The sequence below is a fragment of the Nostoc sp. genome (genome assembly GCF_036919555.1).
Classification (GTDB): domain Bacteria; phylum Cyanobacteriota; class Cyanobacteriia; order Cyanobacteriales; family Nostocaceae; genus Nostoc.
Map to the genome: position 1 here is coordinate 1 of NZ_JBALCS010000112.1, position 57,671 is coordinate 57,671.

Below are 57,671 nucleotides of genomic sequence, written 5' to 3' on the forward strand. Positions count from 1 at the left end.
TTGGAGTTGAGATTGCGATCGCTGCAATTCAGCTTGAGTATCTTGGAGTTGAGATTGCGATCGTTCTAATTCTGTCTGAGTCTGTTGGAGTTGAGATTGCGATCGCTGCAATTCAGCTTGAGTATCTTGGAGTTGAGATTGCGATCGTTCTAATTCTGTCTGAGTCTGTTGGAGTTGAGATTGCGATCGCTGCAATTCAGCTTGAGTATCTTGGAGTTGAGATTGCGATCGCTCTAATTCTGTCTGAGTTTGATGCAAACCTATTTCCATCAACTTCAACAAATCATCCTGGCTATCAATATAGACTGAATCAATATCTGGCTTAGTAGTAAAACTCTTGTTGGAACATATTGCAAAAAAATAAATGGGTACATTTAAACTAGAAACCTTTTGCTCGACTTGATTACCGTCTGTTCTATAAGCTTTAAAAACATTTGCTTCGGAATTTTCTAATTTAAATATGAAAGAACCTATAGCTATTCTTTGTCCATAAATCTCAACATAACCAAAATAACGTCTCAATAAGGCTGCTAATTCATCATAGTAAAGCTCTTTGACATGAAAGGGATTAGAATATTTAGGTTCATCTGAATAAGTTAAGCGATTAGGAGAGGAAATAATTAATACTCCACCCGGCTTAAGAACTCGCTTAATCTCCTGCATCATTTCTTCATGCTTATCGTGATGCTCGATTGTTTCAAAAGATGTTACTACGTCAACTGAATTATCGGGCAGTGGTACTGAGTCGCACGATCCCACTAGAAACCTTACATTATTATGAGTACTATACTCATTAGTGGCATACTCTACAACTTCAGAGTTTATATCAACTCCAACAACTGACTTGGCTGCACTTGCGAATAATGCACAACCATATCCCTCACCACAAGCGATATCTAATACAGATTTCCCAGCTACATAGTCAACACATAGAGCATATCGATGTAGATGCTCATATTTAATTTGACCATTTAGAGAAGGAACGTATCTCTCACCTGTAAATTCCATACTTCGTATCAACCTGATAAAATTACTTTACTGCTACTAACGCTTGTGCAGCAGGATAGTCAACAGAGAACAGCCGACACTCTGGAAATCCTGCTTGGATTACCTGCTTCCACGCGTCACATCCATATTCTGTATGAACTACAAAATCTGGTTGATTTTCTTGAGAACCATGATAACTTGTAGGCATGCCTTCTCTATAAATAGTTAGCCTATCAACAATCATAGGTATAGTAAAAGCACAATATCCCCCAGGCTTTAATACCCTGTAGCACTCCGATAAACCTCGAATTGGATGCTTGATGTGTTCTAAAACATCTGAATGAACAACCAAATCAAAAGTCATATTTGCAATATTCATATTCATCATATCCATTTCTGGATATACTTTTAAAGTATGACCAGGTATTTCGACTAAAAACTTTGTTAAACTCCCCGCTTCATTAACTTCTAGTATTTGTAAGTTTTGGTTTTTTTCATCTTTCACAAAATCTTTAAAAAACCCTGTATAACCAAAACATCTCATTATTGCTTTGGCTAGTGACATTGAGCGTAAATTAGACTTACAGTCTATGCAATGTAGACCTTGCTGTTTGTTAATATATTCGACTTCATAAGATGCTATACGCCATTCATCGATTAATTCTCCCCACAAAACATCGTCAGCTTTTAAGTTACTCGAACCGCAACAATAACAAATCATTTTGTTAAGGTATTTGTTAATAATTGATTTGTTAAGAAAATATCGACTTCATGGGAAACAGTAACTTTGGTAAATCTAATAAAACCAAAAGTTAAATCAGTAACTCCCGACTCTATAGCTATAGGAGCCTGTAACCAATCTATCATTTCATGGCTCTCCTGACTACCATCAGCTACGGCAGGTTCAAGTGAATAAGTATCACTTTTAATATGAGGCCATTTTATGTTAAAACTCACACTAATCAATTTTTCTTTTTCAAATTTTGGTAATGGATGCTTATACTGATGTGTGTTCCATCCAGCAATTGGTACTCTTAATCTGTCATACATTGTAATCCCAAAGATTGGACTTTCAACATGGTCGTGACTGACAATTTTCGTGCAGATTATCAAAGTATCATCAGGCATAACAAAACCTGTTTTTTTACCTTCGTCGTTCAAAATTTCTAAGCTTAAAATTTCACAACGTCCCGTACCAAACCTCTTAACTGTCGGAAATGCCAGGAATTCTTTATTAGTAAAATAATTTTGATTTAAATTTTCTATATATTTATCCGATTTAACCTCTATGTTTCCTTCGGAATTTTTGATTATTTCTATATCTGGTTGTGAGTCACTTAAGCGTTCTGTCTTATTTTTTATTCCATCATTTATTTTTTCATATACCCAGGCTTGGTATGATTTACTAATATCTACTGGAGTACCTTTTTCAACAATTTGGCCATGATTAATCCAAATAGCGCTTGAGCAAAGACGATTTACAGATGCTATATCATGAGACACAAATAAAATAGTTCCACCAGAGTCTTGAAAGTCTTTAATTTTTGCCATACAGCGATGCACAAATACGCCATCTCCTACAGATAAAGCTTCATCTACAATCAAAATTTCCGGATTAACATTAATCGCTACTGCAAACGCCAAGCGGACAAACATACCACTGGAATAAGTTTTAACAGGTTCATCAATAAAATCTCCTATATCTGCAAATGCGGCTATTTCTTCAAATTTTTGCTCAAGTTCTGTTTTACTTAAGCCGAGTATCTGTCCATTAAAAAATACGTTTTGTTGTCCGGTAAACTCTGGGTTGAATCCACTTCCTAACTCTAGCAATGCAGAAACTCGACCATTAACTTTTACATTACCTTTAGTTGGAGTCATAGTTCCGGCAATAATTTGCAGGAGTGTACTTTTGCCAGAACCATTTTGGCCAATAATTCCTACAGTCTCTCCCTTGGGAATATTCAAGTTAATATCGCGTAGCGCCCAAAATTCATCTGCTCTACTTTTTCCTGGTAACAAAATTTCTTTGAGTCGATCTACAGGACGAGCATACCGTTTAAAAGACTTAGATACATTCTTGAGGGAAATTACAATTTTCTCTCCCATATTTTGCTATCAATCCTCAAAACTACCACACTATAACTCAAAGACAATTATGGCATTTACATTTCAAGATTCGTGCTGACAATTCCGTGCTTACAATACATCTGCAAAAGCTGGACGCAGGCGACGGTAACACCACAATCCACTACAAAAAATTACTAACGCAATTAGCGAGGAAACTCCTAACTCGCCCCAATGTTTGACTTCTCCTACTAAAATTAAATCTCTATATCCTTCAACGATCGCTGTCATCGGATTTAACCAAAATACCAATCGCCGCCATTCCTCTGGAATTGCTGAGGCTGGATAAATAATTGGTGTCAAATACATCCAAATATTTAAAATTACCCCTAAACTCTGCGGGATATCTCGCAAAAATACCGTTAGTCCCGCCGCTAAATAGCCCAATCCTGCCGTTAGCAATAACTGCGGTATCCAGACCAACGGCAATAATGCCAAGCTAGTGTGTAGAGTATGAGAACTGCTCGCCACAAAAAAAATCAATGCTATTAAACCAAAGGAACTCTCAATAAAAGCTGATAAAATTGGCACTAGTGGTAACAATCCTAGAGGAAACACCACTTTCTTGACTAAATTTGGCTGTACGATTACGGAACTAGCAGCCTGATTCAAACCACCACTAAAAGCAATCCAAGGCACTAATCCCGCAAATAGCCATAAACCAAAGGTGAAGTTATTTTCTGGTAAACTTTTTACACTTAACTTCACCTTCAACACGATGGAAAACACATAAGTGTAAATCAGTAATTGTGATAACTGATTTAGCAAAGGCCATAAATTGCCTAAAACAGAACCCTTGTACCGCGCCTCTAAATCCCGACGCACCAAAGTTCTCAGCAAGTCAAACTTTGTCCACAATGGTTCATGTATCGGCAGGATGCGCCTTAGATTACTTGTTTTACGTACAAATCCTCGCATTGTTCGTAACAATTACCGCTTCCTCATTCACTACTTACACACCCAATTTTTCTCTATAAAGCTTTATAGCTATGAAACTATCCTTGTGTTTCTTGGGGAATACATTATTATTATAAAATCGTACCCAAATCGTCTTGGTAATTATACAATAAATCGGCTATTGCTAAGTATATTTTTCCTAAAAATATAAATGCTGGCGACAACGCTGGCTTTCTTGTTAAGGACGCGAGTTTTTGCTTAACTCAAACTATCTGGAGCAATTCCTTGCGATCGCAAATACTCTGCCAATCGCTCTGCTCTGCCCGTTGATGTTCTTGTTCAGCCCGTTGGCGCTCTTGTTCTGCTTGTTCTTTTCGTGTCCGCACCCAACCCCCTGCATTATACCAACGTAACCACAAACCTGTTGTCTGCTGATAATAACCTTGCCAAAAACCCAATCCTAGTTCTAACTCTTCCAGCCAGAAGCGGTTCTCTGATAAAGATATTGCCTCGTAGCGAGTGCCTATGAGTTGAAAAGCACGCAAATGATTTTCATAGCGATCATAAATAACGTAGTAAGGAACCCGCAAAATGCGTTCATATACTTCCCACTTTGTTGGGGGTCGGTTTACTTCCCGCAGTGTTTTTCCTAAGTCTTCTTGTTCTGTACCTGGTGAAAGTAATTCAACTACTAAAAATGGATCAATCCCTTCTTGCCAAATAACGTAACTTAAGCGTAAGTCTTGCTGTTGGCTAGCGCTAGGTACTCCTAAAACCATATACCAATCAGGACGCTTGTACCACAAAGTATGGCGCGGATCATAGTAGAGATTTAAGTCACTAGCAAGCAAAATTTCCTCAGATGAATAAGTCAGAGGTTGACAAGTCTCACTGAGCAAATCCGCCTGAATGCGGTGAAATTCATCTGGCAAACCTGATTCCCCTATTAATTCACTGGGTAAATCATACATCGTCGGCATGGTTTCTTGTGGTGGACGAGGAGGATCTGTTTGATACATGACTACTACCTTTGTTACTTAACTCAAGCTATCTGGATTAATTCCTAATGATCGCAAATGTTCCGTCAACAGATGCGATCGCAGCCGTTCTTGTTCCAACTGCAATTGTGCCTCTAATGCCTGTTGCTGGGCTTCTAATGCCTGTTGCTGGGCTTCTAATGCTTGTTGCTGGGCTTCTAATGCCTGTTGCTGGGCTTCTGATGCCACCTGTTGCGCTGCAATAGCAGCTTCCTCTGGTGTTGGAACTAAATCACCATCGAGTGTAAAGTAGCGTAATTTACCTCCTTCTACGCCTAAATACAGCCCAAGCACATCGCTCCAACACCATCCTTGTGCATTTGGTGTAATTTTCTGATACTTGTTGCCTACCAATTCAAAACCAACAAATTCCAAATTCTCCGGCGAAAACCAAAAATATTCTGGTGTGTGAAATCGATTTTCATAAAGATTTTTCTTCAAATTCCGGTCAATATCAGCCGTACTTTCAGAAAGTAATTCAATAATCAAATCTGGATAACGACCATCTTCTTCCCAGACTACCCAGGAACTACGCGATCGCTTTTCGGTGTCTTTGACCAAAAAAAAGTCTGGGCCTCGAAAATCTCGATTTCGCAACTGCTGACGGCTAAAATAAATTGTTAGATTCGCACCTATAAAGAAATCATTACAGTCACGCCATAGCCACTCAAGGGAAGTTACTAGCAGCAATAGCTGCATATAGTGCAACGAAGTTTCCATCTCCGGCTCATCACTTAACAACCGAGTTGCATCGGGCATCTGCTGTTCTAGCTCTTGCGCTGTGACAAACATTGGGTATATAAGATGTTTGGTTGTTGATTTAATTTTAAGCTGTTAGATCAGGAGTTTGGAGTTTGGAGTTTGAAGAGACGCGATTAATCGCGTCTGTACAGGAGTTTGGAGTTTGGATTTATTCTTCTTCATCGCTCCCATCCCCTCATCTCCCCTGAATTTGTGAGAGCAGAGTCACGGATTCCGCTACACTGAGACTTGGTTTATTGCATTGTAATCAGGCATGGAAATCGGACAAAAGGTTAAAGTCTTTCGTTTGCGCGATCGCGTTTCTCCCCCAATTGTGAAAAAACTCGGACAAGTGGGTATCATCCAAGGCTACAAAGTCATTGATGCTGGGATCGGTATAGTGGTGTTGTTTGACGACAATTCTTCCAGTTGGTTTTTTGAAGATGAAATCAAACCTGTGTAGTAGTAAAGAACTTAGATCAGGTTTTTCTTGGCATCTGAAGTTGAAAGCACAGTCCCAGAGTCTTTGTTGAATGTTAAGTTGGAGTTGAAAAGCTCGGCGGTGAAAATAGGAATCAAGTCATGGCTCTAATATTGACATTTTTGGGCAAAGGCGCCACCGCTCGTACCAAAATTGCGATCGCCGCCGCCAAATTATTGGCAAGTCAAGGCAAGCGCGTACTTCTAGCTGGACATCAGGAACCAACATTGGCAATTCTGCTGGGTACTCCCATTGCTGCCGATCCCCACGAAATCGCTCCCAATCTGCAAGCAGTCCAGTTTCAAGCATCTGTACTACTAGAACGCAACTGGGACGAAGCGAAGAAACTTGAGGCGCAATATCTCCGCACGCCCATTTTCAAAGACGTTTTTGGTCAAGAACTGGTAGTCTTACCAGGCATGGACACCGCCCTAGCCCTGAATGCTATCCGCGAATATGATGCCAGTGGCAAATATGATGCGATCGTCTACGATGGCACGGGTGACTCTTTAACGTTGCGAATGTTGGGTTTGCCAGAATCTCTCAGTTGGTATGTTCGGCGATTTCGGCAATTGTTTGTCAACTCCGACTTGGGGAAGACGATTACGGAATCGCCCTTGATTCAACCACTGATTAGCAGCTTTTTCAATGTCAACTGGACAGCAGATAACTTTGCAGGGCCCACTAACCAAGTCAATAATTTCTTAGAAAAGGGGAGAGCCGCTCTTGCTGACCCCAACCGTCTCGCTGCTTTTTTAGTGACCACAGGAGATCCCATTGAGGTAGCAAATGCCCGTTATTTGTGGGGTAGCGCTCAACAAATCGGTTTAACTGTCGGTGGTGTTCTGCTTGTGTCTACTCAGACCAATGTCAACCTGTCAGAGGAATTTATACCCTTACCTGTGAGCGTCGTTCCCGACTTGCCCACAGGTGACTGGCAACCACTGATAGACGCCCTACCCAACTTTGAAGCAGAAGCGTTACAGGCTCCCAAACCAATTGAAATAGACATCCATAATCGTCAAGTACGCTTATTCTTGCCAGGATTTGACAAAAAGCAGGTTAAACTCACCCAATATGGGCCAGAAGTCACGGTGGAAGCAGGAGACCAGCGACGGAATATTCCTCTACCCCCGGCTCTGAGTGGCAGACCCGTTGCTGGAGCAAAGTTTCAGAATAATTATTTGATAATTTCGTTTTAAGTTATGGGAATGGGGAGTCTTTCACGGGTAGGTATTTAGGCTTCCCAGAAATAATTGAGAACATTCCCAATTATTGAACGTAGGTTTAAGGTTTTCAGTGCGTAAGTTCTATTAAGGTTTCAGACAATCATTTTAGTAGGACTTACGCAAAATATCTCTTAGACTCTCATTTCTCCGTGTCGCGCCAGTTGCTACAACGGAAAGGCAGCGCAATCTTGGGGGTTTCCCCCATGAGAGCATGGACATAAGCAAAGCGGTAGCCGCAATCATGCGGCTACCGCTTTGCTTAGAAATGAGACTTAGTTTCTATCCGCCAGATCTGTTCAGAAGTAAGCTGTTCGTCATCTAGTTTTAGAAAACAATCTAAAGCAGCAAACGGTTTCAGGCGCTAAATTATCAAATTTAAATGCGCGTCAGCTTATCTAAGCTGCCACAAAAGGCTTCACGCTCCAATTAGGATCGGTCACGTCAACGAGTGGATATCTTTGTGCATAGCTAAAGCCACTCATTTGCCAGATATCCTCCTTTGCCGTCTGCTTGTTGCGCCAGAGGATATCAGGTGTACCGTCGCCGTTGAAGTCATCAGTGCCCGCAATTTGCCAGTTTTGATCAGGCACCTGGGGAATGAAGTGGCCGGTTTGCAGGGTGAAGTCGCTCTTCATCTCCCAAATGGCGTTCTCGCCGCTTGCCTTGTTGCGCCAGAGGATATCAGGTGTACCGTCACTGTTGAAGTTGGCTGTAGTGACAATCTGCCAGTTTTGATCAGGCACCTGGGTAAAGAAGTGGCCGGCTTGCAGGGTGAAGTCACTCTTCATCTCCCAAATGGCGTTCTCGCCGCTTGCCTTGTTGCGCCAGAGGATATCAGGTGTACCGTCACTGTTGAATTTAGCTGTACTGACAATCTGCCAATTTTGATCAGGTATCTGGGTAAAGAAGTGGCTGGCTTGCAGGGTGAAGTCGCTCTTCATCTCCCAAATAGTGTTCTCGCCGCTTGCCTTGTTGCGCCAGAGGATATCAGGTGTACCGTCACTGTTGAAGTCGGCTGTACTGACAATCTGCCAATTTTGATCAGGCACCTGGGTAATGAAGTGGCTGCTTTCGTAACCAGTGCTATTCATCTGCCAAATGACGTTTGACCCGTTCACCTGGTTGCGCCAAAGGATGTCAGCAATGCCATCATGGTTGAAGTCGGCTGTGCTGACAATCTGCCAGCCTGGTTCAGTCACCATGGGTAAAAAGTAGGCGGTTTGCAGGGTGAAGTCGCCCTTCAGTTGCCAAACAGCATTCTCTCCGGTGCTACTGTTACGCCACACTAGATTGGACAGCAAGCTCACACTGGTGTCGATAGTAACTGTTGTACTAGCGATCGCCGTTGCGCCACCGTTGCTCGTCGTGTTTACCGTCACTGGTGTGGTGGCAGTAGTAAACCCACCGTTATAGGAGTTATCAAGGGCGCGTACTGTTAAGCTAGGGGGAGTGCCGTTATAGCCAGTGACCGGGACAAAGCGCACCAGTGTGTTAGCAGAGAGCGCCAGGCCGGTGGCACCATCGGCAACTGCACCGACGCTTGCCCAGGTAGTGCCGTCAATCGAGTATTCCCATCGACCTTGCGTAGTGATGTTGGCGGTGTTGCCAACGATCGCCAATCCACTCAGACTAGCACCCGTATCAGGATCACTAAACAGACTGTTAAATAAGTTAGTGATGGTACTACCGCTGGGGTTAGTGGTGTTTTGTAAAACGGCTGTCAGCGTTGCATTGCCGCTCAAGCTAGGGGCATCGTTCACCGCCGTCACGTTCAGCGCCACGTTTGTCACAGCCGAAGTCTGTGCCCCACCAGAGCCAGTGTTGCCACCATCATTGATGCTGACACTCAGGGTTTGGGCAGCAGTAGCATTGAGGGCTGTGGTGTAGGTGAGACTATTACCAGCAATAAAGCTGTTAATCGCCGTGATTGTGCCGCTAAGGGTGAGGTTAGTAGCTGTACCCCCTACGGTGACTCCGCTACCAGTGCTCGCAGCTAGGGTTCCTGCACCGACGGTTAAGGTCGCGGTAACAGCGCCGCTACCCGCATCGACATCAGCGAAAACGATGCCTGTGAGGGCGCTTGCTACGTCTTCAGTGGTAGCGATCGCAGCCGGAGCCGTTACGGTTGGTGGGTCGTTCACCGCCGTCACGTTCAGCGCCACGTTTGTCACAGCCGAAGTCTGTGCCCCACCAGAGCCAGTGTTGCCACCATCATTGATGCTGACACTCAGGGTTTGGGCAGCAGTAGCATTGAGGGCTGTGGTGTAGGTGAGACTATTACCAGCAATAAAGCTGTTAATCGCCGTGATTGTGCCGCTAAGGGTGAGGTTAGTAGCTGTACCCCCTACGGTGACTCCGCTACCAGTGCTCGCAGCTAGGGTTCCTGCACCGACGGTTAAGGTCGCGGTAACAGCGCCGCTACCCGCATCGACATCAGCGAAAACGATGCCTGTGAGGGCGCTTGCTACGTCTTCAGTGGTAGCGATCGCAGCCGGAGCCGTTACGGTTGGTGGGTCGTTCACCGCCGTCACGTTCAGCGCCACGTTTGTCACAGCCGAAGTCAATGCCCCACCAGAGCCAGTGTTGCCACCGTCATTGATGCTGACACCCAGCGTTTGGGCAGAGGTAGCATTGAGCGGTGTGGTGTAGGTGAGTTTATTACCAGTAATAAAGCTGTTAATGGCTGCAATGGTGCCGTTGAGGGTGAGGTTCGTTGCCGTACCACCCACTGTGACACCATTAGCAGATGTGGCTGCCAGGATGCCTGCACCAACGGTAAAGGTGGCACTCTCATCGCCACTCTCCGCATCGATATCAGCGAAAACGATGCCTGTGAGAGCGCTTGCTACGTCTTCAGTGATAGCGATCGCAGCAGGAGCGGCCACCGTGGGCGCATCATTGTTGATCGCATTCACGGTGATGCTAATGGTATCCCCATCAGAGAAACTACCATCGCTGGTTTGAATCTGGATACTAGCAGCGCCGCTAAAGCCTGTTGTTGGGTTAAAGACCAGGTTATTGAGAGCCGTATTGATGGCAGTCTTGGTACCACTGAAGGTCATTGTGCTGTCGGCTGTACCATCTCCAGAAGCGAAGCTCAAGCCATTGATACCGCTGAGGCTAGTGCTACCATTGGCGGCGGTTAATGTCACCGTTAGGTTAGTACTATCAGGGTCAGCAACACTAATGGCATTGCTGCCACCGAGGGTCAGGGACGTATTTTCGTTAGTAGTTTGAGTACTCGGTACGGTATTGATCGGTGCATTTGCGGCAGCAGCGAGAATATCGGTGGATAGTCCCCCATAAAACTGAACTGTCTTAGATGCCCCCGCAGCCAACGCACCCACATCAAACCAGAGAGCGACACCGTTATCTGCGGTTACTGTTGCTCCCTTAGCTCCTACCGATAGTGAATTGATGTCTGGGGAGAAAAGGCTAGGGCTAAGGAATGCCCGTGCTGATGGATCAAACGAAACGTAGTAAGAAGGTCGCGCACCATAGGTGGCAAAGGAGGGGTCGGAGCTGGGAACTTCGGCAGAAATGATAACTTTTCCGTCAGATGCAATTGTGTTAACGATTGTGTTGGTGGTAGTGGTACCTCCTCCAGCATCTACAGCAATGTCCGGGTCATAGCCTCTGGCGTAACGGAGATTGTCAATGGCTGTTGCTGAGTTGTTTGTAATTGTGACGGCTGTTTTCCAGTAGTCTTGCGTGTAGTCAAACGAATAGGTCTGGACGACAGAAACATTTTGAGCCGTGTTGGAGGTAACTGTTGCGGCAAGTGTGTTGCCAGAAGAGGTATCGGCAGTTGTAGTCGCAGTGATATTAGTTGATGCACCGCCAGCGTTTTGCAGGGAGTAAGTTGTACCACTCTGCTGATAGCCGATTGACCACCCTTCATACGGAGTACCAGGTAAAAATACGTCGTAGCTAAATGCGTTTCCAGTTTGATAGCCATCTGGGTCAATACTGAGTCCAATATTGGTTCGTGCTGAAGTACCAAAGAAATTAGCTGGTTTGGCACTAGCGGTTCCAAAGAAACCTGCATTACCACGAACACCTAATTCAATGAATTGACCGCCGAGAAAAACATCTCCACTGGACACAGCATGGCGTGCGCCCAAGGTGTATGCCAGCGTACCTTTGTAGCTTTTTAGAGCATCAAGACTGAAAATTGGGGAAGTTTCAATTGCTCCTGTTGCGACTTCCAAATTCCAGTCGCCACCTTTGCCTGTCAGGTTATTGGAGGCAGCAACATCTGCCCCAGTCAACTGACTGATGCTTTGGACAAACGCCTGACCAACTCCGCCTTGGGCAACGTTACAGCCGTAGAACAAAATATCCGCATCGTTGGTTAGCGCTTTACTCCAGGTCTTTAACTGGGCTGCGTACTGAGGCAGATCGGTTAGGTTAAGAGCGCTGCTGCCAAAGTCTAGTCCCCCCGCTTCCCCGTGGGAAACAACATGTAAACTGGCGATGTTTTGCCGCCCCAGCAGGGTGTTGGTAATCTGGGTAACAGCATCCTGCATCGGGTCAAGCACATGGATCTCCGTACCCGGAGTCGCCCCCGCCACTAACTGCTGATAGTCCGCCACCGATCTATCGACAAATAAGAGAGATTGGCTAGATCGTCCCAGTCCCGTTAAAGAAGTCGTCAAATTAGCTTCGTCCAAGAGCGCAAGGCCGCCTGTAGACAGCACATCATTAGAAGACATACCCAACCGGGGAAGTTCAAAGGACATTGTGTTTCTCTCCAAGGAGAAAGTAGAAGACAACATCATAGCCACATAATACACGGATGTTATCCGTGTGAGGCGAAAAATAATATCACTTTTATGAATAAGTAATTATAATTAGATTTACCTAAAATTAGGTAAAAAATAAAATATTATACTGGCCTTATTGGGCAAGAATGAATGATAGGTATCAAGATTACGCTTCGGCATAGCCCGCCTTCTCTACGAGACTTTACGCGAATGGCATTGCCTGCACAAAAATTGTGTTTACGACCCCGATTTTCAGTAAGGTTTTAAGTACTATTGTTATTTGATAAATTGTATCTAATTTTAAATTCTCAAGAATGCACGGTTACAACCTCAGATAGCGGCGATCGCGCTGTTTGCCTTCGGCGGTTGTGTCATCCTTAATCACTACGATGCCGTCACAATTGGGACAATGAACTGGCTCAAATACGATGTCACACAATCACATTAAGCTTGACTCTTCCATCGATAATGATAATATGCTCGTTAAACTAAAGAACACTAAGCAAAAGACAAAAATACTTATTATATCACAAAAAGCTTTTGCAATAGTTATAGGGAATGGGGAAGAAACTTAATCACCAATGCCCAATGCCCCATTCGCAATGCCCAATACCTTATTAATCAGTAAACCTTATGTCAGAATCAACTCCCATTACCCCAGACCCCAACCTATCTAAGGCGCTAGACTCAGTGGTAAATAATCCCAACGAGCAAGCGATCGCTCCGCCCGCCGCAGGCAGCGCATCTGCCGATCGCAGTGCGAAAACTAGGCAACTTTTGGGGATGAAAGGTGCAGCTGCTGGGGAAACTTCAATTTGGAAAATTCGTTTGCAGCTAATGAAGCCGATTACCTGGATTCCCCTAATTTGGGGCGTAGTCTGTGGTGCGGCTTCTTCGGGTAACTATACCTGGACACTAGAAAATGTGTTGAAGGTAGCAACCTGTATGTTACTGGCTGGGCCATTGATGACAGGTTACACCCAAATCCTTAATGATTACTACGATCGCGAAATCGATGCGATCAATGAACCCTATCGCCCCATCCCCTCTGGGGCAATTTCCCTACCCCAGGTAATTATTCAGATTTGGGTATTACTGATTGCTGGGATTAGTTTAGCATTTATGCTAGATGTGTGGTCGGGTCATGAATTTCCGACAATTACAGCGATCGCAATCATCGGTTCTTTCATCGCTTATATTTATTCTGCACCTCCCCTGAAACTCAAGCAAAACGGCTGGTTAGGCAGCTACGCCTTGGGTGCAAGCTATATCACCCTACCTTGGTCTACAGGACACGCTTTGTTTGGTGATCTCAATTCTACAATTGTGATTTTGACAATGTTCTACAGCTTGGCTGGATTGGGTATTGCCATTGTCAATGATTTTAAGAGTGTAGAAGGCGATCGTCAGCTAGGATTAAATTCACTACCTGTAATGTTTGGCATCACCACTGCGGCTTGGATTTGTGTAGTGACCATTGATGTCTTTCAAGGATTGATTGCAGCTTATCTCGTCAGCATCCATGAGAATTTGTATGCAGCAATACTAGTACTGTTAATCATCCCCCAAATCACCTTGCAAGATATGTATTTCCTACGCGATCCCGTGAAAAATGATGTTAAGTACCAAGCCAGCGCCCAACCGTTCCTTGTTCTGGGAATGCTGGTAACAGGTTTAGCGCTGGGTCATGCTGGCGTTTAACTTATAATTCTATAGTGAGAAGTTAGGAGTTAGGAATTAGGAGTTAAGAGTTAATATACTTCTAACTCCTAATTTGTATCACAACATGCCGTGTTGAAACTGATATTTTTCCTCATTCATGGGATTCAACCTTTATTAATCCCGATTTGCTTCGTCGTTGCTTGGACTGTAATTATTCTCGTTGTTTTGAGTCTTTGCGCGGCGGCGCGAGATAGTTTGACTATAGCCAAGCAAATGCATCAAATTCCCTGTACTGGTTGCCAATTTTTTACCGACAATTACCGTCTTAAATGTACTGTACGCCCATCTATTGCCAACACAGAAGAAGCGATCAATTGTTCTGACTATCAACCGAAGACGAATCCTTATCTGTATTAGGGAGTGGGTGAATTACATACCCATTTACTTCACTATTCATGAAGCTGCCTTGGAGAAGCATCATAGCCTAGACGAGGCATACATGCTTGGAATCTCACCTTGCCCATTGCTGTAAAATGTAAGTATAAAAAGCCTCTTTATCTACCTGATCCATTGCATAAATTTTCCGACCACCAGGGACTACTTTAGTCCGCCCCTGACTCAGACTAGTGGTGATAATTTCTGTTTCCCATTCGCGCAACTGATAGAATTCCGGGTGTGCCAAATAAGCTGTCGCCAGTACATCCCAAAAATAATAATCCTGGGGGATAACTAGTGCATAACATTGTCCGGCTAAATCAGAGATGGGATAGTGGCGTTGTCGCCCCATTTTTTGGACTAATTCTGATGTGACTGGGACATTGTTAGTTAAATCTAAAGGACACATAATAATTTCAATTTGCGTTTCCCACACCCGCGCTGCTGAAACCGCATCCCAATAAACATTCCATTCGGCGGAACCATCTTGTCCTGCTTCTAAACTTTTTTCCACATTACCACCAACATTCAACGCACCCCCCATCCAAACAATTTTGTGAATCTTCGCTTCAATTTCCGGTGCTTTGTCCAAAGCCACTGCTACCGTCGTCAACGGCCCAGTTACCATCAACGTTACGGGGCTTGATGCGTCACGTAAAACGTGGATGATGAAATCTTGACCTGTTTCGGCAACCAGAGGCGTAGTGATGGTTTCGCTTTGATTGAGAATGGGGAGATGGTCAACGATAAACGAATCACGGCGATAGAGAGTAGGAAATGGATTGATACCACGCACAGTACTTTCCAACCGGGATATGAGAAAATCCCATCAAATCGATAATTTTACGTGTGGCGCTAACAGCCGGTTGGATATAGCAATCTGCTGGAGTCACGACAACACCAAGGAGTTCAATATGATCCATTGTCAACAGCACCATAGTTGCTAGATAATCATCTACACCACCATCGTGATCCATTAATACTAGTTGTTTTGTCATAAAAGGAGAATTAATATGAATGAGTTTATGGAAGCTGCAATTCAAGAAGCAAAACAAGGTAGACAAGAAGGTGGAATTCCCATTGGTTCGGTTCTCGTCAAGGATGGCAAAATTCTCGGCAGAGGACACAATAAACGTGTGCAAGATGGCGATCCTGTCACTCATGCCGAAATTGATTGTCTCCGCAATGCTGGGAGAGTTGGCAGCTACAAAGGTACAACACTCTATTCAACCTTAATGCCGTGTTATCTCTGCGCTGGGGCAATAGTACAATTTGGCATTAAAAAAGTCATCGCTGGAGAATCCAAAACTTTTCCTGGTGCTAAAGAATTTATGGTATCTCACGGTGTAGAAGTAATTAATCTTAATCTTGACGAATGCGAACAAATGATGAGTGAGTTTATTGAAACTAACCCGGAACTTTGGAATGAAGATATCGGTAATTAGTTAGGAGTAGCCCAGTTAAGGTGACTTTTGATCGCAGAATTATGGCAGGAGCGATCGCTATCTAAAAGCAACACACAATAACAGGTAAATGCTGGGTACAATGTTTGAACGATTTGTCAAACAAAGTCCCGGTAAGTCTGATAGTAGAGGGGCTGATGGAAAGAGGCTACTGATCACTCCTAAGCCAGCAAAAGTGTGCTGTTATTATCAATCAGGTTAAGAGTTGCACTAGTAGCAATGCCTGGGTTAGGCTGCGCCAATGCATCATAAGTCTGAATGTAACGCCGCACTTCTAGCGGAAAGTCGGGGTAATCTAACACTGCATCCCCATCGGCAATGGTTGCCCAGAAGTCTCGCAAATTAGGAGCTAATTCTTTTGCCTGTGATAATGGTAAGTTTAATGGAGATTGAGTTAGTAGCTTGATTAGGAAGGGGAAAGAGCGATCGCCCATCCACTGCCGTGATGACTGTTGCAAATCCGGGAACTCAGGCACTGACTCTACCCGATGGGATAAAATTTGCAACCATTCTTTACCTTGATTATCCCGATGAAACTCTAGCACCCGATAAGGGTGAGGATAACTAACTAAAGAACCAGTGGTAATATCATATACTCCATCTGAGTAAGCAATATCCTGAATATGCAAATGCCCGGTAAACACTAGCTTGACTCCGTAGCGCCTCAGCAACTGCAAAAGTTCTGCTGAATTGGACAACATATAGCGATTTGCCAGTGGATGGCTCGATTGATTGGGCAAATGCTCCACCACATTATGATGCACCATCACCAGAACTAATTCATCACCAGATGCCGCTAGCACCTCTTCTAACCACCGTAGTTGTTTGGTATCCAAACACCCCACTTGCTCACCCTGGTCATTAAAAGAGTTAGAATTCAGTCCAATCAGCTTAACTCCAGGTAATAACTGACGAATGTAGTAAATCTGCTGTGGATCGTCATAGCCAAACTTCGTGTAATAGTAGGGAAAATCCTTAAAAGCAATTGATTGCTGATCAGGCAACAGCACAGGAACGTCATGATTACCAGGAATAACATAGACGGGAAAAGGTAGCTGGGCTAAACATTGTTGCAACCAGGCGTGGTTCTCTGGTTCGCCGTGCTGGGTTAAATCTCCTGGCAACAACAAGAAATCTAAATCTAGTTGTGTTAAATGTTCTAGTACACTTTTAAATGCCGAGATACTGACTTCTACTAGATGAAACCGGCTGGGATGATCCCAGATTGTGTGGGGAAGTGCCAGGTGTAAGTCGCTGACTACCGCGAAGCGAAAATTGAGAGCCATTGATTTATGAAAATGTTAAAAGCAGGGGTTAAAATATAGCCTTTTCCCAAAAGTATAACCCTTACTCTCTCTCCCTGCTCAGGAGTGCGCTTACTTAATATTTGTATACATTACAGCAATTTTCAGGTATTTAGACCACAACTGAGCTTGTCTCAAAAACCTGATTTGTCGTAGCGGTAATTCATGAATTACCGCTACTTCAGAACTTTTTTGCGTAAGTCCTGATTCTCTAAGGCATCATCTAAAAATAACTTGAACAATTTTAATTGTGTGCAATTGTGCAATATAGATAGTGGGCGTTGTATCTATAGACGCGTAGCAGCTACTCTCCGATAACGCTAAAGGCAAACCCGCAGGGTACGAAATATGTTATTATACATAATCCTCTGCTCTGAAAACCGCTAGAAGCTTGAGTAAAATGTAAATTTTAATACATCTACATCTAAATAGCTTGTTTTCAAATCTTTTATTACAACTTTTTTAGGGAATACACCTTTTGACATTAGGATTAGATATTTGATTTTTCTCCTTATGCCGCCAGATGCTTTTTCTAGAGACGGCTACATTCAGGAGAATCCTAATGTCATTAGAGAAAAATGCTGTTGAGCAACCAGTAAATAAGTTGCTAGCGGCTCTGCCGTCCAGTGATTATGAGCGTCTTGTTCCCCACCTGAAGTTGGTTTCGCTTCCCATTCGGCAAGTCATTTACGAACCAGGAGAACCGATCACACAGGTCTATTTTCCCCAACACGGAATGGTTTCTGTAGTCACTGGTATGAAAGATGGCTCGACGGTGGAGGTTGGGATAATTAGTAATGAAGGTATAGTAGGTATCCCAGTAATTTTAGGAGGCAAGACAACAACTACAAAAGCGTTTGTGCAAGTTGCGGGCACCGCAATGCGGATGGATGCAGATGTACTTAGAACCGAGTTTGATCGCGGCGGAGCTATTCAAAAGCTGCTGCTGCGCTATGTACAAGCTCTATACTCTGAACTGGCGCAAGCTGCTGCTTGCAACCGTCTTCATACACTGGAGGAACGGCTGGCTCGCTGGCTACTGACAGTCTCTGACCGTTTGGAATCAGAAGATTTTCCACTTACGCAAGAATTTATCTCACAGATGCTGGGTGTACGACGCTCCGGTGTGACAGTAGCGGCTAGCACCCTGAGCCGAGCCGGAATGATTCGCTACCAGCGTGGTCATATTAGCATCGTGAAGCGAGAGGATTTGGAAGCAAGTTCGTGCGAGTGTCATCAGGTCATACGAAGCGAATTTGCTCGGTTGCTAGGGAATCAGCCAAGGCGCGATCGCAGATAAATTATTTTAATACTTTATGTCCGAAACCGGACAGACGCTTGCTAGCTAGTTGCTTTAAGATTTGGTCAAGCATGCATCAAATGGAATTTACAAATACGTGCCTTTTAATGTAATTGCTACTCCAAGTGTTTGAGTTACAAGGCAGCGAGAATAATGTCAAATCAATCGATATCTTTTAAAGGTCTGCGATTGCTCGTTGTGGATGACGACCCTGATACGAGAACATTACTTACCTTCCTGTTTGAATTAGACGGAGCAGAGATAGTTACAGCCGCTTCAGCAGGTGAGGCTCTAGAAATAATGTCATTTTTTAAACCAGATATCCTAATTAGTGACATTTATTTACCAGATGAAGACGGCTACTCACTGCTATTAAAGGCCAGAAGTCTGGAAGCAAAGCGAGGGAGAAAGATTCCAGCTATTGCTCTGACAGCATCTGCTTTGGACGAAGATCGTAATCGTGCATCAGAAGTAGGTTATGATATATACCAATCTAAGCCGATTGACTTAGATGAGTTAGCTTCTATGGTTGCTACTTTAGCTGGACTCGAACATACCTTTGAGATATTTGGATGCAACAAAGCAGAAGCCAGTAAGCAAGAAAGAAAACTTTAACTAAATTTTATCGAAGAAGAATTCAGAATACATCTGCCAGAATCTAGAATGGATTCTGGCAGATGGAGAATCGAGGTTTAAAACCCCTGATTTTAATCGTGGAGAAGAAAAAATTCTTTCCGTGACTCTTACCCCTGACTTAACTGCTGGGGTATTCTAAATACTGTCTTCTGACTCCTTTTTATCAGGAATCTTTTGACTAATTTTATTTTTTTTAATTTCGCTACCAGTAAAAACCTGTTAAAAGGTAAAGATATAAAATATACTAATAATAAATAAATACAGAGAAGAACCAAGTAATTCTCTGGGAGTACTCATTTTTTAATTTAAGGGAGCGGATCATGGAATATCTGGCTTATTCTCACATGTTTATTGCTCAAGAAGAGGCATCTGGAAACACCAAATCTCAATGGAATTGGAAAAAACTTTTTAAATCTTCCGACATAGTTATTGCTCAACAAGAGGCATCTGGAATCACCAAATCTGAATGGAATTGGAAAAAACTGCTTAAATCTTCGGCTTGGTTAGCTTTAGCTGGCGTTGGTGTATTACTTGTTGCTGTTACCCAAATTGAAATGAGTTCGGCTGCATACGTAAAGACTAACGGCAGTTGTTTACGTATCCGTACAGGACCAAGCAGCAACTACTCTTATGTGGACTGTGTACCAAATGGCGCAACACTTCCAGCGATTGAAAGCTATGAAAACGGTTTTGCTAGGCTTTCTACGGGTAGATACATTTTTGCCCGATGGATTGGTGATAAACCTAACAATCCTCGTGTGACTCAACCCGGTGGTGTTGGCGGTTCGGTGATTCTTACCCCTGGTTCTAAAGGTCTGCTTGTGAGAGACGTTCAAACAGCTTTAGGTAATCTTAGAGTTGACGGAATTTACGGTCAAGAAACTGTTAGCCGAGTCCGAAGCTTTCAGTCAAGTAAAGGTCTACTTGTAGATGGTGTTGTCGGCCCCGAAACTCGATCAGCTCTGGGTATTTAGCCAGAAGCCACCCATTGAAAATCTGGGAGCATCTCAATCTCGTAAAAATATACGCGACTGACGCCAAAACCCTTGTAAATCCTCTTCCCTTTGTGATGGTAGTGCGTTGGGCGAATGCCCGGATTTAGGTTCACGTTTCTGATGAAAGACCTAAGTAATTTTGTACAATCTGCAAAATGCGCTCTGCTGCATGACCATCGCCAAAGGGATTGATGGCATTTGCCATTGCTTCATAAGCATCTGAATCACTGAGTAACTCCGCAGCAGCTGCAAAAATGTTCTGACTCGTAGTGCCTACAAGTTTAGCTGTACCAGCTGCAACAGCCTCTGGTCTTTCAGTGGTGTCTCTCAAAACCAGTACTGGTTTTCCTAAACTGGGGGCTTCTTCCTGCAACCCACCAGAGTCAGTGAGCAAAAGATGCGATCGCCCAATTGCTCCCACCAATTCGCCATAATCTAGAGGTTCTGTCAAGAAAATTCGGGGATGATTCCCTAAAAGTTCCTGCAACGGGACTCGCACTGTCGGATTGCGGTGCAATGGTAGCAGCAAAGCTGTATCAGGAAACTTGTCTAAAATTTGTAAAAAGCCCTGAGCGATCGCTAACAGAGGTTCTCCCCAATTCTCCCGGCGATGAACTGTTGCCAACAAAACGCGATATGATTCCCAGTCTAACCCTGGCACATTGCAGACTGCTTTGGTTACAGCTACATTCAACAGCGCATCAATTACCGTGTTACCTGTCATGTGAACTTCACCCAAAACACCAGAACGGTGCAAATTTTCCACAGCCCAAGCAGTCGGCGCAAAGTGCAACTGAGTAATTTGAGAAATCAATCGCCGATTAGCTTCTTCTGGATAAGGATTGAATATATCATCAGTTCTTAACCCTGCTTCTACATGACCGACAGGGATTCTTTGATAAAAAGCCGCCAAAGCTGCGGCAAAAGCCGTGGTAGTGTCTCCCTGCACCAGCACTAAATCAGGCTTTTTCTCCTGGAATAACGCTTCTAACCCTTGTAAACTGCGGCAGGTAATATCATTTAGAGATTGCCGAGCCTGCATGATTTCCAAGTTATAATCTGCCTTAATGTTGAACAGCTGCATAACTTGCTCAACCATCTCCCGATGCTGCCCAGTTAGAATTACTTGCAACTCAAAACCTGAACACTTCTGGAAAACCTGAATCACTGGGGCTAGTTTAATCGCTTCTGGACGAGTACCCAAGATAATGCAAACGCATTTTTGATTAGTCATTTGTCATCTGTCATCTGTCATTTGCCAATAGTCAATGGTTTATGGTTAATAGTCAATAGTTGGCGGTCAATGATCACATAAACTATAAATGACACAAAATACCAAAAAACCCAGCTTAACCGGGCAAATGCACTGTTTCTCGAATTCAACTTTAATGGCTACATCTTGATCACACAAGTTCAAATCCCAAAAAGCATGAAAAAACCCGGCTTAACCGGGCAGACGCACTGTTTGTCGTATTTACCTGTAATGACTACTTAATCTCACAAGTTAAAGGGCAAGCAGCGTAAACAGTAGTCTGCATTTGGTCTGCCTCTCCATGCAGCCAGCTTAACCATTTGATTTGATTAGGATGAACTCCTTTAAGAGTTAGCACACCCGCAGCCAATACAACGGCGATGACATTAAACATGATTAAAGCGCCTGCTACAAGCAAAACAGCACTAACAGGCATCACAGATTGCAAGACAATCGACAACAGACATCCGACCGTCGCCATTAAGACAACTAGTGGAAAACCGACAACCAACAAGCATACTGCCAATGTAAAAGTCCATATCAAAAAGCTTTTAATCATCAACAAGGAGTAGGTCTTTCCTAGATTAGAGCTTTGAGCAGAAACCACGACTTTTCCTCCCATAAATAGACAACAAATTTTAATTTCAGTCAGTTCTCGCTTTTGGCGAGTAAACTAATTCGTTTCTCAGTGAAATTCAGTATATAAAAAATAATCGGGAAAATGAGCATTTGTTTACTAAAGTTTACAGTTAATTTTTTGTAAAAATGAATTGAAAGTCAAGTTTCTATCTATTAAAAAAACTTATTTTCTGCATCCGTCTTCAGGTATATAACCTAAAAGGTATGAGCTTTTAAGCTTGATCCCCAGGATGTTGCTCCTATTCAACTTAACATTTCTTATAAAAATTAGTAGTGACTCTCATAATTAATAGATGGGCTGAATAAATGATCTGCTAGTATTTGTGCTGTTAATTGCTGGCAATTCATGTCCATGCTTGAGAGAAATTTCTCATCTAAGTCCTGAGAATATTCATGTTTAAGTAAAAGCATTATAAATTACTAAAAATCTACGTTTATTTACTGCTGCCTTTTGAGTCCCTGTGTGTGTTAAATCAAGCTATATAGGTTAAATACCTTCTCTAAATTTTCTGAGTAGTAGAATTTTAGGGAAAAAAAGATACAAATTAAGGTGGATAAAATGGATTGACCGTGGTTTTAGAGTTTCAATCGCCTCCCATCACCGCCAGGGCTTGCACGCAAGCATCTTCCAAAAGTCATCGAAGCAAGTGACTTGACTTCTCGCTAATTCAACTTTTTAACTGCCAAATTTTAAGATATATGACAGAATCACAATCTCCATTAAATTCTAACCCTGCTGCCGGACGCAACCTGCCACCAATGCCCCCACCAATGCCGCCACCACCACCACCAACCTCTAGTACGCAGCGACAGATGACACAAACATTGGATATGTCAATGGATAGGAGCGCCAACGCTCCTGTTGCAGGTCATCGTCCGGTTAGTCCACCGCCAATACCTAGTTCAGTTCGCCCTCAAAACAGCATTCCACAACTGACTTTAGCGCAGTTAATCAGGCTAGCTTACGATCAGGGATATTCTGACTTGCATTTGGGTGTAGGTGAAGTACCCCGCTTCCGCAGCCGAGGAGAAATTCAATCAACGGATTATCCAGAAACAGATAAAGAAGTTTTTATGAATTGGTTGCGGGAGGTGATGAGTGAAGGAGAAATTCAGCGCTTTGAAGAAACCTTAGAATTTGACGGAGCAACTCAGTATGACTTTGCTCGCGTGCGGATTAATGTTTTTGGCTCCCTCAAAGGGCCTGCAATGGTGTTGCGGTTGATTCCACTGAAAATCTTAACTATGGAACAGTTGAATTTACCCCCAATTTTTCGGGATATTTGTCATTACCACAAAGGTTTAATTTTGGTGACTGGGCCTACTGGTTCAGGTAAGTCCACCACAATGGCAGCGATGGTTGACTACATCAATAAAGAGATGGCCAAGCATATCATCACCATTGAAGACCCGATAGAATTTGTCCATCAAAGCCGCAAGTCTTTAGTCAAACAGAGGGAAGTGGGAATGCATACCCGGAAATTTGACAACGCTTTGAAAGCAGCTTTGCGGGAAGATCCAGATTTGATTCTAGTGGGAGAAATGCGGGATAAGGAAACAGTTAACACCGCCCTAAAAGCCGCTCAGACTGGTCACTTAGTTATGGGAACCCTGCACACCAATAGCGCTGTCAAAACAATTGAGCGGATTCTCAATCTCTTCTCTGGTGACGAACAGGATGCAATGCGGGTGGCAATTTCTGAGTCTTTAGTGTCAGTAATTGCTCAAGGTTTGTGTCGCACAACTGACGGTAAGCGGGCTGCTTTCCATGATGTGCTGATCAATACTGAGGCTATTAAAGAATGGATCAAAGATGGTAAGTATGATGAAATTGGTGAGTTGATGAAACAAGCTGGGTTTGACGGCATGATTACGATGAATCAGTCGTTGCTTAATCTCTATCAAGATGGTCGCATCACTGAAGAGACTGCTTTAGAAATGTCACCAACTCCTAACGAAATGGCGCAGTTTCTCCGAGGTCGAGTTTAAGTCTGGCTATCTGCTGTAAGTAAGTTGGCACAATAAAACCAAACTGTGTGAATAAAAGTAAACAAGGTTCAAACCCTTTTTCGCCCAGCTAAGAGCTCCCTGCCCCCTGTCTTATCCCAACGATAATTTATTTACGCCGACCTACTTATAGTGACCGGAGAAAGGCAGAAGGCAGGAGGCACAAGGAATAAAATATAGTTTTGCCCTCTGCCACAGGGTTTAAGATCCCCGCGCTCACGGTAGTTCAGTGGCTCCTTTCTCAGAAGGTGTCGAATACTATAAGTCAATATGGTTCAGTTAAAGCCAAAAACCAAAACTAATGTCGGTTGGCTTGAGGGACGAAACCCAACATTTTCGGGACTTTGTTGGGTTTCACTACGTTCAATCTAAGCGTATTGACGACCAGTCAAACAGTTTCACAATTCTATGCGATCGCTAATTTTTATTAATCTTAATTAGCTGATTAAAACTAAAATCAAGCCTCGTTCCACAATATAAGCACTTACCAACATAATTGCTGGATGAGGAGCAGAATTACTTTATAAAACTTTACTCGCATTAAATAATAAAAATTCGCAATAAGTCTGATAGGATATCTTCAGGCTTATTGAGATAGATATTCATTAAGTCAATGCTCAATTTTAGCTATTTCAAACTTTCTCAGGAGGTAGCGCCATGACAAGGATGGCTGTTCAAACACCGGAGTCGATTCCCTGGTGGGCAGGGAACGCCCGGTTAACCAACCTCTCAGGACGACTTTTGGGCGCTCATGTTGCTCATGCGGGGTTAATTGTTCTATGGGCTGGTGCAACAACCCTTTTTGAACTTGCTCATTTCAACCCAGCGCAACCAATGTATGAACAGGGGTTGATTTTATTGCCCCATTTAGCAACCCTCGGCTGGGGTGTAGGAAGTGGTGGACAGATAGTAGATACCTATCCTTACTTCGTCATTGGAGTATTGCAGCTAATTAGCTCCGCCTTCCTGGGACTTGGCGGCATCTTTCATGCCCTACGTGGTCCCGCGATCTTAGAAGAGAGATTTTCCTTCTTTGGCTATCGCTGGGAAGATGCTAATAAAATGACCACTATTCTGGGTATTCACCTAGTATTGCTGGGTTTGGGAGCAGGCTTACTGGTTGCCAAAGCCATGTTCTTTGGCGGCTTGTACGATTCTACGGTGGGTGAGGTGCGCGTAGTTTCTAGCCCTACTTTGAACTCCGTCGTCATTTTTGGCTACTTATTTGGTGGTGGTGGCAAGCATTGGATTGCTGGAGTTAATAACCTGGAAGACTTGGTTGGTGGTCACATTTGGGTCAGCATTCTCTGTATTGCTGGCGGTATCTGGCACATTACTACTCAACCTTTCGGTTGGACAAAGCAGCTTTTTATCTGGTCAGGAGAAGCATACCTTTCTTACAGCTTGGGTGCTTTAGCTCTAATGGGTTTGATTGCTGCCTATTTTGTCTCCGTCAACACACTAGCTTACCCACCGGAATTTTATGGGCCAGCCCTGAGTATTGGGTTTGACCGTTTTCCCTACTTCCAAAGTGGAGATTTACTGTCCTCTCGCGTTTGGCTGGCGAATGCTCATTTCTGGCTAGGTTTCTTCTTTCTTCAAGGACATCTCTGGCACGCTTTACGCGCTGCTGGATTTGACTTTCGCGCTTGGAGAGTTATCCGTTCAACTCGTGGGGAGGCAATCTAAGCAATGGCAACTGCAACGATAACGACGCAGGAATCTGGTTGGTGGGCTGGTAATGCCCGGTTCATTAACCTGTCAGGTAAGCTTTTGGGCGCTCATGTTGCCCATGCTGGGTTGATTGTCCTTTGGGCAGGAGGAATGACCCTATTTGAAATCACCAAATACGACCTCTCCCGACCGATATATGAGCAGGGGTTAATTTTGCTGCCCCATCTAGCAACCTTAGGATTTGGTGTTGGCGATGGTGGCCAAATTGTTGATACCTATCCTTACGTTGTAATTGGTGTTTTACATCTGATTAGTTCCGCAGTACTGGGGGCTGGTGGCATTTACCATGCCGTTCTAGGCCCAGCAGTGTTGGATGATAACCCGTCTTTCCCTGGCTTGTTTGGCTACGACTGGAAAGATGAAGACAAGATGACCACTATCATCGGCATTCATCTGCTGTTGTTGGGGTTCGGGGCGTGGTTATTGGTGGCAAAGGCGCTGTTTTGGGGTGGTCTTTATGATCCGACAGTAGCATCTGTACGAGTGATTACTGAACCGACTATTAACCCTGGTCGCATCTTTGGCTATCTCTTCGGTGCTTTTGGCAAACAGGGAATGGCAGCAGTTAATAACCTAGAAGATGTCATCGGTGGACATATCTGGGTAGGAATACTCTGCATTGTAGGAGGATTTTGGCACATTCTCACCAAGCCTTTTGCTTGGGCGAAAAAGGTACTATTTTGGTCTGGTGAGGCTTACCTATCCTATAGCCTGGGCGCTCTGGCTTACATGGGTTTGTTGGCAGCATATTTTGTCACGGTAAATGATACCGTTTATCCCACAGCTTTCTATGGCCCGTTAGGACTGAGTACTACTGCATCGGGAGTGATTACGGTTCGTACTTGGCTAGCAACCAGTCACTTTGCTTTGGCAGTTGTATTTTTAGCTGGTCATATCTGGCACGCCTTGAGGGTGCGTGTCATAGCGGCTGGACTTGATTTTGAGCAGGGAGTTATCAATCCTGCGGGGAGTCCTGAAATCGGGAATTTCGACACCCCGGTGAATTCTTCTGATATTACCCTAAAGTTATTGGCAAATCTTCCTATTTACCGTCAAGGATTGTCTCCCTTTTCACGGGGGCTGGAAATTGGCATGGCGCACGGCTATTTCTTGATTGGCCCGTTCGTAAAACTAGGCCCACTGCGGGATACAGAGTTGGCGAATCAAGCAGGGGTACTTGCGACAATTGGTCTGCTATTGATTTTGTCTATTTGCTTGTGGTTGTATGGTAGTGTGTCATTTCAAAAACGCAAACCTGCTCAAGGGGAACTACCAGAAAACATGAAAACGGCTAAGTCTTGGAGCGAGTTTAATGCTGGCTGGACAGTGGGTAGCTGCGGAGGAGCTTTGTTTGCCTTCCTGCTGTTAACCAATAGCAGTTTGTTTTTCTAAGTTGCATCAACTTGTTTGAGGTTTACGTACAGGACGAATGGCTATTGTTGCATAAGTCCTTTTGAACACACAACCATCTACTTATCAGGTGACAATATGTCGAAAAAAATTGGTCTGTTCTACGGTACTCAAACCGGTAACACTGAATCTGATGCTGAAAAAATTCGGGATGAGTTTGGTGGTGATGTTGTAACATTACATCCCATTTACGAAGCGGATACTAGCACTTTTGATGAGTATGAATTGCTGATTATTGGCTCTCCCACTTGGGATATTGGTCAACTTCAGAGCGATTGGGAAAGTTTTTTCCCTGATCTCAGTGAAATAGATTTTAAAGGTAAGCTGGTTGCCTATTTTGGTGATGGAGACCAATATGGCTATGCTGATAATTTCCAGGATGCAATTGGAATTATCGAAGAAAAAATTTCCCAGCGGGGCGGTAAAACTGTTGGTTACTGGCCAACTGAAGGGTATGACTTTGAGAATTCTAGAGCTTTGAGAAATGGCAAGTTTGTCGGATTGGCACTTGATGAAGGTAGTCAATCTGAGTTAACAGACGAGCGAATTAAAACTTGGGTTACTCAGTTGAAGACAGAATTTGGTTTGTAGAAAGTCTTGGCGAAGGTCATGAGACTGTTGGTCAATTCACTCTCTTGTTAAACCCCTCATCCCTAAAACCTCGCTGAGAGCGTTGCTTTCCCGCCCTGCAATAAATTGCGGGCTAATAGCTAAAGTGCGTTTTAACGCACTGAAATTAAGATTGATTTGGGCTGATGGGTTAGACCCCCGATCAATTCGCCAACAGTCTCATGGAATTCGCCTCTACACAAACTCTCGTCCGCCTCCGCGGACTAAGGAAAAATTGAGCAAACCCACGGAGGTGGGTAAAGCCTCGTTTAGTTGCGAATAGAATGATACTGTTGGTCAATTCACTCTCTTGTTAAACCCCCCCATCCCTAAAACCTCATTTTTGTGTTGCTTTCCCGCCCTGCAATAAATTGCGGGCTAATAGCTAAAGTGCGTTGAAACGCACTGAAATTAAAGAAATTTCAGATGAATTAGGGCTGATGGGTTAGACCCCCTATTAATTCGCCAACAGCATCATAGAATTCGCCCTTTTAACGTTAAGTTGACTGAAATTGATAATTTAGAAGTTATGGGTATTTATGTCTGATTCATTTGATGTTTTGTGGTTAAGTGCCAGTCCTGTTTTGCAGCGTTTTGATAAACCATTACTTGATTACTTATCTGGGTATATAAACGTCGCCCAGTGGGAATACCAGCAAACCAAAGATGAAGCTAGTTCGATAGATCAAGCTGTGGAGTTGCTGCATGAGTTTTTAGAATGGCGCGATCGCCCCGTGCATCTAGCGGGACATGGTATGGGTGGTGCGATCGCCTTAACCTTTGCTCGTCGATTTCCCGAAAAAGTGCGATCGCTCACCCTCCTGGCTGTAGCAGCTCAACCTGCAAACAATTGGCACGCTCACTATTACTTTCAACGACAGCTTTTTAGCATCAGCCGTGAACTAGTTTTGGCAAGCAACGTTCGCAGTCTATTTGGAAATCAACCACCTCATATCACTAAGAAGTTAGTAGCTGCCTTAGATAAAGATTTAGAACAATCTCCTTCGCAACACTCTTTATTTAAGTTGGTTTATTTACCCAAGGGTGGAGTTTCTATGCCAATGATGGTATGTGGTAGCAAGAGTGATCCGGTAGTCAGCCCACCTGCATTGCATGACTGGTTGAATTGGTTTAAGCCAGAAGATAAACTCTGGGAATGCCCACAAGGGTATCATTTTTTTCACTACTTCTATCCTCAACAGGTTGGCGAACAGATTTTGAGTTTTTGGCAACACCATCATCCGCATTTACTGGAAGCATCTGCACTATCTTTTAGCACTTCCAAATAATATTCATAAAGGGATAACGCAGAATAACCCACGCTTAAAAACTAATATTTGCTTGCAGCCAAGAGTAGTTTGAGCGGTGATAGTTACTATTATCGCTCCGCTTGCGTTGCCTATTTTTCTTCCAGTTTTGATAATTACATTTTGTAAAGAGACAGCCTAAATAAGAATTACTTTCAATAGACTAAATTTGTAATCTCAATAATTGCTAATTAGCTATCAATAAGCAGAGGATGTGGCAAGAAGTCATATCTGACGACGATCGGTGATGTCTACGGTGAATTGGAAGAATCTTTCCTCTCTCAGGTAAAAGCTTCGCGTCTACTGTAGTAGCACTCACCCGACATTTCACTGCTGAAATCAGAACCAATTCAATTAAGTATTATTATCAACAACTACTAATTTGCTTAACAATGCAGACATACGGCAATCCCAACGTCAAATTTGATTGGTGGAATGGTAACGCCCGCTTCGCCAATCTCTCTGGCTTATTTATCGGCGCTCATGTGGCACAAGCAGCGCTGACGACGCTCTGGGCTGGGGCGTTTACATGGTTTGAAATCTCTCGCTTCAATCCCCAAGTGCCTATGGGCGAACAGGGGCTGATTTTGCTTCCCCACTTAGCCACCTTGGGTTTTGGTGTGGGCGCAGGTGGTCAGGTAGTCGATACTTACCCTTATTTCGTTATCGGCGCTTTACACTTAATTTCTTCTGCTGTGCTTGGTGCAGGGGCACTTTTCCACACCTTCAAAGGTCCAAAAAACTTAAAAGACGCCACTGGTCGCGCTCGGAAATTTCACTTTACATGGGACGACCCGAAAAAACTTGGGTTTATCTTAGGACATCACCTGATTTTCTTGGGATTAGGTGCTTTACTCCTGGTAGGAAGAGCCATGTTCTGGGGAGGACTGTACGACTCGACAATTCAAGATGTTCGAGTTATCACCGACCCCACCCTCAACCCCTTGGTCATTTATGGCTATCAAACTCACTTTGCCAGTGTTAACAACTTAGAAGATTTAGTCGGTGGTCATATCTATGTAGGCTTGTTACTCATTGGCGGCGGTATTTGGCACATCCTCATAGAGCCTTTACCTTGGGCGAAAAAGCTTTTAATCTTCTCTGGTGAAGCCATCCTTTCCTACTCTTTAGGCGGTATTGCCTTAGCTGGATTTGTTGCAGCTTACTTTTGTGCGGTAAATACTTTAGCTTATCCCGTGGAATTTTATGGCCCTATCTTGGAAGTAAAACTCGGAGTTAGCCCTTATTTTGCCGACAGCATTAAGTTAGCTAATGGTGGTTACACTTCCAGAGCATGGTTAGCAAATGCCCATTTCTTCTTAGCTTTCTTCTTCTTGCAAGGTCATCTGTGGCACGCCCTACGAGCAATTGGCGTTGACTTTAGACAAATTGAAAGGGCAATAAATGCCATAGGTAGCGAATCGTAAAACAATTTTAGATTTTGGATTTTAGATTGTCTAATCTAAAATCCAAAATTCAAAATTCAAAATGCTCATAAAGGTATTTAACTATGACAATCTCAACTGATAGAACCTTAGCAGCAGACACAAATTTATCGTGGTTAGTGGGTAATGCCCGTTTAATTGATTTATCTGGTCAATTATTAGGCGCTCACATTGCTCATGCAGGCTTAATTATGTTTTGGGTAGGAGCAATAACAATATCTGAAGTGACACGCTTTGTTCCTAGCGTACCAATGTATGAACAGGGATTGACTTTGTTACCACACTTAGCAACTTTGGGCTGGGGTGTAGGTGCTGGAGGTGAAGTAGTAGATACCTATCCCTATTTTGTAATTGGCATTTTGCATTTAGTTGCATCTGCTGTGTTGGGTGCAGGTGGACTTTTTCATGTTTTTCGTGGTCCGGCAATTTTATATAATGCCGGTGGACAAGCGGCAAAATTTCACTATGAATGGAATGACCCCAAGCAATTAGGTTTGATTTTAGGTCATCACCTAATTATTCTAGGTTTGGGAGCCTTTTTGTTAGTGCTAAAGGCAATGATTTTTGGCGGAATTTATGATACTAATGTGGGAAATGTCCGACTAATTAGCAATCCTAATTTAAACCCAGTGACAATTTTTGGCTATTTAGTTGGTCTGAAAGATGGTATCTGGAATCCTTTAGGGATGGCAAGTGTTGATAACTTAGAAGATGTCATTGGCGGACATATTTGGATTGGCTTCATTTTAATTGCTGGTGGCGCATGGCATATTCTTGTGCAGCCTTTTAGTTGGGTAAGACGAATTTTTCCAATCGAAAATGGTGAAGAGATTCTTTCTTACAGCTTGCTGGGTTTAGCTTTGATGGCTTGGATTTCTGCTGTGTTCGTAGGATATAACACAACAGTTTTTCCAATAGAGTTTTACGGTTATGAACGTCTGGGATTGGCAGATATTCAGTTCTTCCTTGGTGTAGTGGCCTTCTTAGGTTATGTTTGGCACTATTGGCGATCATCGCGTCAAGCTAATAATTAATTAAGTTTCGCTCAACCTAGCTAAATAAAGTCCTATGCCTGCGGTTAACAGCAGTGGACTGCGGGCATTTTTTTGGAATTTTTATGAGGATAGCTAATGTTAACTATGATTTTGTGCGCCTTTTGCACTTGGACAATAATGATTCTATTTATTGGTAGTGTGTGGCTAACCTTGAGAAAAGGGATAATTCATTTAAAAACGCTGCATCAAATTCCCTGCTCTGGTTGCGAATATTTCACCAACGACTACCGCCTAAAATGTACTGTACACCCAAAAAAAGCTTGTTCTGAGGAAGCGATCGCTTGTATTGATTTTGAGCCTAAAACTTCCGCCTGTAATGCTTGCAACAAAGGCCGGCGAAAGCTTTGTTAAATTTATTTGATTAATTTTTGAGTAAAATATCAGAGTGCGATCGCACTTATGATGGGGTGTAATGGGGTGCGATCGCCTTTGGCGTTGGCGCAGCCATCGCTAATCATTTTCCCGCTAATTATTGATGCGTTGATCCTCTCAAGCTGGGTGTAATTATTCGGATAGACGTTCTCGGAAATAAAAGCGATATAAATTACAAAGGCATTGAACTTCACTTCCTTTAAATTCAATTAAGCCTAGACTGCGTAATTTAAAAGTTTGTACAGAGTCTAACTTAACAGGAATCTGACTGGTGATAACTTTTTGGAACGCTGCTTTTAACAATTTATCTTCTTCCAACAGTGAAAGATAAGGATGTAAAAAGCCTCTAAATAATCCCTCGTCAGTGGGAGCAACTTTCAGGAATCCTTCTAAAGTTAAATTACCTGTGGCAATTTGATAAAGGGCAGTCCTTAATAAATAAGGATGACCATCAATCATTCCCGTTAATTGTCCGATTTGTGTATCTGACCAATTTAATTTATGTCGTTGGACTAATTCTTTTATCTGTGTGGCGTTGAATTCTCCTATTTCCACAGATAAACCTACATTAAAGGGAGATTGATTGACATTTAGGGAAACATATACTTCTTGAGAATGAGCAATTACTAAACGCAATTTCTGCCAAATTACTTCGTTTTTACCGTTTTCATGCCAAGCTCGGAGTAGAGCAAAAAATTCTTGAGCAATTTCGGGATAAGAAAAAATTTTATCAATATCATCTAAGCCTAATACTAGAGGAGCATCAATATTTTTTAATAAGTATTCTTTTAAATAATTAGTGCAGTTTACTTGATTGCTTAATCGCTTTTTCCAATATTTATCTATTTGTTCTTCTAACCCTAATTCTTCACTCAGAATTGCACAAAATCCCTGTAAAAAACTACTGAGGTCGGTAAGACTTTCTTGACTCCATAAATTCAGAGAAACTGTGCGATACCCTTTTTGTTTACTATGGTCAAGAATCCGACTCATTAAGGAAGTTTTGCCCATCTTTTGCGGGGCTTTGATGCGGATTAACGCTCCTGGTTGGAGGATGAATTCATAACATTTAATTTTCACCTCTGGACGCTCGATATAAAAGGGGGAGTTAAAAGGAACTTGACCATCAGGATTTTCAAAAATCACTGAGGAGTTATTTTCTTTTGCTTTTGGTGTTGATTGTTCAACATTGCCTAGATTAATTGGTAATTGTTGCTTAATAAACTGACTAACTCCCTTGTAGACTAAATTATTTATTGATGTTGGCTTGGTTATAGAAAGATGGTCATCATCTGTAGCTGTAGGTTGGACATCTTTGATGGCTGGGTTAGAACTATCTGGGTCTACAACTAAAAAGCCTTTAGTGGGTCTTGTTTCAAAATAAACTTTTGTAGCAATTTGCAAAGAATCAACATTTTGCCGATACCACTCATTCAGTTGACGCAGTTGTGGAATATGTGATTTCAGTTCATCAACACTGACAGAAGTTCGTGCCAAAATGCCTATTTTATCGACTAAGTTAGCGAGATGAGAACCAGTGTGAGGAGTGGAGAGAAATACAATACCTTTTGTCTGTTCAATAACTGCTGTTTTTTTAAATGTCTGAGCATTACGCAGCATATCTTTGATTAATAATCCACCCATGCTATGAGTGATAAAAATTATTGGGTATTTGCCAATATCATTAACTTGTAAATATTCCAGCAAATTACTAGCACGGTCAAAAAGTGGCATTGTTGAACCTCTCCATTCAAAGGGTTCAGCCTTGTAGCCAAAAGACCAAATACCTAAATCTGGTCTTTCTTGTCCCAGCCACGTTAACCAGAAATTATCGTCGTCGCGTAGTTCTTGCGGATGCCAAGTTCCGCGTGCGTGACCACCTAAGCCGTGAACAAAAATCACATCCCCGCACCGCTTAGGGTTGTCACATCCCGATATTTTGATTAAACCAGTCATCTCTGCGGGTTGAGGTTTTGGGGTTTTACGAAAAAAAATGTTAAAAAAATTTTTAAAGAGCATAGATATTATGGGGAGAATTAGAGGATGACAAATTCTTCTTATGCCACGGCCACAGCGCGACTTAAAACTAGGATACAGCTATCACGTCACTACTCGGACTACGGTGTACACACAAGTCGTATCACCCCCCTTAATCCCCCCTTATAAAGGGGGGAAATGAGATTTCCGGTTCCCTCCCCTTCACAAGGGGAGGGTTAGGGTGGGGTAAAACCTGTCTTATTCAGCTATTTTCAGACTTATGTGTACACCGTAGCTTAAAAAGGGGGAAACTTCTAAAGCCCCCTTTTTAAGGGGATTGGTCGATGTGAGTGCGTAAGTCATAAAAGTGACCATCAACGGGCATTGAATACGCTGCGGTATATTCACGCGAATCCGAAAGCAGCAGGAATGCAAGAAGGCTTTTTCTATGATTTTAGTAATTATGGAGTCTATGACCGACTGGGGGATGATGGTTTAACAACTTGGCATCCCGCTTTTTTAGCACTGGGTAAAACTTTGAATGAATGTGCTGCTAAATATCGTGGTTTTTGTAAAAAGTACAAACCAAAAGCGAAAACAGAAAAACACTATTCTTGGGGTAATCAATTTTTACCGAAAGTAATTAAGGGCAAAGATAAAAAAGCATCACCTGGACAGATGCGATTACCTTGGGATACTTGGGATGCAAATAATCTAGAAATTGTTGATGTGGCTGAGAAATTTATTTTTGCTAATTGTTACAATTCGCAAGTTGCAGGGATGATTTTTCGAGATCACAGTCAATGATTTGAGATGAAGATAGGAGTAGTGTCTCTATTTATCGATAAAAATGTCTTTTTTTGGGAATTTTTGGGAACTTTTGGGAATTTTAACGATACTAAAACTAGCTCTTTTCAAGTTCCTTTGTGTTATTTGTTTTTTTCTTTGCCAGGTGCCAGGTATCGAATCTCCGAAAGCCTTATTATTGTGTGTGAAATTTCCTAATAATAAATCTTTACAATTCTTTGAAAGCCTTATCTGTTACAATTCACAAGTCTCTGCAAGAGAGAAATATATTCAATAGCCTTAACAGCCCCCATCAACACTCCTTCTGGGAGTTCTCCCTTTCTAGATATTCTAGATATCTTCTCCCTCCTTCTAGATGTTCTATATCCATCCTCCCCCAGGTTCATGGGTAATTCCTTATATCTTGTCCACTCCCCATCCTTTCCTTTCACCAGGTTCATGGGTAATTCCTCAAATCTTGTCCACTCCCCATCCTCTCCTTTCCATCCCACTCTTTTCGTAAAATCATTATACTTTTCCTCGTTCCAATTTTTAAACATTCCCTTCTCCCAATCAAAATCGAGAGAATTGCCACTAGCCAAATATATTTTTTTCTGGACACTGTAGCCAAAATGCCCATTGGAGTTATTTACCCAAAGTACATCTAGTTTTTTCAAATTATCACACTTAAAGTTTCTGATATCAGTTAAATCTAAATAACTGTGTATTCTTCCTGCTGAATAGAGAAGAAACTGCCAAGTTTTGAAATCTGCTTGCCTCCATCTTTGCTGCTGCATCAAATAATCTAATTCATTCAAGAAATGTTTCTTTAAAGATTGATCATAAACTGGATTTGAGCCGTCTAATCTTTTAAGTTGACGATAAAGCAAAGCCACAATATCAGCATTGCCATTGTAGAGAATATTTAGGTCTAAAGTAAATAAATCAAGATTTGACTTTAACTTAGGAGATTCTAGACTACTGATATATTTAAATGCTTTCTTGTAATCTGCTAAAGCATTAGCATTATTTGAATCTTCTTCTAATTTACCTTTAACATAGTTAATATAAACTAAAGTAGCTAAATTGTTTGGATTATTCTCAATTTTGTTTTCTATTTCTGATAATTCTGGCAGGATTTTCTTAAAATCTATTTCAGCATTTTTTAAATCATTTGTTTTATTTCCCTCATTTTTTTGAGCGACTAGATATTGATACCCTAAAACCAGAGAACTATCTAATAAAGCCTCTTTTAGCTTGGGATTATTAATTTTATCCTGCAAAACCAAACCTGCAATATTCAAAAACTGATTCGCTTCATTTGTTTGCCCTTTTTGTTGAAGTTGAGAAGCTACTGCTGATAATTCTCTAATTTTAGCAATTGATTGATTGAGTTCATTTGTTTTTCTGTTAGCGGTTTCAAACCCTATAAATGCAGCTATTCCTAACAAAGCTGTAATCACTAAAGTAATAAATAAAACCACTAGTCCAAAACGCATTCTTTTTCTAGCAGTTACCAATTGCCTTTCTGCTTTCTGTTTAGCTTTACCTTCAATTTGTCTAGCCCTTTATGCTGCTTCTTTTTCTTTCCTTTCCCTTTCTAATTCTGCTTGGATTTCTGTTTCTGCTAGTTCCTCTTCTCGCTCTCGTTTCCGACTAGCTGCTAAAAATTCTAAATCTTGAAAACCCAAACTTTTATGCCTTGCCCAATTTGACGCTTCTACTAAAGCTTTCCCCCGCAATAACCGAGACTCATCCTCTTTTTCTGATAATATCCACTGACGATAATTCTCAGCATAAGGACGCAAACTGGCTAAAGTTTTCTCGATCCATAAGCTGTCAAAAATTGTTTGATAAATCAGGTTATAAACCTTTAATTTACTCTCTTTTTTAACAACGATTCCCGCTAACTGTAAATCACTCTGTTCAATACTACTATCAATATCAATTCCGCCTGAGTGCCATACTTGTTGATATAAATCTAATAAGTATGCTGCTTTCTGCTCATCTCTTTTTAAAATTCTATCCCGAATAGTTCTAAAATGTTCCGGTTCATCTTGAGATTCCCAATTCTGAATCACTCTATTTTTGACTAAACTTTCTACAAAAGCAGCTTCTTCACTTGGGGGAATTACAGTTTCAGATTGACGGACAAATTCACAGACTTTCTGAGTCAAAAATGGCTGTCCTCCCGTCCAGTGTAAAATCTCTTTTAGTACGGCTTCCGGGTTGCTAGTTTGTCCACAAAATCCCTTAATTAAAGGTAAAGCTTCTGCAAATTCAAATCCGGTTAATTCAATTCCTTTTCCAATATTAAAAGGAGTACGCTTTTTATCTTGAATTAACTCAGAAGGGGTAGCTACTCCCAAAAGCACAAAAGTAATGCGTTGATATTCAGGATTATCAACTCTTTGATTAAAGAAAGCTCGAATTAAAGCAAAAAAATCATCAACCGGAAAATTTAAACTGAGAACACTATCAACTTCATCAATAAAAATAACAATCTGTGTGGAGATTAATTTTAGTAATTTATCAATAAATTTCCCAAAAATCTGCACATCAGAAAAGCGGGAATTTTCTTCCCATAACTGATCTATATCAAACTGCTCACCTAACTTTAAACTTTCAGAACCAGAAATAGTATCAATAATCCCAGAATACCATTGTTCAGACTTTAGCCCTGATGTCCCAATTGCGGTTAAATCAATAGATACACAAGCAATTCCTTCACCCTGTAACCTTTGCATTGTGCGGACACGCAAACTGGATTTACCCATTTGTCGAGAGTTGAGGACAAAACAAAACTCTCCAGCTTTCACAGCCTGATACAAATCTGCATCAGCTTTGCGTGTGACGTAGGTAGGTGCATTAGCAGGAAGACTACCACCAAATTGATATTGATAATCTTGGGGAACAGGCAAATTCATCGTCATACGCTACATTGCTAATACCCAGGTGATATGTCAATTAATACACAATATAGCGTTTCTCGGTTGAGTGAGGTAAAAGAACCCCACCCCCAACCCCCTCCCCGCAAGCGAGGAGGGGGCTATGATGTACTTCATGTGATTAGGAAACGCTATATATACAGGATGATATTATGACAAATCTAACCCAAGAAGAGATCAGATTAGCAGAAGCCTTGAGTCACAAAGCTCATTGGCGTAGATGGGGGACGTATTTGAGCGATCGCGAATGGGGAACGGTGCGCGAAGACTACAGCCCCAACGGTACAGCCTGGGACTACTTCACCCATGATCAGGCTCGTTCTCGCGCCTACCGTTGGGGTGAAGATGGTATTGCTGGCATTTGTGATAACCATCAACGGCTTTGTTTGGCGATCGCACTTTGGAATGGCGAAGATTCTATTCTCAAAGAAAGAATTTTTGGTTTAACTGGTAGCGAAGGGAATCATGGAGAAGATGTTAAAGAATATTACTTTTATCTAGACAATACCCCTACCCATTCCTACATGAAAGCGCTTTACAAATATCCCCATAAAGCCTTTCCGTACTCCCAATTAGTCGCAGAAAATCAACGTAGAAATCGTCACGAACCAGAATTTGAATTAGTAGATACAGGTATATTTGATGAAAATCGCTACTTTGATGTATTCGTTGAATATGCCAAGAATTCTGCTGAAGATATTCTCATCCAAATTAAAGTAGTCAACCGAGGACCAGAAGCAAAGACACTACATCTGTTACCTACTCTCTGGTTTCGTAATACTTGGTCTTGGAATGGGCATACCAGCAAACCTACTTTAAAAGAGGTGGAATCGGGTAATGGCCTTCATGTGGTTGAGGTGTTTCACTCAACTTTAGGTAAAAGGTGGCTGTATTGTCAGCAAGCAAACGAAATTCTATTTACAGAAAACGAGACAAATTATCAGCGCTTATTTGGCTCTCCGAATTCATCTGCCTATGTCAAAGATGGCATTAATGACTACATAGTTCATGGTAAAAAAGAGGCAGTAAATCCAAATAAAGTTGGTACTAAAGCATCTGCTGATTATTTATTAACAGTTGGTGCAGGTGAAACTCAAATTGTTAAATTGCGATTGAGTGATGTACCTGATTTAGGTGAGGTATTTGGACAAAAATTCGATACAATCTTTTGGGAACGACAACATGAAGCAGATAATTTTTATCAGCGCGTCACGCCATTTTCCCTCAGTGAAGATATGCGAAATGTGCAGCGACAAGCGTTTGCTGGAATGCTGTGGAGCAAGCAATATTATCACTATGTTTTAGAGGATTGGCTGAAAGGCGATCGCAATACACCACCGCCACCTCCAGAACGCCAACAAGGTAGAAATCGGGAATGGTTCCATCTCTACAATAAAGATATTCTTTCTATGCCTGATAAATGGGAATATCCTTGGTTTGCGGCTTGGGATTTGGCATTTCATACTATTCCTTTGGCAATGATTGACCCCGATTTTGCTAAGTATCAGTTGGATGTTTTAACACGGGAATGGTATATGCATCCTAATGGGCAAATTCCTGCCTATGAATGGGCCTTTGGTGATGTTAATCCCCCTGTTCATGCTTGGGCAACTTGGCGTATTTACAAGATTGAACAGAAGATATATGGACGAGCAGATAGACAGTTTTTAGAACGGGTGTTTCAAAAGCTGATGCTCAATTTTACCTGGTGGGTGAATCGCAAAGATGCTAAGGGTAACAACGTCTTTCAAGGGGGATTTCTCGGTTTAGATAATATTGGTGTATTCGACCGCAGTGCGGCTTTACCTACAGGCGGACACATCGACCAATCTGATGGTACTAGTTGGATGGGGATGTATTGTTTAAATATGTTAGCGATCGCTCTAGAATTGGCAAAGACTAATCCTGTTTACGAAGACATTGCTAGCAAGTTCTTTGAGCATTTCCTTTACATTGCCGATGCCATGAATAAAATTGGCGGAATAGAAGCCAGTTTGTGGAATGATTCAGATGGATTTTACTACGATGTACTGCATTTACCTGAACGACAAACTACCTTAAAAGTCAGGTCAATAGTAGGATTAATTCCTTTGTTTGCCATTGAAACTATTGAACCAGATACTTTAAAAATGCTTCCCGGTTTTAAAAAGCGATTGGAATGGTTCATCCAAAACCGTCCTGACTTGCGCCAAAATGTGGCTTGTATGGAAACAAAAGGAGTGGGTGCGAGGAGGTTATTGGCGATCGTTTCCAGAGATAAGCTCAAAAGTATTCTGCAAAAAATGCTGGATGAAAGTGAGTTTTTTGGTCCTTATGGCATTCGGGCGCTTTCTAGATTTCATGCTGAAAATCCTTATATTTTTGATGTCAATGGTTCGCAATTTCGGGTGGATTATGAACCGGCTGAATCTAGTAGTGGTTTATTTGGTGGTAATTCTAATTGGCGCGGCCCCGTCTGGTTTCCAGTGAATTTCATCCTAATAGAATCTCTACAAAAGTTTCATTATTATCTAGGAGACGATTTCAAAGTGGAATGTCCTACAGGTTCTGGTCAAATGATGACACTTTGGGAAGTTGCATCAGAATTATCTCAAAGGTTAACCAGAATTTTCTTGCAAAATTCTTCTGGTCAACGTCCTGTTTATGGTGGAATCCAAAAGTTTCAAAATGATCCACACTGGCGAGATTTGATTTTATTCTATGAGTATTTTCATGGTGATAATGGAAGCGGAATTGGAGCTAGTCATCAAACTGGCTGGACAGGTTTAGTTGCGAAATTAATCCAGCAATTTGGTGAATATGAAGCACAGCATCAAGAACCAGAAATAGACAAGGAGAAAGAAGCGATCGCTCTAATATAAGGACATCAAAATCTGATCCTCCCTAGCTCTCCTTAAAAAGGTTTGTCGTTACAAATGATGCTAGGTGTAGACGTAGGGCAGGGCTATTTCGTTCTAGACATAAACGCACCCAGAACTAAAGTTCACAGGCTTTTAGCTAAAGTCCCTTAAAACGGACTATAACCCAATACAGTTCAGTTAAGGCTAAAAACTAAAATTGGCGTAGGTTAGGTTGACATAAGGAAACCCAACATTACTAGGATGTTCGTTGGGTTTCGCTATTGCTCAACCCAACCTACTATTCTCTTAACCCAAGCGTATTGGACTATAACCTTTTCTCAGTCGTCTTTAGACGACTTTCGCTATTAGACTCAGAATTCATTCTGAGGCGAGCTAGATGAAAATGAAATAGCCCTGGACGTAGAGGTATTAAACCCTTTAATTTACGATAAATTGATAACTACTATTACTTTATAAAATATACTATCTCTATTAAAGAGCAAGATTTACTTTCAACCCTTGCGTTCAAACAAGAGTACAAAGGTAAAGCAGACAGGAGTATAAATTTTAAGGTAATTCTCAGCGTAAACTAATTTAATTATTAGTAAATCAATTTATATTATTCTTATAGAAAGATTTGTGTAGTTGAGAATGCAATAAAATAAAAATATTTAGCAATTTTTTGGGAATGGCTACCCTTTTCACTGTAGGGATGCAACAGAGATCAGTTCACATCAGCTATAACTAAAGATGTAGCGGTTGATAATAACTTTATATTTAGCAGTCCGATTTTATTGATAAAGCCTTTTTCAACACCTCAAACGCAACCAGAACAGTGAAGCAAATCAGAAAAGTTTGGATAAATATAGACCCATTTTCTTTACAGTCACGCCTCACGGTTGGGATTGCAGCATTTTCAGCTTTGGTATTAGGAAGCCTCGCTACATGGACTAGTTGGAAAATGCAGCAAATTTTAGTTGATAGTCATAAGAATAACATAGAAGAAATCGCCAAGCGCTTGCCGCGAGATGTGCAACTTTATAGTGAAATGATGCAACCTGAAACTGGGTTGCAAAAGGCTATTAATAACTTGGCAAATACCAATACATTATTATGGTTAAAAAGTCCTGATAATAAAATTTTGGTAAAATCTGCCACTTTAGATTTATTATCTGACACTACGGTAGCTGAATTAATGTCCCTGACTAAGATGCAGATTAAACCACAAGTTTACAAAGTAAACCAAAGCTACTTTGTTTTATCCGGTAATTCTGTGCAAGTGCAGGGGAAGTTACTGGGTGAGTTATTTGTAGTAAAGGATATTACCCGCGAACAGAGAACGTTTGTAGTAATGGTACAGAGTTTAGCTATTACTAGTGTTTTGGCAATTATTGTCCTAACTACTGCGATCGCATTTTATATTAAGCGTTCTCTGCAACCTCTGCGCCAGCTAAATCAAATGGCTTCTGTGATTTCTGCTGAAGATTTAGGACAAGCACAGCTATATTTTGATAATGCACCCAGCGAAGTCAAAGAATTAGCTCAAACCTTAACCATGTTGTTATCGCGTCTCTCCCAATCTTGGGAGCAAGAGCGAGAATTCGTGAGTAATGTTTCTCACGAGTTACGCACACCCTTAACAATTGTACATGGTTATTTGCAAAGTGTCTTGCGAAGACAGAATAACTTAACCCAAACCCAACAAGAAGCTTTAGAAACTGCTGCATCGGAAGCTGAACGCACTATCCGCCTGCTACAAGATTTACTTGATTTAGCACGAGCAGATAGCGGTTACTTATACTTTCAAATGAAACCTTATGTGCTGAATGACTTAGTTGAAGAAGTTGTAGTAATGGCAAAAAAATATAGCGATCGCCTAATTAAAATCGAGTCAAAAATTTATCCAATTGAGGTAAAAGCAGACTACAGCCGCCTCAAACAAGTATTATTGAATTTAATTGATAATGCTGTTAATTATTCTGAAGCTGATACACCCATAATTTTTCAGTTAAATCAGCTTCCAGACAAGGCAATTATTCAAATTTGTGATCAAGGCTATGGCATTCCTTTGCAACAGCAAGCACGGATTTTCGAGAGATTTTACCGTGTAGATGAATCCCGCTCTCATGCTACTGGGGGTTCTGGTTTGGGTTTATCGATTGTCAAGACACTTGTAGAAGGTATGGGGGGTAGTGTAAGTGTGCAATCAAAGTTAGGAGAAGGGAGTACGTTTACAATCAGTTTACCTACATATAGCAGTTCTATCTAACTTTAGGAGCAAAAATATGACAGCACATATCCTTTTGGTGGAAGATGAAGTCAAACTGGCGCGATTTGTCGAATTAGAACTTAATAGCGAAGGATACCAAGTAAGTGTGGCTCATGATGGCATCGCTGGTCTAACCCTGGCGCGAGACTCATCGCCAGATTTAGCGATTCTGGATTGGATGCTACCAGGACTGACAGGCTTGGAAATTTGTCGCCGTTTGCGAGCAACAGGCAGTACAGTACCAGTAATTTTGTTGACAGCAAAAGATGAAGTGAGCGATCGCGTGGCAGGATTAGATGCAGGAGCCGATGATTATGTGGTTAAACCCTTCAGCATTGAGGAACTACTAGCTCGAATTCGCGCCCATCTCCGCCGCACGCAAGAAACAGATGAGGATTTGTTGCACTTTGAAGATTTAAGCTTAAATCGCCGTACCCGTGAAGTTTTTCGGGAGAAACGAAGCATTGAGTTAACAGCAAAAGAGTTTGACTTATTAGAATATCTCTTTTCACATCCCCGTCAGGTATTTACTAGAGATCAAATTCTAGAGAAAGTTTGGGGTTACGACTTCATGGGTGATTCTAATATTATTGAGGTTTATATTCGTTATCTGCGACTCAAGTTAGAAGAAAATAATGAAAAGCGTTTGATTCATACAGTTCGTGGTGTAGGTTATGCACTGCGGGAATAATCATCAGAAGGAGTCAATGAAACCCAAATTCTAAAAGTTACTTCTGTTGATTCCTCACTACCAGACACTTGCTTAATTGCTCCACCACCTGAAGAAATTGAGCAACTATTTGAGTTGGCGATGAGAGGTAACATCAAAGGCATTCGAGAGCAAGCCCAAAAGCTGAAACTGTTGGATGAAAAGTTTATCCCATTTGCCGAACAATTACAGCAACTTGCTAAAAGCTTTCAAATCGAAAAAATTAGGGAGTTTATTCAGCCATATCGAGGAGAAAAACAATGAATATACCTGTTCTGGAGAAAGGAGTAATTTTAATTGTGGATGATAACCCGCATAATTTGGAAGTACTATCTGAAGCATTAATTGACACAGGTTGGGAGATATTGATTGCTGTGAATGGCGAGGGTGCGATCGCTCAAGCTGAATATGTCTGTCCTGATATTATACTTTTAGATGTAATGATGCCTGGTATTGACGGATTTACTGCTTGCCAGCGTTTAAAGTTAAATCCTCTAACCTGTGATATCCCGATAATTTTTATGACAGATCTCTCTGAAACTGTCGATAAAGTAAAGGGTTTGAGTTTGGGAGCAGTAGATTACATTACAAAACCGTTTGAGTACGAAGAAGTATTGGCTCGTATTAAGACGCATCTACAAAACCGTAACCTCACTAAGCAACTCAAAACTCATAATCAGCAACTTAAACAAGAAATAGCCGACCGTCTTGCAGTTGAAACCAAGTTAGAAAAGCTGACTGAGGAGTTAGAGCAAAGGGTAGAAGAACGTACTTCTCAACTATCTCAAGCGCTTGATAATTTGCAGCAAGCTCAGGTTAGTTTGGTACAACAAGAAAAGATGTCTACTCTTGGTGAGTTGATTGCTGGAATTGCCCATGAAATTAACAACCCAGTCAACTTCATTTTAGGCAATCTTAGTCATGCTTCTGAATATACCCAAAATCTTATTGATTTATTTCAACTCTATCAGCAATATTATCCCAATCCAGAAGTAGAAATTGCCCAGAAAATAGATGAAATCGATATTGATTTCTTAATGCAAGATTTTCCGAAAATCATCTCGTCTATGCACAAAGGAACAAAGCGTCTGGCACAGATGATTTATTCACTTAGACATTTTTCACGTCGAGATGATTCAGTAGTACAACCTATAGATATTCATGAAGGTATTGATTGCACGCTATTGATTTTACAATACCGCTTGAAAGCGAACTCAGAACGTAGTGAAATTCAAATTATTAAAGATTATGGAACTGTGCCACCTGTAGAATGTTTTCCAGGCCCACTGAATCAAGTTTTCATGAATCTCCTCGCTAATGCAATTGATGCTATAGAGGAGTCATTTGTCACTAGGAGCAACTCTGGTGCGAACTTTCCCAAAATTGCCGCAAGTGGCGTTCATTTGTCATCAGTATTAGACAACGGACAAATCACGATTCGCACTGCTGTAGATGAACAACGCTCACTCGTAGTAATTCAAATTGCCGATAATGGCATTGGCATGACAGAAGAAGTCAAACAGAGGTTATCTGAACCTATGTTTACTACTAAACCTGTAGGAAAGGGAACAGGGTTAGGTTTATCTATTAGTCGGCAAATTATTGAGAAAAAACATGGTGGAACCCTCTGGTTTATATCTGAGCCGGGGCAAGGCACAGAATTTTGGATTGAAATTCCTTTGCTAAGTAAAAAGGCTTAACAATTGAAAATTGTTCGCGCAACCTCTCGTAGAGAAGAGAGTTTATGATATTATCTCAGCGAATTTTAGATTTTAAATTTTGGAAAATGGAATTGAAGATTCAAACATCGTAAATTTAAAAAAGTCTGAGACTTGCGAATTTAAACGCGAGAATAAATCTAAAATCCAAAATCTAAAATTACTTGACAGAACTAATGACTTTAGCTTTTCAAGCGTGCCATTCAGTTCTGAGACTGTTAATTAACCTCACTATCTCTTTGCCGACCCAAAGGAATACACCAAGGTTTACCCGTTACTGGATCTGGTACAATTCGACAAGCTAATCCAAACACCTCTTGCACCATTTCTTGTGTCATTACATCTGCTGGATTTCCATAACCCATAACACCGCCATCACGTAAAGCTACTAGATTGTGAGCATAACGACACGCTTGATTTAGGTCATGCAACACCATGATAATTGTTCTTCCCTCTAGCTGATTCAAATCCCCCAGTAATTCCAGCACCTCCACTTGATGCGCTAAATCTAAGAAAGTAGTCGGCTCATCCAATAATAAAATTTGTGTATCTTGTGCTAAAGTCATAGCTATCCAAGCACGTTGTTTCTGTCCACCAGAGAGGGTATCTACGGCTCTATTAGCTAATTCGTTAAGGTCTGTAGTTGTTAATGCTTTGCGAACTTGACGTTCATCTTCAGCAGTCCAAGATTGAAACCAACTATGTTGATATGGATAACGACCTTGGGCTACTAAATCTCGCACAGTCAATCCTTCTGGTGCAGATGGGCCTTGAGGAAGAATACCAAGTTGCTGTGCAACTTTGGTTGTTGACTGTCGAAAGATATCAGCGCCATTCAGATATACAGTACCAATATGGGGTTTGAGTAATCTAGCCAAACCCCGCAGTAGAGTAGATTTACCACAGCCATTGGGGCCGACTAGAGCAGTAATTTGTCCTTTCGGAACCAGCAAGTTAAGACCGGATATGATGGGTTTGCCGTCGTAAGCGAGGTCCAGATGTTGGGTTTCAAGGACTGTGTTCTCCATAGGGCTTTCTGATTGCTTGGATAATTGGTCTGAAAGTGCGTAATGGCGTGCGTGGAGCCTTTGCGGCTCTGCTGGCAGATGGCTTTCTTTTTTTACTGTGGAGTCATCACATACCAAGAGTTTCCTTCAAGTTAGCGATCGCCCTTTAGGATAAAAATTATATAAATCATATTGCAATGATATTACCAAGAATATTGGCTACTTACTGCTGCACTTAGTAAAGAAACTCTGACAAAACATTTGGGTAAATATGCATCAGTACTTTCTTTGAGGATTGCGATCGCGATCGGAGGGCGGGAAAATATACACACTTCCCACCTTAGCTATTTACTAGTGCTTTTTTAGCAGATTTTAACTGCTTCCAAAGGTGGTGAATTGGTTTATAAGCTTCTTCTGGAGAAATTTTCCCAGCAGTTTGCAGACTAGATATGTAGTTTACCCGTTGTGAAAACTCTTGCAGATGTGCATTAAATGTTAAATACTCTATCTTGAATTGTCCATAATATGGACTACGTGGATAAAGAAAATCACACATTTCCGAGAGAAAATCTGAGTTTGTATTCATAGGAACATAACACACTTGAGGTTTAAATGTAGCGGAAAAATTCTATTGGTGAGATTCGTCTTACCAAACAAAAGATTGTACAATAATATGCCGACTGCAACCAATGCAAATGTACTCACTAATTAGATCACAAATTTATCGGGCTATATATAGGACTGATATTTGATTTTTTAAAAAACCCAGTACAACTCAAAGAGGCTTCTTCCCTACTCCCCACTCCCAGCCTACGGAAATAATTTCAGAAATCAAATCGGATTACTATATACGCCCCAAAAGAATACTTGTTAATTTGTCAAATTGCGGGAAACTAATGGAGATATCAGCATTGGTTTGAGATTATATGGTTGCCAAAAATTCAACATTTGTTCACAGACTTTTTGAGGATAGAAGTAGTGAAAAAAATGATAGCCTTTAGGACATTGCCAGAGTTTATCTTCAGGTTTAAACCATTTTAACCAGCCTGTTAATGCAGGGAAATTAACAATGGGATCGTTATTACTACCACAGATCATCAAGGGCATAGAAACCCCGCCTTTAGGTAACTCAATTAACTTGAAAAGAGAGTGCAAAAGAGGGGATTCTTCTAAATCTCTACATAACACGGCCATTAACTTTTTAGTAGTATTATGGGGTTGTTCGCCAAAGAGATGATGAACACTGCTTGCTAAAACTTGCTCACGACTCATAGTAAATACTTGTCTTTGCAGATAATAGTTGACATGCCAAGTATTAGCAGGTTGAGAAGCTACAGCTAATAAGACCAGCGATTGCACTTTTTGGGGATAGCGACGAGCAAAACTTAAGGCGATCGCACCACCAGCACCATGACCTGCTAAATGTATAGGATGAGAATACTGTCCTAAAAATTCATCCACTAAATCTACAGCTTCATCTATAGAACTACCTTGATCTTTGTAGTGGTGATATTCCCATTGAGCCACATTCACATACTGCGATATGTATCGTAGTAATGGTCTATCAAAACGCTGGAATACATGACTAGAACTGATCCAAAGAACATCGATATCATCAAACATAAATACTCTCAAACCTCAAAATTTGGGATTGAAGAAGAATTCAGCTATTCTGAATTCAGGAGCGGAGCCGGAGACGTTTCCTGTCAACTCCTGTCAGAATCAATTCATTTGGAGATTCAGCGCAAAGTGCGGTCTTGGGGTCTCCCCAAGAGGAGCAACTTTGTTCTTAGACCCGCGACTATCTTGTTGACCACCAAAAATTCTAGTTTTGTGGGGGTCTTAAGCCCTGTTATTCATCCGCCAGTCATACAGAATACCCAACTGAATTCTGACGACTGACGCATGTATTCTGTTTCGATAATCAATTTTTCAAGCGTGTCATTTCACCTTGTCCTGTCAACGTAGCGTTAATGGTTCACCATAAAAAAGTGTGAAAAATTCACTGATTTTATGCAAGTATAGCATACATCATGCCAGTATGTTTAACATTTGGGGATGCGATTTAGAGTAGGCGCAGCCCAACCTAGACATCACCTTTTGATCATTTGCTCACTCACTTGGTCGTCACCAAGAGAAAATGGTCAAATCAGAATGGCACGCTTGTAAGGCGCAAACCCTTAATATGGCAGGATGAGAGGGTCTAGTGGTTACATGGTCAACAATTAAGAACTCAATACGAATATTGATGCGGCTAGATGATTGAGATCATCAGATTATCATGACAAATGAGTAGTTTTGAAAACCACTTTAGGGATATTCGTAAAAAACCTATACCTGTCAGCACGGGCTAAATGCCCCGCTATCCATGTACAGCACTTTCAAGACCAACGCCTAATTTCTTTTTTGCCTACTCATCTTTGCCGCCTTTGGTATAGTAAATAGATAAAATAAGGCGCTCCCAAGGCAGCAGTGAGCAAACCACAGGGTAATTCTGTCGGAGAAAACATTGTCCGACCCAAAAAATCTGCTGATGATACCAATAATCCCCCGATTAAGGCAGCGACTGGTAATAAATTTTGATGTATTGATCCAACAAGTCTACGTGCCAAATGAGGAGCCATTAATCCAACGAAGCCAATTGTACCTGCGATCGCCACACTTGACCCAGCCAGCGCTACACTCACTAACAATAATTTGCTCCTCTGATATGTGATTCGGCTACCGAGTCCTTTAGCTACTGCATCACCCAGTTGCAAAGTATCAAGTTCCCGCGCCAGCAGTAAAGCTAAAGGAACGAAGATAACTATCCAAGGTAGCAGTTGCCAAAGTTGCTCCCAACTTTTACCAGCAACACTACCTGCCAGCCACACTAGCGCTCTACTAACGTTGCTGATTTTACCGAAAGTCAACATCAAAGTCGTGAAAGCTCCCATCATTGCTGCGAGTGATACTCCCACCAACACTAAACGCAGAGGTGATTTTTCTCCCGTGCCAGCTAGCAAGTAGATGAGACAGCCCACAATAAAAGCACCACCAAAGGCAGCCAGGGGCAAATACATAGTGGGTACAGCCGGGAATAATACAATCAAGGTAACAGCAGCTAAGGCTGCACCTGCATTTACCCCAACGATGCCAGGGTCAGCTAAAGGATTACGTGTCAATCCTTGTAAAATTGCACCGGCAACGCCCAAGCCGACTCCTACCAACCAGCAGATTAACACTCTCGGTAAACGCAAGGTAACAACAACAAAGGGAGATTCTGGATCTTGAGTTGGTAAACCAAGAACAGCTTTAACTATATCTGCTGGTGGGACAGGGTAATCTCCCAAACTGAGGCTCATCCCTAAAACAGCAAGGGTGATTAATAGCACTACAAACAATACTCTAGTTACAGGCTCCTTACCCAGTATTGAATTTTGAATTTTGAATTGTGAATTTTGAATTGTTATCATCCTCTCTTCACCCGCCAACGCACTAGATACAACAAAAAGGGCGCTCCTAACATTGCTGTCATCACGCCAACAGGTAATTCTTGGGGTCTAATTAACCAACGGGCTGCTAAATCTGCCCATACTAATAAGTCCGCACCAAATACAGCCGCACAAGGCAATACCCAACGATAATCAACACCCATTACTCCCCGCGCTAGATGGGGAATTACCAGACCGACAAAGCCGATAGGCCCTGCTAATGCTACAGCACTTCCCGCTAAGATGACAATGCTTGATGCTGTTGCCAACTTGATCCAACCTGTTTGCTGACCTAAGCCTGTAGCTACCGATTCTCCTAAACTGAGAATATTGATCTGTCTACTCAAGGCAAAAGCTGTTAATAGCCCCACTATCATCCAAGGCAACACAGTCAGAAATAGATTGAAGTTTAGCCCTGCTAGAGAACCTGCTAGCCAGAAGCGTACTTCTTCAAGAGTTCGCTCACTCAAAATCAATACACCTGTGCTAATTGAAGATAGCAAGGCGGTGAGGGCTGCACCAGCGATAGTCAACTTCAGTGGTGTTGTACCCCCTTGTCCTAGTGAACCGAGGGAATAAACTGCGATCGCTGCTAACAATGCTCCTAGAAATGCTACAAGAGTAATCAGGGCTGGTGAAGATATACCCAAGCCAAAGACCATTACTACCACTGCTAAGGCTGCACCTGCATTGATCCCCAAGATACCAGGCGCAGCTAAGGGATTTTGAGTCAATCCTTGCATTAAAGCCCCAGCTATAGCCAAACTAGCACCGACCATACTTGCAATCAGTGTGCGCGGTAGGCGAATTGAGCGGATAATTATGTGTTCGGTGGAGTCATCAAAGTTGGTAAAAGCGGTAAGTATTTGGCAGGTAGAAATGTCAGCAGCACCGTAAGCAATGCTGGCAAATATGCCCAGTAACAGTAATAGAATTGCTACAACTAAGCTCAGGATACGAGTATAGTATCTTTGTGGATTGGTGGTGGTTGCGTTCATGAGTAATAAGGAATTGGCGGAGTCCGACTTTTCCAGTTTTTCTGCAATATTAAAAGACTAAAAAAAGATAAAAGGCTGCTACGGCAGGGCACTCAGCACATAGCAAGAATATCATGCGTATGGCAAATTTACTTGCAAAAGGCAAAAATTTTTTGAGACATTGCCCGCTATAACACCGATTGATTAATAAAACACAAGACTGATAAACCCTGTTTTAACGTCTTTCACAATCAAACATTCCTTGTTGCAACCCAACGAAACCTAGTTTTTTGGTCATAATTCAGAATACTGAATCGGTATTTTAGGCAGCCAGAGCAAACTCATGTGTGACTCGTTCCTAAGCCACTCATTTGTCATGAGAACCTGATGATCTCAATCATTTAGCCACATCAGTATTCTTATTTGAATTCTCAATTGTTGACCATGCAAGGCATACACCCAAAAGCCATTTATATTAAGGGTTTACGCCTTACAAGCGTGCCATTCGGATTTGAGTATTTTTTCTTGGTAATGACTGAGTGAGCAGATGATGAAAAGGTAATGCTGACGCTAAATAATATCCCTCAATGTTAAAAATATTGGCAATGTGTATGATATGCTTGCCAAAAATCAGCGAAATTTTCAAAGCACCAACATGTCTGACAACAAAAACGGCAAACACTAAATACCTTGCTATTGCCCTGGCAGGTTAAGTTTGTCAGCTGCGGCTTTTTTTAACACAGAGATACATACAACCTCATGAAACTGGACGTGAATCTTTGCAACAACCTGAAGTCAATTAGAACTCGCTTGGGCATGAGCCAGCAAGAATTGGCTAATATAGCTGGTGTCACCCGTCAGACTATTGGTGGTCTGGAATCGGGACAATATGCTCCTTCAGTTACCATTTCCCTGCGTTTAGCCAAAGCACTTGGCTGCAAAGTTGAGGACTATCACCAGTACAGCAGTTTCTCAATATCTTGGGACATCGGCTAGTGCGATCGCAATTACAAATTCTTGGTGGCTATGACATCAGCAAGACTGGGGAAGTCATAGCAAATATTTAGAGTCATGAATAGCACGCTTGAAAAATTGATTATTTCCAAATTTTGATGTTTGAGAGTATTTATGTCTGATGATACCGATGTTGTTTGGATCACTTCTAGTCATGTATTGCAGCGTTTTGATCAACCATTACTACAATACATATCGCAGTATATGAATGTGGATCTATGGGAATATCACTACCATAAAGATCAAGGTAGTTCTATAGATGAAGCTGTAGATTTGATGTATGAATTCTTAGCACACTATTCTCATCCTATACATTTAGCAGGTCATGGTGCGGGTGGTGCGATCGCTTTAAGTTTTGCTCGTCGCTATCCCCAAAAAGTGCGTAGTTTAGCGCCGTAGGCATCGGTGGTTTTATTGGCTGTAGCTTCTCAACCTGCTAATACTTGGCATATCCACTATTATCTGAAAAGAAAATTATTTACTATGAGTCGCGAGCAAGTTTTAGCAGGCTGTGTTCGTCATCTTTTTGGTGAGCAGACCCATAATACTAGTAAAAAGTTAATGGCTATATTATATAGAGATTTAGAACAATCCCCTCTTTTACACTCTCTTTTCAAGTTAATTGAGTTACCTGAAGGCGGGGTTTCTATGCCCATGATGGTATCTGGTAGCAAGAACGATCCCATTGTTAATTCACCTGCATTAAAAGTCTGGTTAAAAGCGTTTAAGCCTGAAGATCATCTGTGGGAATGTCCTAAAGGTTATCATTTTTTTCACTACTTTTATCCTCAACAAGTTGGCGAACAAATGTTGAGCTTTTGGCAACCATATTATCTACAATCAATACTGACATCTCAACTAGTTTCCCGAAATTTGACAAATTAACAAGTATTCTTTAGGGGCGTATATATAGCAGGGTAAGCCCATCAAAATTAATCTTGACAAAAACCTTAGTTAATGAATAAACGAAATAATCAGATTTATCGCTTGATTTATTTTTTAGGGGTCAAAGCGATCGCCTAAAATATTATCATTAAGTAGGCATTAATGCGATTATTGTCGGCTTTATTGAGATTGAGGTCGTGTTATTGACAATATACGCTTACCCTGCGTATATATACCCCTTTTTCCTCTTGTACAGCCAAGACGCGATCTCACTTGGCCGCAGTCACTCTGCTAGAACCTCTATCTTGTTATCTTGTTCACTTTGTCAATATGCCTAAGTTTAAGTTCTACTTCGTTGTGCTGCTCATGCTCTTGATGATTTCTGCTTGCAACTCCTTTGATCGTCAATTATCGACCCGCGACATAGCTGTTGTTCCCTCAAGTCAAACATCACCTGTGCCTGTCCATGTAGTCCAACACGCAATGGGTCAGACTCTAGTTCCCGTCCATCCTCAACGAGTTGTCGTCATAGATCCGTGGCTAGTGGAAATACCTCTAGCTTTGGGAGTCAATCTGGTGGGTGCTCCAGGTCTGGCTTCAACTCTCCAAGGGCTAGGGTTAGAAGATAAGCACCCCGGCATTAAAGATATTGGCGCACTTCTGACGCCGCCGAACATGGAGAAGGTTATGACTCTCAAGCCGGACTTGATCTTGGGCACGATGCGGAATCAGGATACTTACAGTTTATGGTCTCACATTGCACCCACCGTTCTGCTTAAGGTGGAAAGCAATGGAGACTGGAAACAACCGTTTATGCCAGCAGCAAAAGCTCTGGGGAAAACCGAGGCAGCAAAACGTTTGATGGACGATTATAAGGCACGTATAGCCGAATTCAAACAAAAGATGGGTTCCCGACTCAAAAAAACTTTAGTTTCCGTCGTGCGCCTCATCCCAGAGACGATTAACCCGCTAACCAAGGGTGCATTCTCTGGAGTGATCATAGAGGATGCTGGTCTAATCCGTCCTCCTTCGCAAAATCTGGATGCTAAAGCAACTCAAAAAAAAGCGGGCAACCCAGTTGGCTACAATATCTCTCCAGAAGTCCTCACCCAGATAGATGGGGATATCCTATTTATAGTGCGCTACGGCTTCAAAGACCCTGCACAGTCAAAGATAGCTGTCCATCAACTAATGGGAGAACCTCTGTGGTCAAAGCTTAATGTTGTCAAGCAGGGTAAAGTCTATGTAGTTGATGATTTTTATTGGCTCACTGGTAGCTATCTATCAGCTAATCGAGTTATTGATGATTTATTTACTTATATCTTGCACCCCCCTGTAAGAAATCAGGAGTAAATGAATAAAGCGTGCAAAAGTATAACATCATTTTTATTGGTGGTTAATTTTCGAGTTGTCAGTCTCAAGTCCACACGAGAAAAGGCAAAGAGTATGTAATTAAGTTCTTATTTATGCTTATTACCATACTGCTTTTATTTGCGAAGATAATTATTATTCATACCGGATTAAAATAACCTACTTACAAAAATAGCGATAAACCAACTGATGCAAAATGTAAGATTAGCAACTAAAAACAAGTCTATAAAACTCTATTAAATGATATTCAATCTAACTCTCAACAAGCAAACTCTAATTGAGCGCATTAGCCAACTGGCACGCGATAAGTTCGCCTCTCGCGCCGCTGGTTATGACCACAATGCTAGCTTCCCAAGAGAAGATTTTGAAGACCTTTTTCAAGCAGGTCTCAATGCGCCTGTTGTGCCAATTGAATATGGTGGTCTAGGGTTAGGACATGATAGCGATATCTTTACCCTGTGGATGATGACTAAGGAACTGGCAAAAGTGGATTTATCCCTAGCCCGTTGCTGGGAAGGACACGCAAATGCCCAAGTTTTACTAGCGGCTATGGCTAATGAATCTCAGAAAAAGCGCTGGTTTGAGGGTATTGTCCAGCGTGGGGAGATATGGGCGGCTTGGAGTGGAGAACCCCAGTCTCAGATTCCAGGTCAAGAAGCCAGCCTTGGCACAAGTGTGCAAGTGGTAGATGAGGGATACATCATTGATGGCACAAAGGTATTCGCCACCAGTGCCCCAGAAGCACAGTGGGCAATTCTCTTGGTCAACACAGCAGGGGCTGGGGGAGCGCGTCATAGCAATGGCTCACCAACATCAGTATTGTTACTAGCCTGCAATTTATCCGACCCCAGTATTAGCTTTGATGATAGTTGGTGGCAGCCAATTGGGATGCGAGGTACAGTGAGTTACTTAGTTCGCTTTGAAGGTACTTTCATCCCTAAAGAAAACTTGATTGGCTATCCAGGACAGTACATCCAACAGGAGTGGCAGACGCGGTTTACACCTCTGTATGGCGCTGCTTTTCTCGGAGCTGCTGAAGGAGCCTATGATTATGCTTTAGCATACATCAACAAACAGGAAAAAGGACACGACCCCTACGTACAACATCGTATTGCTAAGGCAGCAATTAATATAGATACTATGCATCTCTGGCTGCGGCAAGTAGCCACTCTTTGGGAAACAGGCCAGGTCTTAGGAGCAAAACAAGCAGGCAATCGCGCCCGTTACATAACTGAACAACTGGCTTTGGAAACGGTGAACGACTGCATACATGCTTGTGGGGCTCGCTCCTTGATTAAACCGAGTCCTGTGGAGCGAATATTGCGAGATTTATCCTTTTACGTATTGCATGATAATTGCGATCGCGTTTTGTCTTCAATCGGTCAGGAGATTCTAGGGCAATCCTTTGATCGTGCCTATTTCAACACCCACCCAACTCGCCAAGAAGACCTTACAGAGTAATAATTTGCAATATAAATTACATTAAAGAGATTGAGGCAACTTGTGGTAAAAAAGACCGTTTGTGTGATTCTGTGGTTTGACAAATTATTTATCAAGCGACATCATAGTTGATTTTTTCATCCCAAGGAGCAGGTTTCCTGACTTGCTCCCACACTGGACTATACAAAGCTTTATACAATTCTCGTGCCAGTTCCACCAGCCCTATATAACCAGCGTAGGCATGATGGCGTTCATGGTTAATATCCAAAAAAGGAATTTGTGCTTTGAGTGCTGTATATTTATTGCCATTCCCAGTAATAACCACATCCGCTTTTGTATTTTTCAGTACTTGTAGTAAGACTTCCGGGGTTGCTTGGGGCAAAACAATGCCATCTTGACCAAGATATTGTTTAATTTTGGCTTTCTCCTCTTCTGTAGTCTTGGCGTTAGTGGTAGCAATCACTTCCATTCCTAAATCTTTGGCAGCTAAAATAATCGACCAAATTTTTACACCACCAGTAGAAAGAATAATCCGCTTGCCTTTCAACAGGGCACGGTAGGGAGCTAGGGCAATATCTAGGGCTGCGTTTTCTTCTCTTATCAACCATTCTGTACGTTCTTGAAGATATTTATCCCCTAATATTGCGGCAATATTTCGCAAGCAATGGTTTAAGTTCTCTACACCGAAGAAAGATTCTTCAACATAAGGAATTCCATAAAGTTCCTTCATTGTTTGCGCCATTGGCAGCACTACATTTGAGCAAATGACTACATTCAACTTGGCACGATGAGCATAGCAAACTTCTTTATAGCGTGCATCACCCGTAATTTTGGAGAGAACGCGTATACCCAATCTCTTGAACAGTGGTAAAACATTCCACAAATCACCAGCAACGTTGTACTCACCAACAATATTGATATCGAAAGGGGTGGTGAATTCTGGTTCTGCCGTTCCGATTACATATTTCAATAAAGTCTCATTACCGATGCGATTACCTAAATTTTTACTACCAAGAAATCCAGGCGAATTTATATAGACAACCGGAATATCAATTTTCTGTGCAGCTAGTTTACAGACACTATCGATATCATCACCAATCAAAGCAGTAATACAAGTAGCGTAGACAAAAACAGCCGCAGGATTATAGCGTTGAGCAACATCGAGAATAGCTTTGTACAGTTTCTTTTCACCACCAAAAACGATATTATTCTCACCAAAATCAGTAGTAAAAGCAGTTTGGTATAATTGAGAGCCTGATGAGAGGCTACCATGAGTCGCCCAAGGATTATGAGTACAAGCAACAGCACCATGTACCAAATGAACAACATCAGTGATAGCTCCCACAGAAACCATCGCTCCATCTAAAGGACAATTTCCTTGGTTTGCACCTGGTTGTGGTGGTTTTGTGCAAGTTAGTTTTTTCTTGTCACCCAATTTTTTTGGGTTATGTTTACAAGCTGTTTCGTTGAGTGGTTCGTTGATTGTTACTTGAGTATTTTTCATGCCTTTCCTCGTACTGAAGATTAATACAAAAGAGTCAAAATTTAGGAGTTAGAAGGCGCGGTGTTACTTGGGAAATTATTTGTTAGCTTTATTCATTAGCCTAAAATATGCTCTAGGTAAGCAATAGCCGAAATCTTTAATCCGAGTAGCACGGATCTCAATAAGTACAGTTTTTGCTACTAACATCACGAATGCAAAGATCATCCTTCTTTAGCTCTAGATTGACACTAATTTGGCAAATGGTCATTTAATTTGTTAAGTGACAAAAGTTCAAGACTTTGTATTCTTAGAATAAAAATCCTTTGACTTTCTTGACTTAAAAATTCTAACAAAAACTGTAATTAATAATAGTAAAAATTGTCACAATAATATGAATAAATATTGAAATATTAGGCATAGAATTAGTTATTAATAGACAAGTTTGTCTAGATTAAAAGCCATAATTATTATGAAAAAAACCAGATTTTCAGTAATAGAAATAGACAGACTATTCTAACTGTAAGTATTTGTGTCAGCAAATGCTCTTTTCAGGTGACGACTGTATTGCAATGAAGTGATAACCGCTATATGTTGTCAGGCGATCGCTCGGTACGTCAAGGGCTGAAAAAACAAAAACTCACTGTTTGCGCCTCGATATCGCAGTAAAATTATTGAAAATCTATATCATTAACTTTGACCCTCTACCAACTATGACCATTACCCTCATACGCATGGTGGGCAGAAGCTGCTAAAAACAGTCCGCAAAATCCATTAGAGCCATTTGAATTCTATTGTCAACTACCCAGAGAACTGGGCAAAGGATATGTGCGAAATATTGAGGTGTATCCCCAAGTGTGGCTGGGAATAAGTAACTACGAATACCA

General features: G+C 41.8%; 43 protein-coding genes and 5 pseudogenes (1 of these 48 running past the window's edge). 28 read left to right on the forward strand and 20 right to left on the reverse strand.

Annotation, left to right across the window (positions count from 1 at the left end):
- From V7K36_RS30865 to V7K36_RS30890, 6 genes and pseudogenes are all read right to left on the reverse strand, one after another.
- A partial coding sequence (locus V7K36_RS30865) for a class I SAM-dependent methyltransferase (RefSeq protein ID WP_335121521.1) occupies positions 1–1,008 on the reverse strand: 1,008 nt, incomplete at its 3' end.
- A 22-nt stretch (positions 1,009–1,030) separates the two neighbouring features.
- Positions 1,031–1,552, reverse strand: a complete 522-nt coding sequence (locus tag V7K36_RS30870; RefSeq protein ID WP_335121523.1) for a class I SAM-dependent methyltransferase — start codon at positions 1,550–1,552, stop codon at positions 1,031–1,033.
- A gap of 152 nt (positions 1,553–1,704) precedes the next feature.
- Positions 1,705–3,096 (reverse strand): ABC transporter ATP-binding protein, encoded by a 1,392-nt coding sequence (locus tag V7K36_RS30875; protein ID WP_335121525.1) that lies wholly within the window; start codon positions 3,094–3,096, stop codon positions 1,705–1,707.
- Between the two features lie 90 nt (positions 3,097–3,186).
- Complete coding sequence (locus tag V7K36_RS30880) at positions 3,187–4,032, reverse strand: ABC transporter permease (protein WP_335121599.1); 846 nt, start codon at positions 4,030–4,032, stop codon at positions 3,187–3,189.
- A 237-nt stretch (positions 4,033–4,269) separates the two neighbouring features.
- Positions 4,270–5,030 (reverse strand): annotated as a pseudogene (locus tag V7K36_RS30885) (Uma2 family endonuclease).
- Positions 5,031–5,048: 18 nt separating this feature from the next.
- Positions 5,049–5,840: a Uma2 family endonuclease gene (locus tag V7K36_RS30890; RefSeq protein ID WP_335121527.1), complete on the reverse strand. Its 792-nt coding sequence runs from the start codon at positions 5,838–5,840 to the stop codon at positions 5,049–5,051.
- Positions 5,841–6,063: 223 nt separating this feature from the next.
- Between V7K36_RS30890 and petP the strand changes: the two genes are divergently transcribed.
- Together petP and V7K36_RS30900 are read left to right on the forward strand one after the other, a co-directional pair.
- Positions 6,064–6,252: a cytochrome b6f subunit PetP gene (gene petP, locus V7K36_RS30895; protein ID WP_335121529.1), complete on the forward strand. Its 189-nt coding sequence runs from the start codon at positions 6,064–6,066 to the stop codon at positions 6,250–6,252.
- A 119-nt stretch (positions 6,253–6,371) separates the two neighbouring features.
- Complete coding sequence (locus tag V7K36_RS30900) at positions 6,372–7,472, forward strand: Get3/ArsA fold putative tail anchor-mediating ATPase NosAFP (protein WP_335121530.1); 1,101 nt, start codon at positions 6,372–6,374, stop codon at positions 7,470–7,472.
- 422 nt (positions 7,473–7,894) lie between these two features.
- Here V7K36_RS30900 and V7K36_RS30905 read toward each other — a convergent pair whose 3' ends face one another.
- A complete protein-coding gene (locus tag V7K36_RS30905) occupies positions 7,895–12,241 on the reverse strand; it encodes a DUF4347 domain-containing protein (RefSeq protein WP_335121532.1) in 4,347 nt (1,448 codons plus the stop codon).
- A gap of 657 nt (positions 12,242–12,898) precedes the next feature.
- Here V7K36_RS30905 and chlG point away from each other — a divergent pair.
- Both chlG and V7K36_RS30915 read left to right on the forward strand, forming a co-directional pair.
- Positions 12,899–13,966 (forward strand): chlorophyll synthase ChlG, encoded by a 1,068-nt coding sequence (gene chlG / locus V7K36_RS30910; RefSeq protein WP_335121534.1) that lies wholly within the window; start codon positions 12,899–12,901, stop codon positions 13,964–13,966.
- A 90-nt stretch (positions 13,967–14,056) separates the two neighbouring features.
- Positions 14,057–14,344, forward strand: a complete 288-nt coding sequence (locus tag V7K36_RS30915; protein ID WP_335121536.1) for a hypothetical protein — start codon at positions 14,057–14,059, stop codon at positions 14,342–14,344.
- 94 nt (positions 14,345–14,438) lie between these two features.
- Here the strand turns inward: V7K36_RS30915 and V7K36_RS30920 are convergent.
- A pseudogene (locus V7K36_RS30920) lies at positions 14,439–15,360 on the reverse strand (nucleoside hydrolase).
- Between the two features lie 15 nt (positions 15,361–15,375).
- Between V7K36_RS30920 and V7K36_RS30925 the strand changes: the two are divergent.
- Positions 15,376–15,807 (forward strand): nucleoside deaminase, encoded by a 432-nt coding sequence (locus V7K36_RS30925; protein WP_335121537.1) that lies wholly within the window; start codon positions 15,376–15,378, stop codon positions 15,805–15,807.
- A gap of 179 nt (positions 15,808–15,986) precedes the next feature.
- On the opposite strand, the gene V7K36_RS30930 is transcribed toward V7K36_RS30925, so the two are convergent.
- A complete protein-coding gene (locus tag V7K36_RS30930; RefSeq protein ID WP_335121539.1) occupies positions 15,987–17,111 on the reverse strand; it encodes a metallophosphoesterase family protein in 1,125 nt (374 codons plus the stop codon).
- Positions 17,112–17,691: 580 nt separating this feature from the next.
- Between V7K36_RS30930 and V7K36_RS30935 the strand changes: the two genes are divergently transcribed.
- From V7K36_RS30935 to V7K36_RS30945, 3 genes are all read left to right on the forward strand, one after another.
- Positions 17,692–18,429, forward strand: coding sequence for a Crp/Fnr family transcriptional regulator (locus V7K36_RS30935; protein WP_335121541.1), 738 nt, complete (start codon positions 17,692–17,694; stop codon positions 18,427–18,429).
- 153 nt (positions 18,430–18,582) lie between these two features.
- Positions 18,583–19,044 carry a response regulator gene (locus V7K36_RS30940; RefSeq protein WP_335121543.1) on the forward strand — a complete coding sequence of 154 codons (462 nt, stop codon included), beginning with the start codon at positions 18,583–18,585 and terminating at the stop codon, positions 19,042–19,044.
- Between the two features lie 341 nt (positions 19,045–19,385).
- Complete coding sequence (locus tag V7K36_RS30945; RefSeq protein ID WP_335121545.1) at positions 19,386–20,039, forward strand: peptidoglycan-binding domain-containing protein; 654 nt, start codon at positions 19,386–19,388, stop codon at positions 20,037–20,039.
- A gap of 130 nt (positions 20,040–20,169) precedes the next feature.
- Here the strand turns inward: V7K36_RS30945 and wecB are convergent, their stop codons facing one another.
- Positions 20,170–21,294 (reverse strand): non-hydrolyzing UDP-N-acetylglucosamine 2-epimerase, encoded by a 1,125-nt coding sequence (gene wecB / locus V7K36_RS30950; protein WP_335121547.1) that lies wholly within the window; start codon positions 21,292–21,294, stop codon positions 20,170–20,172.
- A gap of 253 nt (positions 21,295–21,547) precedes the next feature.
- The gene (locus V7K36_RS30955) at positions 21,548–21,919 is read right to left on the reverse strand and encodes a hypothetical protein (protein WP_334831834.1); all 372 of its coding nucleotides are present in this window, start codon (positions 21,917–21,919) and stop codon (positions 21,548–21,550) included.
- Between the two features lie 731 nt (positions 21,920–22,650).
- On the opposite strand from V7K36_RS30955, the gene V7K36_RS30960 reads away from it, so the two are divergent.
- The 8 genes from V7K36_RS30960 (at position 22,651) to V7K36_RS30995 (ending at position 31,869) form a co-directional block, all read left to right on the forward strand.
- Positions 22,651–23,940: a type IV pilus twitching motility protein PilT gene (locus tag V7K36_RS30960; protein WP_335121549.1), complete on the forward strand. Its 1,290-nt coding sequence runs from the start codon at positions 22,651–22,653 to the stop codon at positions 23,938–23,940.
- A gap of 684 nt (positions 23,941–24,624) precedes the next feature.
- Positions 24,625–25,647, forward strand: coding sequence for a chlorophyll a/b binding light-harvesting protein (locus V7K36_RS30965; RefSeq protein ID WP_335121601.1), 1,023 nt, complete (start codon positions 24,625–24,627; stop codon positions 25,645–25,647).
- A gap of 3 nt (positions 25,648–25,650) precedes the next feature.
- A complete protein-coding gene (locus V7K36_RS30970; RefSeq protein WP_335121551.1) occupies positions 25,651–27,084 on the forward strand; it encodes a chlorophyll a/b binding light-harvesting protein in 1,434 nt (477 codons plus the stop codon).
- A 96-nt stretch (positions 27,085–27,180) separates the two neighbouring features.
- Positions 27,181–27,693 carry a flavodoxin FldA gene (fldA, locus tag V7K36_RS30975; protein WP_335121553.1) on the forward strand — a complete coding sequence of 171 codons (513 nt, stop codon included), beginning with the start codon at positions 27,181–27,183 and terminating at the stop codon, positions 27,691–27,693.
- 557 nt (positions 27,694–28,250) lie between these two features.
- On the forward strand, positions 28,251–29,000 hold the full coding sequence (locus V7K36_RS30980) for an alpha/beta fold hydrolase (protein ID WP_335121555.1): 750 nt from the start codon (positions 28,251–28,253) through the stop codon (positions 28,998–29,000).
- Positions 29,001–29,410: 410 nt separating this feature from the next.
- The gene (locus tag V7K36_RS30985; protein ID WP_335121557.1) at positions 29,411–30,445 is read left to right on the forward strand and encodes a chlorophyll a/b binding light-harvesting protein; all 1,035 of its coding nucleotides are present in this window, start codon (positions 29,411–29,413) and stop codon (positions 30,443–30,445) included.
- Between the two features lie 83 nt (positions 30,446–30,528).
- Positions 30,529–31,497 (forward strand): chlorophyll a/b binding light-harvesting protein, encoded by a 969-nt coding sequence (locus tag V7K36_RS30990; protein WP_335121559.1) that lies wholly within the window; start codon positions 30,529–30,531, stop codon positions 31,495–31,497.
- A 96-nt stretch (positions 31,498–31,593) separates the two neighbouring features.
- A complete protein-coding gene (locus V7K36_RS30995; RefSeq protein WP_334942499.1) occupies positions 31,594–31,869 on the forward strand; it encodes a hypothetical protein in 276 nt (91 codons plus the stop codon).
- Between the two features lie 153 nt (positions 31,870–32,022).
- Here V7K36_RS30995 and V7K36_RS31000 read toward each other — a convergent pair whose 3' ends face one another.
- Positions 32,023–33,909: an AAA-like domain-containing protein gene (locus V7K36_RS31000; RefSeq protein ID WP_335121561.1), complete on the reverse strand. Its 1,887-nt coding sequence runs from the start codon at positions 33,907–33,909 to the stop codon at positions 32,023–32,025.
- A 342-nt stretch (positions 33,910–34,251) separates the two neighbouring features.
- Here V7K36_RS31000 and V7K36_RS31005 point away from each other — a divergent pair, with 342 nt between their 5' ends.
- Positions 34,252–34,674 (forward strand): hypothetical protein, encoded by a 423-nt coding sequence (locus V7K36_RS31005; protein WP_335121563.1) that lies wholly within the window; start codon positions 34,252–34,254, stop codon positions 34,672–34,674.
- 227 nt (positions 34,675–34,901) lie between these two features.
- Here V7K36_RS31005 and V7K36_RS31010 read toward each other — a convergent pair whose 3' ends face one another.
- Positions 34,902–36,173, reverse strand: a complete 1,272-nt coding sequence (locus V7K36_RS31010; RefSeq protein WP_335121565.1) for a GUN4 domain-containing protein — start codon at positions 36,171–36,173, stop codon at positions 34,902–34,904.
- 48 nt (positions 36,174–36,221) lie between these two features.
- Positions 36,222–37,586, reverse strand: coding sequence for an AAA-like domain-containing protein (locus V7K36_RS31015; RefSeq protein ID WP_335121567.1), 1,365 nt, complete (start codon positions 37,584–37,586; stop codon positions 36,222–36,224).
- Positions 37,587–37,753: 167 nt separating this feature from the next.
- On the opposite strand from V7K36_RS31015, the gene V7K36_RS31020 reads away from it, so the two are divergent.
- The 6 genes and pseudogenes from V7K36_RS31020 to V7K36_RS31040 all read left to right on the forward strand — a co-directional run bounded on the left by V7K36_RS31020 (position 37,754) and on the right by V7K36_RS31040 (position 45,119).
- Entirely contained in the window at positions 37,754–40,462 is a 2,709-nt protein-coding gene (locus V7K36_RS31020) for an MGH1-like glycoside hydrolase domain-containing protein (RefSeq protein ID WP_335121570.1), read from the forward strand.
- An 814-nt stretch (positions 40,463–41,276) separates the two neighbouring features.
- Positions 41,277–42,710 (forward strand): sensor histidine kinase, encoded by a 1,434-nt coding sequence (locus tag V7K36_RS31025; protein ID WP_335121572.1) that lies wholly within the window; start codon positions 41,277–41,279, stop codon positions 42,708–42,710.
- A gap of 16 nt (positions 42,711–42,726) precedes the next feature.
- Entirely contained in the window at positions 42,727–43,401 is a 675-nt protein-coding gene (locus tag V7K36_RS31030; protein WP_334831808.1) for a response regulator transcription factor, read from the forward strand.
- A gap of 120 nt (positions 43,402–43,521) precedes the next feature.
- Positions 43,522–43,683, forward strand: coding sequence for a hypothetical protein (locus V7K36_RS31035; RefSeq protein WP_335121573.1), 162 nt, complete (start codon positions 43,522–43,524; stop codon positions 43,681–43,683).
- Positions 43,680–44,060: pseudogene (locus V7K36_RS34355) on the forward strand (response regulator); the annotation flags it as partial. The gene V7K36_RS31035 and the pseudogene V7K36_RS34355, both read left to right, overlap by 4 nt.
- Positions 44,034–45,119: a sensor histidine kinase gene (locus V7K36_RS31040; protein WP_442948533.1), complete on the forward strand. Its 1,086-nt coding sequence runs from the start codon at positions 44,034–44,036 to the stop codon at positions 45,117–45,119. The pseudogene V7K36_RS34355 and the gene V7K36_RS31040, both read left to right, overlap by 27 nt.
- A 236-nt stretch (positions 45,120–45,355) precedes the next feature.
- Here V7K36_RS31040 and V7K36_RS31045 read toward each other — a convergent pair whose 3' ends face one another.
- From V7K36_RS31045 to V7K36_RS31065, 5 genes are all read right to left on the reverse strand, one after another.
- Entirely contained in the window at positions 45,356–46,165 is an 810-nt protein-coding gene (locus V7K36_RS31045; RefSeq protein ID WP_335121577.1) for an ABC transporter ATP-binding protein, read from the reverse strand.
- A gap of 319 nt (positions 46,166–46,484) precedes the next feature.
- Positions 46,485–46,730, reverse strand: coding sequence for a DUF7219 family protein (locus tag V7K36_RS31050; protein WP_335121579.1), 246 nt, complete (start codon positions 46,728–46,730; stop codon positions 46,485–46,487).
- 284 nt (positions 46,731–47,014) lie between these two features.
- Positions 47,015–47,767 (reverse strand): alpha/beta fold hydrolase, encoded by a 753-nt coding sequence (locus V7K36_RS31055; RefSeq protein WP_335121581.1) that lies wholly within the window; start codon positions 47,765–47,767, stop codon positions 47,015–47,017.
- A gap of 791 nt (positions 47,768–48,558) precedes the next feature.
- Positions 48,559–49,599, reverse strand: coding sequence for a FecCD family ABC transporter permease (locus V7K36_RS31060; protein WP_335121583.1), 1,041 nt, complete (start codon positions 49,597–49,599; stop codon positions 48,559–48,561).
- Entirely contained in the window at positions 49,596–50,615 is a 1,020-nt protein-coding gene (locus V7K36_RS31065; protein ID WP_335121585.1) for a FecCD family ABC transporter permease, read from the reverse strand. Before V7K36_RS31065 ends, V7K36_RS31060 begins: the two co-directional genes overlap by 4 nt.
- A 738-nt stretch (positions 50,616–51,353) precedes the next feature.
- On the opposite strand from V7K36_RS31065, the pseudogene V7K36_RS31070 reads away from it, so the two are divergent.
- From V7K36_RS31070 to V7K36_RS31085, 4 genes and pseudogenes are all read left to right on the forward strand, one after another.
- Positions 51,354–51,545: pseudogene (locus V7K36_RS31070) on the forward strand (helix-turn-helix transcriptional regulator); the annotation flags it as partial.
- A 177-nt stretch (positions 51,546–51,722) separates the two neighbouring features.
- Positions 51,723–52,493, forward strand: a pseudogene (locus tag V7K36_RS31075) (alpha/beta hydrolase).
- Positions 52,494–52,823: 330 nt separating this feature from the next.
- Entirely contained in the window at positions 52,824–53,846 is a 1,023-nt protein-coding gene (locus V7K36_RS31080) for an iron-siderophore ABC transporter substrate-binding protein (protein ID WP_335121587.1), read from the forward strand.
- Positions 53,847–54,104: 258 nt separating this feature from the next.
- Positions 54,105–55,325: an acyl-CoA dehydrogenase family protein gene (locus tag V7K36_RS31085; protein ID WP_335121589.1), complete on the forward strand. Its 1,221-nt coding sequence runs from the start codon at positions 54,105–54,107 to the stop codon at positions 55,323–55,325.
- 91 nt (positions 55,326–55,416) lie between these two features.
- Here V7K36_RS31085 and nifE read toward each other — a convergent pair whose 3' ends face one another.
- Entirely contained in the window at positions 55,417–56,808 is a 1,392-nt protein-coding gene (gene nifE, locus V7K36_RS31090; protein WP_335121591.1) for a nitrogenase iron-molybdenum cofactor biosynthesis protein NifE, read from the reverse strand.
- Positions 56,809–57,612: 804 nt separating this feature from the next.
- On the opposite strand from nifE, the gene V7K36_RS31095 reads away from it, so the two are divergent.
- A protein-coding gene (locus V7K36_RS31095) for a hypothetical protein (RefSeq protein ID WP_335121593.1) crosses the window boundary here: on the forward strand, positions 57,613–57,671 show its start. The gene runs 499 nt beyond the window's last position; only the first 59 of its 558 coding nucleotides appear in the window; the start codon lies at positions 57,613–57,615; its stop codon lies off the right edge, out of view.

Bases quoted from the DNA above. Each gene is read 5' to 3' on its own strand.
- V7K36_RS30870 (WP_335121523.1), bottom strand. From the start codon at position 1,552: ATGTCACTAGCCAAAGCAATAATGAGATGTTTTGGTTATACAGGGTTT.
- V7K36_RS30875 (WP_335121525.1), bottom strand. From the start codon at position 3,096: ATGGGAGAGAAAATTGTAATTTCCCTCAAGAATGTATCTAAGTCTTTT.
- V7K36_RS30880 (WP_335121599.1), bottom strand. From the start codon at position 4,032: ATGCGAGGATTTGTACGTAAAACAAGTAATCTAAGGCGCATCCTGCCG.
- V7K36_RS30890 (WP_335121527.1), bottom strand. From the start codon at position 5,840: ATGTTTGTCACAGCGCAAGAGCTAGAACAGCAGATGCCCGATGCAACT.
- petP (WP_335121529.1), top strand. From the start codon at position 6,064: ATGGAAATCGGACAAAAGGTTAAAGTCTTTCGTTTGCGCGATCGCGTT.
- V7K36_RS30900 (WP_335121530.1), top strand. From the start codon at position 6,372: ATGGCTCTAATATTGACATTTTTGGGCAAAGGCGCCACCGCTCGTACC.
- V7K36_RS30905 (WP_335121532.1), bottom strand. From the start codon at position 12,241: ATGTCCTTTGAACTTCCCCGGTTGGGTATGTCTTCTAATGATGTGCTG.
- chlG (WP_335121534.1), top strand. From the start codon at position 12,899: ATGTCAGAATCAACTCCCATTACCCCAGACCCCAACCTATCTAAGGCG.
- V7K36_RS30925 (WP_335121537.1), top strand. From the start codon at position 15,376: ATGAATGAGTTTATGGAAGCTGCAATTCAAGAAGCAAAACAAGGTAGA.
- V7K36_RS30930 (WP_335121539.1), bottom strand. From the start codon at position 17,111: ATGGCTCTCAATTTTCGCTTCGCGGTAGTCAGCGACTTACACCTGGCA.
- V7K36_RS30935 (WP_335121541.1), top strand. From the start codon at position 17,692: ATGTCATTAGAGAAAAATGCTGTTGAGCAACCAGTAAATAAGTTGCTA.
- V7K36_RS30940 (WP_335121543.1), top strand. From the start codon at position 18,583: ATGTCAAATCAATCGATATCTTTTAAAGGTCTGCGATTGCTCGTTGTG.
- V7K36_RS30945 (WP_335121545.1), top strand. From the start codon at position 19,386: ATGGAATATCTGGCTTATTCTCACATGTTTATTGCTCAAGAAGAGGCA.
- wecB (WP_335121547.1), bottom strand. From the start codon at position 21,294: ATGACTAATCAAAAATGCGTTTGCATTATCTTGGGTACTCGTCCAGAA.
- V7K36_RS30960 (WP_335121549.1), top strand. From the start codon at position 22,651: ATGACAGAATCACAATCTCCATTAAATTCTAACCCTGCTGCCGGACGC.
- V7K36_RS30965 (WP_335121601.1), top strand. From the start codon at position 24,625: ATGGCTGTTCAAACACCGGAGTCGATTCCCTGGTGGGCAGGGAACGCC.
- V7K36_RS30970 (WP_335121551.1), top strand. From the start codon at position 25,651: ATGGCAACTGCAACGATAACGACGCAGGAATCTGGTTGGTGGGCTGGT.
- fldA (WP_335121553.1), top strand. From the start codon at position 27,181: ATGTCGAAAAAAATTGGTCTGTTCTACGGTACTCAAACCGGTAACACT.
- V7K36_RS30980 (WP_335121555.1), top strand. From the start codon at position 28,251: ATGTCTGATTCATTTGATGTTTTGTGGTTAAGTGCCAGTCCTGTTTTG.
- V7K36_RS30985 (WP_335121557.1), top strand. From the start codon at position 29,411: ATGCAGACATACGGCAATCCCAACGTCAAATTTGATTGGTGGAATGGT.
- V7K36_RS30990 (WP_335121559.1), top strand. From the start codon at position 30,529: ATGACAATCTCAACTGATAGAACCTTAGCAGCAGACACAAATTTATCG.
- V7K36_RS30995 (WP_334942499.1), top strand. From the start codon at position 31,594: ATGTTAACTATGATTTTGTGCGCCTTTTGCACTTGGACAATAATGATT.
- V7K36_RS31000 (WP_335121561.1), bottom strand. From the start codon at position 33,909: ATGCTCTTTAAAAATTTTTTTAACATTTTTTTTCGTAAAACCCCAAAA.
- V7K36_RS31015 (WP_335121567.1), bottom strand. From the start codon at position 37,586: ATGACGATGAATTTGCCTGTTCCCCAAGATTATCAATATCAATTTGGT.
- V7K36_RS31020 (WP_335121570.1), top strand. From the start codon at position 37,754: ATGACAAATCTAACCCAAGAAGAGATCAGATTAGCAGAAGCCTTGAGT.
- V7K36_RS31030 (WP_334831808.1), top strand. From the start codon at position 42,727: ATGACAGCACATATCCTTTTGGTGGAAGATGAAGTCAAACTGGCGCGA.
- V7K36_RS31035 (WP_335121573.1), top strand. From the start codon at position 43,522: ATGAGAGGTAACATCAAAGGCATTCGAGAGCAAGCCCAAAAGCTGAAA.
- V7K36_RS31045 (WP_335121577.1), bottom strand. From the start codon at position 46,165: ATGGAGAACACAGTCCTTGAAACCCAACATCTGGACCTCGCTTACGAC.
- V7K36_RS31050 (WP_335121579.1), bottom strand. From the start codon at position 46,730: ATGAATACAAACTCAGATTTTCTCTCGGAAATGTGTGATTTTCTTTAT.
- V7K36_RS31055 (WP_335121581.1), bottom strand. From the start codon at position 47,767: ATGTTTGATGATATCGATGTTCTTTGGATCAGTTCTAGTCATGTATTC.
- V7K36_RS31060 (WP_335121583.1), bottom strand. From the start codon at position 49,599: ATGATAACAATTCAAAATTCACAATTCAAAATTCAAAATTCAATACTG.
- V7K36_RS31065 (WP_335121585.1), bottom strand. From the start codon at position 50,615: ATGAACGCAACCACCACCAATCCACAAAGATACTATACTCGTATCCTG.
- V7K36_RS31080 (WP_335121587.1), top strand. From the start codon at position 52,824: ATGCCTAAGTTTAAGTTCTACTTCGTTGTGCTGCTCATGCTCTTGATG.
- V7K36_RS31085 (WP_335121589.1), top strand. From the start codon at position 54,105: ATGATATTCAATCTAACTCTCAACAAGCAAACTCTAATTGAGCGCATT.
- nifE (WP_335121591.1), bottom strand. From the start codon at position 56,808: ATGAAAAATACTCAAGTAACAATCAACGAACCACTCAACGAAACAGCT.